This is a genomic window from Rudanella lutea DSM 19387, from assembly GCF_000383955.1.
Classification (GTDB): Bacteria; Bacteroidota; Bacteroidia; order Cytophagales; family Spirosomataceae; genus Rudanella; species Rudanella lutea.
In genome coordinates this window covers 1,888,419-1,944,342 of sequence record NZ_KB913013.1, presented here as the reverse complement: position 1 = coordinate 1,944,342, position 55,924 = coordinate 1,888,419, and the positions used below count along the sequence as shown (strand labels likewise).

The window sequence follows — 55,924 nt, the reverse complement described above, 5'->3', positions numbered from 1 at the left end:
GCAGATACCGCACGAATACGGTGCCTTGAGCGAGGTATGCAGGCGCACACCGGGGAGGTTAACCACCCGCTCGGCCCAGTAGTTTTTGAGGTAGCGGATGCGCTCTTCCTTGCGTTTGGTGCCAATGGCATTATGAAAATTGAGGGCTTCGCCAATGCCCTGCTCAATTGCAAAACTGCGGGTGCCCAGCGTTTCAAATTTGCGGATATCGGCACTGTTAGGGCTGGGGTTGCAGAGTAACGGCCAGACACCGGCAATCTTCTCCCGCCTGATCCAGAGCATACCCGTACCCACCGGGGCCGACAAAAACTTGTGCAGGCTCGTGCCGAAATAGTCGCAGCCGAGGTCGCCAATGGTAAAGTCGAGCAGACCAAACGAGTGCGCTCCGTCTACGAGTACTTCCACCCCGCGCTGTTTAGCCATCCGGCAGATTTTCTGTACCGGCAGAATCTGCCCCATCCAGTTGATCACGTGCGTCACGTGCAGAATTTTAGTGCGGGGCGTAATGGCTTTCTCGTAGGCGCGCACAATGGCGTCGTCGTCTTCGATGGGGAAGTTAAAATTGAGCTGTTTGTACACCACCCCCTCGCGGCTTGCCCGTTGCCGCCAGGCCTGCACCACGTTGGGGTAATCCTGCAAGGTGCCCACCACCTCGTCGCCCCGTTGGAGCGGAAGGCCGTAAATCACGGTCAGCAGGGCTTCGGTAGCGTTTCGGTTAATGGCGATTTCGTCGGCCGGGGTGCCTGCCAGCAGGGCCAGTTTGTCGCGCACGGCCTCGCGACCCTGATCCAGAATCCGCCACATGTAGTACGATGGCCCCTGATTGATGAGCGCGTTGTACCGTTCGAGGGCGTGCTGTACAATGAGCGGAGCCGGCGATACGCCCCCGTTGTTCAGAATCAGGATGTTTGACGACGAGGCCGGGTACGCCTGCTGAATCCGGTGCCAGTAATCTTCGTCGGTCGCGGCCTGTTGGGGGGTGAGCCGCTCAACGCGGGCGGTGGCATCGGCCCAGTCGGCTGCGTGGGCCTGCGCAAACAGGCTGTTGGCGGAGAAGGCGCCCCCGGCGAGGGCCAGTTTACCTAAGAAAGAACGGCGGTTGGTTGGGGTTGACATGGGGCTTAGGAATTTATCGAACCTGCTTCCGGAAAAAATTCAGGGCTTCAACGTGTACGTCCAGATCGTTGGGGTAGTCGTGTTTGCCGCCGTTAACTTTCAGCAGCACCACATCGGGCTTGCCGGGGGCGTGGTAGGCAAACCGCTCGACCGTTTTGCCATCGGCGGGGTCGGTATCGGGCAGGGTTTCGTGCGTGGGGGTGCCGGTATGGCCTGCCAGTTCGGCCCAGTACGCAACCGTGCGGTCGGTGGAGCGCACCTCGCCCATGTTCATGTTTTTGCCCAGTACTACCGGGCCGCCCTGATAGGGGTTAATGGGGTCGTCGGTCCCGTTGACGATCATCACCGCCACCGGCTTACCCGAGGGAACGCAATCCAGATTCGGGGTGTCGGGCAGGTTGGCAATGAGGGCCGTAACGGCCCGGAACTGCTGCGGCATGGTCAGGGCCAGTTTGTAGGCCATGTGCCCCCCGCCCGAGGTGCCTACCGCAAACACCTGCTCCGTATCGACGCCGTATTTCTGGACGAAATACCCGATCATGGCCGAGAAAAAAGCCTGCTCGTTTACATCGTCGAGGTTGGCCTGCGCGGGCGACGCCTTGCGGCACTCGTTCCAGTACCGTTTGTAGCCATCGGGGTAAACCACCAGCGTGTTGCTCGTAGCGGCTATTTGTTCCATTTTCTGGGCGGCTTTCATCATGCCCCGGCCATTACCGCCCGACCCGTGCATCACAAACACAAGGGCCGGTTGGCGGAGGGGCTGCGTGGGGGTGTTGAAATGAAACGAACGATAACGGCCTTCAATCTGAAGCGAGTCGCTGATGAGCTGGGCTTTGGCGAACGCGCAGCTGAGAAAAAGCAGCGCGATAGATAGCAGACACTGAAGCATGAGGTTGGGTTTCGGTTTTGACAAGGACGAATGTACGGCCATAAATTGGAATAGGCCAACCCCGATTCGTGTTTGCAAATCCCGCCCGGACTGCCGTATTTTGCGGGGCAAACATCGCGCGATCAATGAACTTTCCCCAGGAACTGAAGTACACCCAGGATCACGAGTGGATCAAATTTGAAGCCGACGGATCGGCTGTCGTTGGGATTACCGATTTCGCTCAGCACGAACTCGGCGATATTGTTTACGTAGACATCAACACCGTTGGTCAGTCGTTGAGCAAAGGTGACGTGTTTGGCTCGGTCGAAGCCGTAAAAACAGTTTCAGATCTGTTTTTGCCCATCGAAGGCGAAATTCTGGAAGTAAACACCGAGATCGAAAAATCGCCCGAACTGGTCAACACCGACCCGTACGGAGCCGGTTGGATTGTGAAGGTGAAACCCGCCGATGCGGCCCAACCCGACGACCTGCTGAGTGTCGACGCGTACAAGGAATTAATCGGTCAGTAAGTTTACCGTTTGAATAGAGGAAAGGCTCCATCAGGGGCCTTTTTTTTAGGGTGTTACCTCCAACATTATGTCCATTCTTCTTCGTTCCGCGCACATTATCCATGCTGAGTCGGCTTTTAACGGCCTGACGCGCGACGTGCTCATCGAAAACGGATTGATTCGTCAGATTGCCGACCGGATCGATGCGCCCGAACACACGCAGGTGATTGAGTTACCTAACCTGCACCTGTCGGCCGGTTGGGTCGATATGCGGGTGTCGACAGGAGACCCCGGTTTTGAGCAAAAAGAAGATCTTACCAGTGCCTGCCGGGCCGCCGTAGCCGGTGGGTTTACCGATATTGCCATACTGCCCAATACGCGCCCTGTGGTGGATTCAAAAGACACGCTCGGCTACGTCCGGCGCATGGCTGAGGGCCAACCCGTAGCGGTGCACCCTATTGCGGCTATCACGAAGGGGGCTAAGGGCGAAGATTTCACCGACATGATCGACCTGCACCATGCAGGAGCCGTTGCGTTTTCGGATGGGGATCACCCCCTGCAAAACGCCGATCTGTTGCTCAAAACGCTACAATATCTTCGGCCGTTGGGCGGTTTGCTCATGAACCGCCCCGAAGAAACCGGCCTGACCCGCTTCGGGCAGATGCACGAGGGCGTGCAGAGTACCCTGCTGGGTTTGAAAGGAATGCCCGCCATGGCTGAGGAGCTGATGGTAGCCCGCGACCTGCGCCTGCTGGCCTACGTGCTGGGCGACACCGAAGCGATCCAAAAAAAACCCAACACCGTGCCCATGTTGCATTTCTCCTGCCTCTCAACTGCCAAATCGGTGGAACTGATTCGGCAAGCCAAAGAGCAGGGCCTCCCCGTGAGTTGCGATGTAGCTGCCCATCAGCTGGTGTTCGATGATACGGCCCTCGCCGGTTTCGATACGTTTTTGAAAGTAAACCCGCCTTTCCGGTCGCGGGCCGATGTGGAGGCACTGTGGGCCGGCCTGGCGGATGGTACCATCGACGCCATTGTGTCGGATCACAGCCCGCAGGACGACGAAAGCAAGCAGGTTGAGTTTGATCACGCTGAGTTTGGCATGACCGGCCTGGAGACCGTTTTTGGGGCCCTTATGTCGCACAACCCCGGTCTGCCGTTGGGGCAGTTGATTGCGGCCCTGACCACCGGCCCCCGGCGCGTGTTGCGGCTACCCACGAGTACTCTTGCCGAGGGCGAGCCGGCTACGTTCACCTTGTTCGATCCGTCGGGAACCTGGACGTTCGATCGTTCGGTTTCCAAATCAAAAAATTCACCGTTTCTGGGCCAAACGCTCACCGGGCGGGTGCTCGGCACCATTCGGGGAGGGAAGCTTTGGGGGAGAAGTTACAGTTAAGAGTTAACAGTTGGGTGCTTCGGTCAACTCTTAACTCCCAACTCTTAACTCTTAATTCCCAGCCCTTTGGCCATTACTTGTTGAACTATGTCTGCTGAAACTTCTTTTTTTTCGCACCCACTACTCCGCGTTCCGCTCATTGCCGGGGCCATCACGGGCGCTTTGGCGATTACGTATTTGCTGGTGCTGTACGGGATGGATGTCCAGTCGGTGTTGTACGTGCGTTCCATGCGTCCGCTCGACTTTGGGTTTTACCTTATCGCCATGGGTACTACGCTCTGGTACTACCGCAAGTACATCAACCGGGGTATGTTGCACCTGTGGGAGGGGCTCACCATCTGCTACGTGATCAATGTGGTGGCGGCCCTGCTGACAGGCTGGTTTATTTACCTCTTCATCAGCTTTGTCGATGCCGACCTGTTTACCCGTTATATTGCCGATCTGCTGACGTTTCAGACGAGCGACAAGGCTGCTTTTGTGAAGCAGTTCAGCGAAGAAGCGTTTGCGGCTCAGATCGCCAAAACCAAAGCCACCCAACCCGCCGAGCTGATTTGGGACGAACTCCTCAAAAAGTCGCTCATGACGGTATTCCCGGCACTCATTTTGTCGCTTATCTTCCGCAAGCAGGACTACAGCATTATGAATCCAGGCTGAGCCTGAACCGTACACCCCTTAACCACCTTCAAACAAACGATGGAACCATCTCCCGCACGTGTTGCGCTTAAATGGGGCCTGATGACGGCCTTAGTCGAAATCTTGATGACGTCGATCCGGTACGCACTGGGTTATTACTTTAGTTTTGCGTTTCCGGCTCTCACCCTGGTTATCCTGCTGGTTGGCCTGATACTGACCATGCGGGAGCTTCGGGAGCAGAACGGCGGCTACATGACCTACACCGAAGGCCTGAGCCTTGGCGTACAGATGTTTGCTATTATTGGCCTGCTCGACACTACCTATACCATGGTGTACACGGCGTTTATTGACCCCGATGTGGTGGTAAAAACGCTGGCGCAAACCCGCGATTTTATGGAAGGCTTCAACGTGCCCGATGAGCAACTGGAGAAATACGATGAGCAGATGGACGCCCTCGCCGATCAGCAGAAAAAAGGGGTGAGCGGCATCAGTTTCATCACCGGAATTCTCGGCTGGATATTTTGGGGCTTCCTTTTGTCGTTATTGGTGAGCGCGTTCGTAAGCCGCAAAAAAACGAACCCCTTTGATTGATGCTGGCCATTTTTCGGAAAGAGATTAACCAATTTTTCAGTTCGCCCATCGCGTACATCATCATGGCGGTATTTCTGACCGCCACGGGCCTGATGTTGTGGGTGTTTCCGGATACCAGTCTGCTGGAATACGGCTATGCCGATATGGCCGCGTTTTTCAACCTGGTGCCGTATGTGATGCTGTTTCTGGTACCGGCTATTACCATGCGCTCCATTGCCGACGAGGTACGTACCGGCACGCTCGAATGGCTGCTGACCCAACCCGTGAGTCGCCGGGCCATTGTGGGCGGCAAGTTTCTGGCTTGCTGGCTGCTGGTAGCCCTCACGCTATTGCCTACAGCCTTGTACTACCTCACGCTGTATCAATTGGGCAACCCGCCCGGCAATATCGATTCGGCGGCAGTGCTGGGCTCGTATGTAGGGTTACTGCTGCTCGGAGCTGTGTTTGTGGCTATTGGGTTGTGGGCCTCGTCGCTCAACGACAATCAGGTGGTGGCGTTTGTGCTCGGTGTGTTTGTGTCTTTTCTGTTTTACGTGGGCCTGAGCTCGCTGGCGGGCCTGGGCGCTCTTGGTAATCTGGGCTATTATTTTGCTTACGTAGCTTTCGATGAACAGTACCGCGCCCTGGGCCGGGGACTTATCGACTCCCGCAATGTGGTGTATTTTGTGAGCCTTACGGCCTTTTTTCTCTTTCTGACTACGCGCCGACTCCGATGACAATTGCCGGTCGATCTTTACAATACTGGTTGGCAGTAGGCTGGACCATCGCCATTTTCGTGGCCTGCTCGCTACCGGGCAACGGCAAGGTGAACCTGACCAACTCCGACAAGTGGAACCATGCGGGCGTTTTCTTTATTTTCGGTATCCTGTGGGTAAATCTGGGCCGCCGACCGTGGATGGTGGTACTGGCTGGCATCGCCTACGGTATGCTGATCGAAGTCTGGCAGGGAATCATGCCCATCGGCCGCACCTTCGACTGGTACGATGGGCTGGCCGATGCCGTAGGCGTAGTGGTGGGCGTAGTGGTAGCCCTGCTTGCCGAACGGTTTCGTAACCGGCGTTCCTGATTTGTCCGTATCTGGCTTCTTACACAAACATGAGTCATCCCGAATTTTAGGGTAGTCTAGGCCTCGACCCAACCCAATGCCCCGTTAGGGGCTCAATGTTGGTAGAAAAGTCGTCTCCCACGAGAACCCGAGCCCCGAAGGGGCGTAACTCGAATCAAGTTACGCCCCTTCGGGGCTCGGTTATTTGGATCATTTTCCCGTTAGCTATAGACATTAGGCCCCTAACGGGGCATCCTGGGGAACTTGGGCCTGAACCATCAAGATGTTGAAAATTCGGGATGACTCATGTTTGTCCCTATTGAGTCCGTTCGAGGGCTTTGTGAAAATAGCTGAAGCACCTGGCTTTACCCAGGGAACTCCAACCCAAAACGACAAGCCAGCTAAGTTTACCGCTGAGCGGTTACGCGGTTGCACTTCTCACCAATGATCTTGTAAGCGGGCGTATAACCCAGTTCGCCCGCGCGGCTGAGGTCAATGCAGCCCGCCTGTTCGTCGCCGGTATCATAGCGAACCACCCCGCGTAGGTAATACGCTTCACCATGACGGGGGTTCAGTTTTACAGCGCTATTGCAGTCGATGACAGCTCCGCGCTGATCGCCGAGCGACGAGCGGATGATGCTTCGGATAAAATACGACTCGGCATTAGTCGGGTTAAGCTCGATGGCCCGGTTTAGGTCGACCAAAGCGGATTTACCTTCACCCGACGCGTTTTTGAGCAGCCCCCGGAGCAAAAACGCGTCCGACCGGTCGTCGGGGAGTTCGTTGATCTTGTACCGGTCCTGAACCACCGTGCCCAGCAGCGGCAACAGGTTTTGCGTGATAAATTCGCTGTAGTACGCCTTGGTCTGGAGGTTGGTGTTGCCCATCTCAATCGACTTGTCGATGTCGCTGATGGCCTGTTTCTGGCTACCCAGACGGCTGCGGCAGTACCCCCGGCTAAAATGCGCCCGGAAGTGGCTCGGCTCCAGTTGGAGGGTCTTATCAAAGTCGGCCGTTGCGCCTTCAAAATCACCAATGCGCGATTTCACGAGCCCACGCTTGTAAAACAGATCGGGGTCATTGGGGCTGATTTCGATAGCCCGCACAAAATCGGCGAGGGCCCCTTTGGCGTCTTCGAGCCGTAAGCGGGCGTAGCCCCGGCCGGCCAGAGCCTGCGATTTGTTCGGCGACTTTTCGAGGGCGAGACTGAAGTCGGCGAGGGCCCCTTTGAAGTCGTTCATCTGTGTCTTACAGTTGCCCCGCGCCGTAAGTATATTTACGTCGTTAGGAGCCAGCGTAGCCGCCTTGTTGAAGTCGGCCAATGCCGATGCCAGGTAGTTGACCTGCGCCCGGCTAAGCCCGCGATGATAGTACAGCAGGGCGTCGTTGGGGTTGATCTCGATGGCGCGGTTGAAGTCCTGCACAGCCCCCCGGAAATCGTCGATCTTTGTCCGGTTAATTCCCCGGTACAGAAATGCGTTGGCATCCTGTGGGTTTAATTCGATGGCCTGATCCAGGTCCAAAATAGCCCCCTGAATGTCGTTCAGGCTGATTTTGGCCAACGCCCGGTTGTAATAACTCGGCGCGTTTTCCGGATTCATAATGATGGCCGTAGTAAAGGCCTGCAACGCGCCGGGGTAATCTTTGGCGTTACTTTTCTGGATACCTTCGTTGAAATAGTCTGAAGCCGAAGGGGCTGATTGAGAGAAGCCTACAGCGGGTGCCAGTAGGGCTACGAGTAAACTGATCCTTAGTAAAGAGGTAATCATACGATTTTAATGGGTTGAATTGGGCTGAGACTGCCGGCGGTAAATATACAGGCAAATATGCTCAGTAAGCCATGAAAAATAAATTAAAGCATCGGTTACATTGAATATTTAATCAATTGATAGTTACCGCATTAACAATATATGTATGATAGGATTTGTGTACTAGATCTGGTGCGCGTTGCGTCAGTTGCCAAAAAGAGCCAGGCCTGAGTTAAGCAGCCTGGCTAAAGGGGGTCAATTGAATACTCCCGTTTTCGTCGGTCGAGACGGTGAGCCCAAGCGGGTTCAGATAGCTATTTAGCAGAGGCAGCAGCGATTCATTGCCGAAGATGCAGGTGTCGTAATACCAGTCCAGCGACTCGCCCGCGACTTCTTCGGTCACGGCTCGGTAATCGGCCAGGGTATAGCCCACAAAGGGCTTTCCGAACCGCTGCCACATAAGCCGCATCACATCGTCGAGGGACCGGGTGCCTCCACTTATCTGCCGGAGGTGCAAATCCAGAATAAGCGCCACAATGGCTCCTTTATGGTACACCGATACTTTCCGGTCGGGGACACCCTTGTCATACCCATCGAGCCACAAATCCCACGATGATTCGGTGAGCGACTGAAAAGCGCGCCCGTTGGCCTCAAAATGCCGTTTTAGGGTTACGTGCAGCTCTTTGAGATACGCATTATCGTTGAATACCCCCGACCGGCGCAGCATCAGGTCACCGTAGTATGTAGTTACGCCTTCAGCCACGAAGCAGGTAGGGAAATAGTTTTCGCCGGTGAAATTGTAAGGCAGGAGTTCGGCCGGGCGGATTCGGATTACATTCCAGGCATGAAACAACTCATGCGAAGCCACGCCCAGCAGATCGGTGTAGAGGCCTTCGCCCTCGTCGGCGGGCCCCAGTACCAGCACCGTACTGTTGCGGTGCTCCACGCCATGATAATGCGCTACGGGCAGCACAATCGTCAGGAAATGGTAGTTCTCCTCGGGAAACTCGCCAAACAGGTCAATTTGCGTTTCGGAAAACCGTTTGAAATCACGCACAACCCGCTCGGGGTCGAAGGCCATCCGACCGGCCACCCAAACCGTAAAATCAACGCCACGAGCCTCGTACTGAATCTGATGCAGGGCCGGAGCCGCAATGAGTGGGCAGTCGACCAGTTCGTAAAAATCACGGGCGTACAGGGTTTGGGGGGCAGTTTGCGCCATGCCGCAGGCAATGACCCAGTCGGCCGGAATGGCCAGTTCGAGGGTGCATGGTTCGTGGATACGTCCCTCCGCGTACAAACACAGGTTTACCGGATTCACGTACAGCATGGGACTTGCGTCGGCCTCGTCGCTCAGGTAGCTGCTACCGGCATTAATCAGGTTGGCGTAGTAGTTATAGTGCGCTACCACTTCCGGTGCCCCGCCGGTTTGCACCAGCCACCGGTCTTTCGTGATTTTCCGGAAAGGCAGTGGGTTGCCCGCGCCGTCGGTCACCGTAAACCGCTGAATGTTTTTGGCAAAGTGCTGGAGTTCGTACCGACCCGGCCGCCAGGCGGGTAATTGTAGTTCAACTTCAGCCTGAGTTACCTGGGTAAGTCGGGCTTCTACGGCAATATAATGGGGTAGCGAGGGGTCGGCAGCGAGACGGTAATGCATACGATTCAGTAAGGTTTAGGTTGTTCGTTTAGGGGGCACCGGAACGCAGGGCCTCCGTTTTCCCAAACCGATCAACTAAGCAACAGACAAAGGTAATACGCCGAAAGCACGGGATTGTTTGCGGGGCGAAAAGCCGCTGAGGGGTCGGTTTGTGTGTATGCCTATGGCAAACAGGTAGGCTGGGCTAAGGTATAGCCCGTTAGAGTCTATGCCAGCGTTCACAGTTTCTGGTCTCAGTACTGGATATAAGATATTATACTTCTCTAAAGAATAGTAGTGAGTTTAACGTCTATTGTCTGAAGTCCGAATGCCCAGTGCTGAAGTCTCTGGTTAGATATGTTGTATAAGTGGTTGATAATCATAAGTTATATGTGTTTTGCGGGGTTAAAAACAAAAAACAATAAACGGTAAACCACTTAAATTCAAGACACTCCTTGTAATATAGCCGGGTATCGCGTAATTTTGCGGACTCATTTTGGAAACAGGCATTACGCTATTGAATTTATACGGCAATGAAAAGAACATATCAACCCTCAAATCGCAAGCGGAGAAACAAGCACGGTTTCCGTGAGCGTATGTCGACGCCTAATGGCCGGAACGTTTTGGCTCGTCGTCGGGCGAAAGGTCGTCACAAACTGACTGTTTCTGACGAGAAGAAAGGCAATCGCTTCAAATTGTAGTGGCTGATTTGTAGCCGGTAGTGGCCCGTTGCTGGCAAATTGTCTGCCAACCCCTCAACCGCTATCATCAACCACCGTCTTATGCGCCACACGTTCCCCAAAGCAGAACGCCTGTCGGGCAAAACGAAAATTCAGAGTTTATTCCAAAAAGGTAGAGCGGACTTGTATTCGTTCTACCTTTTTCCGTTTCGGGTGATCTATCAATATAGCCCACCGCGGTCAGAAACCTCGCCAACACCACCCCCAGACACGCTGTCTGAAGGTACTGATAGTGAGAAACTTGCGGACGGTGTAGCTCCTGCCGAAACGTTCCCGGCGGTGCTCATCAACGTATCCAAGCGGCAGTTTAAACGGGCCGTCGACCGCAATCTGTTGCGCCGACGGGTGCGCGAAGCGTACCGGCTAAATAAGCAACGTCTGGGGCACGCCAATACACCACCAACAGAACTTGCGTTTTTGTATATTGCCAAAACAAAATTATCGTTTGAGGATATAGAACGCGGTATGCGACGAGCCCTGCAAAAAGTAGATGTGAAGCACGTTGATCCGCCCCGATGATGGCGTGTTGCACCCGGCCGCTTCGGCGAAGCCAACGGGCCGCAATGAATGGTAAATGACGAACAATGAAGCACATGACTATCCGCAAAAAACTACTGCTTGGCACCTCGGCCCTGATGATTGCAGGTGGGCTCACCGCCTTCAACCGCGACGACCGGTTCTTCGAAATTGCCCGTAGCCTCGACATCTACGCGACCATGTTCAAGGAACTGAACATGTACTACGTAGACGAGGTGAACCCCAACCGGATGGTGAAAACGAGTATCGACGCGATGCTCAAGAACCTGGACCCATACACCAACTTCTTTGCCGAAGACGAGATTGAAGACTACATGACCATGACCACCGGCCGCTACAACGGAATTGGGGCATTGGTGGGGCAGCGGCAGAACAAGAGCATCGTGATGATGATTTACGAGGGCACTCCCGCCGAAAAGTCGGGTTTGCGTATCGGTGATGAGATTCTGAAGGTGGATGGCGTAACCGTGAAAGACCGCAAAGATGCCGACCCCGGTAAGCTGCTGCGTGGTCAAACCAACACCCCCGTGAAGTTGACCGTGAAGCGCTACGGGCAGAAAGACCCGCTGGAGTTGACCGTGATGCGCGACGTGGTGAAAATGACCAACGTGCCCTACTACGGGATGATCAACGACGAAGTAGGCTACATTGACCTCAAAGACTTTACGGCAACGGCCGCCCGCGAGGTGCGTCAGGCGGTGATTGAGCTGAAAGGGAAAGGCATGAAAAAGCTCATTCTGGACGTTCGGGAGAACCCCGGTGGGTTGCTCAACATGGCTATTGATATTTCGAACCTGTTTATCCCGAAAGATTCGGAGGTGGTGACCACCAAGGGTAAGGTGCAGGAGTGGAACAAAACCTACACGGCGCTGGCGCCCCCGCTCGATCTGGAGATTCCAATTGCGGTGCTGGTCAACAGCCGGAGCGCATCGGCCGCTGAGATTGTGGCGGGTGTCATTCAGGATTATGACCGGGGGGTGCTCATTGGGCAGCGGAGCTACGGCAAAGGGCTGGTACAAACCACCCGGGAGCTGTCGTTCAATACCAAGCTGAAAATCACAACCGCGAAATACTACATTCCGAGTGGGCGCTGTATTCAGGCTATTGATTACAGCCACCGCAACCCCGATGGCAGCGTGGGCAAAATTCCCGACTCGCTCCGCACGGCTTTCAAAACCAAGGCCGGTCGGGTGGTGTACGATGGGGGAGGGGTGTTGCCCGATCTGGTGACGGAAGAGCCAAACCCAACGCCTATTGCGCTGAGCCTGACCAACAAGGGGCTGATTTTCGATTATGCCGTGAAGTATCGCAACGAGCACCCGACTATCAAACCCGCCCGCGAGTTCCGCCTGACCGATGCGGAGTACACCGAGTTTGCCAACTGGCTCAAAGACAAAGAGTACGACTACACAACGCAGGTCGAAAAAGACCTCGGTACGCTCGAAGCTTCGGCTAAAAAGGAAAAGTACTTCGATCAGATTCAGGATCAGCTCAAAGCCCTGAAAACCCGCGTGGGGCACAGCAAAGACGCTGATCTGGTTACGTTCAAGCCGGAGTTGAAGGCTCTTCTCGAAAACGAAATTGCGGGTCATTATTACCTGCAAAAAGGTATGAAAGAGGTGTCGTTCAATAACGATCCCGAAATGAAAGCCGCCCTCGACCTGTTCAAAGACATGAATAAGTACCGGGGGATATTAAAGAAGTGAGGAGATAGGAGTGAGGAGTGAGGAGTTGCTGGCGCATGAGTATTGCTTACGCGTCAGCAACTCCTCACTCCTCACTCCTATCTCCTCACCCCTCCTTTTTCACTATGCTCCTTCTCTCTATTGATACCTCGACAACGGTTTGTTCGGTAGCACTGCATCGGGCCGAAGCGGGGGCTATGTCCGCTACGTTGCTGGGCGCTTACGAACTCTTTACTGAGCGCACGTCGTCGGCTATGTTGACTACGCTTATGGGCGACGTGGTACGGCATGCTGGCTTCGACCTGAGCGACCTGAGTGCCATTGCCGTGGCCAAGGGGCCGGGTTCGTACACAGGCCTGCGCATTGGCGTTTCGACCGCCAAAGGCTTGTGTTTTGCGCTCGATAAGCCCTTGTTAGCCGTCAATACACTGCGGGCTATGGCCGAGCAGATTCGGCGGTTGATGCCCGTAGGTGAAAAGGCTCCTTTGCTCTGCCCCATGATTGATGCCCGCCGAATGGAGGTGTACTGTGCCCTGTACGATAACACGGGCCGTGAAGTGAAACCTACGGCTGCCGAAATTATTGATGAGCAATCGTTTGGGGCATGGCTGGCCGAGGGGCCGGTTGCGTTTTTTGGCGATGGAGCCGCCAAGTGCCGCCCGGTGCTGGGTACGCACGCCAACGCGCTGTTTCCCGATGAGCCAATCCGGCCGTCGGCCCGTACCATTGGGCAGTTGGCTTTTCACGAATTTGAAGCGGGCCATTTCGAAGACGTAGCGGCCTTTGAGCCGTTTTACCTCAAAGAATTTATGACCACCCAGCCCAAAAAGGCGATGGTGTAAGGGGAATGGCCGCCTTTGGCCCGACCCTAAAGAAACCAGCCCCCGAAATGCGCTTTGCGTAGCTTTTGGGGCCCGGTTTCTTTATGCAGGTATGAACCCCCTATTCCTGCTGCTTCTTGGCATTCTGGCCATTATTCTGCTCAGTTCCCGGTTTAAACTGCATACGTTTGTTGTTTTGTTCGGCCTGACCATCACGCTGGGACTACTGGCTGGGTTTGTACCGGCCGACGTGCTTAAGTATGCCCGTGAGGGGTTTGGGCACACCATCGAGAAAGTGGGGTTGCTTATTGTGTTGGGTACCCTGCTGGGCAGCTTACTCGACCGGAGCGGGGCTACGCTGAGCATCGCCAATTTTCTGCTCAGTCGGGTAGGGGCGGGCCAAACCGCGTTGGCTGTTACGCTGATGGCCTTTTTGGTGGGGCTCCCCATTTTTTGTGATTCGGGCTTTATTGTGCTGAGCGGTCTGGTGCTGGCCCTGGCCCAACGGGTGCAGCAAGGGCATCTGCGGCTGGTGCTGTGCCTGGCGGGAGGTTTGTATTCGGTGCATTGTCTGGTGCCTCCGCATCCGGGTATTACGGCCGCCGTGGGGGTGCTCAATGCCGATACGGGCCAAATGATGCTTCTCGGTACTGCCCTGGCTCTGCCACTAACCGTAGTGGCCTACCTTTGGGCGCGGTACGCCGACCGGCGGTTTGGCTCGTCTGTCGATCAGTTCGATGCAGAAGTCGATACGCTCCGGCCTGAGCCGAGCCCGCCCACCCTGCTGCCGTCGGTAGCCGGGGCGTTGGCGGCTATTTTTGTGCCTATCGGACTTATTGCGCTCAAGTCGGTGCTGGGCCTGAACCCAGCACTTTGGCCCGCAACGCTGCTAACCGGGGTCGGTTTTCTGGGCGACCCGATTGCGGCCCTGGGTGTGGGTATCGGCATTGCCCTGAGCCTGTTTCCGAAGCTCACCAAAGCTCTGTTCAACGAGCTGACGGAGGAGTCGATTGTTAAAGCGGGGCCTGTGCTGGTGATTGTGGCCGCTGGTGGGGCCTTTGGCGAAATTATCAAGCATATGGGCCTCGAAACCCAGCTCACAGGCTTTGCTCAACAGGTGAGCCTGGGCTTATTATTGCCGTTTGGACTGACGGTGCTGCTCAAAACTGCGCAGGGGTCTTCGACCGTGGCTGTGTTGGCTGTAGCGTCGCTGTTGCAGCCACTATTGCCCATGTTGGGGTTTGTGACCGACTGGGACAAAGTGCTGGTATTAGCCGCCATGGGGGCTGGGTCGATGACGCTCTCGCACGCCAACGACGCGTATTTTTGGGTGGTGGCCCGGTTTGGGCAGTTACCCACTCCGCTCATGCTCCGAACCTACAGCGTAATGACCGTTTGGATGGGATTATCGGCGTTTCTATCCTTGTTGCTGGTGGCCTGGCTGACCCGGTAAAAACAAAAAGTTGGGCCTCTCCAAACCCTGCTGACATAGGGCTGTCACTCACCCAACCGACCTTTGGGATAGTCATTCACCAAAACCGATACCGCGTATGACAACCCAACTGACTATCCCGGCCACCGCCCTCTCCGTTGCCGAAACACTCCCGTTTACGGCGCTTGCGTTTAAGACACGTGCCACCTTGCCGACCATCACGCAGTACGACCCCGTGCCGGAGCAGTTGTTTGAAGAGGCCGCTCGTTTGGGGCTACAGCCGGCCGGTCCGATTCAGTTCATCTACACAGGTGTCACGGGCGACGAAACGGTTCCGTTTGATCTGGAGATTGCTTTGCCGGTTTCGGGTGAGCCCACGGGCTCGTCGGCGTTTGTTCTCAAAACATTTGACGCCTTCCGGCACGTGAACTACACGTTTGTTGGTCCCTGGGCCGAGCTGATGCCTATGTACGATGTGCTTTTTGCGACCCTGTATCGGGAGGGGTACAAGCCCGACAACCGGTTACGCGAAGTCTATACTATACCCGATTTCGAAATACCCGAGAATTGCGTCACCAATATTCAAGTGGGTTTGGCCGAAGGCTGATCCACAACCCTGCTCATCCAGTAAACAACAAAAGAAAACCCCCGAAGCCGCTCCGGGGGTTTATAGTTTTTAGCGCATTGGTTTTGGCGATCGTAGTATTGGACATTTGTGCAGTATTGAGGAATTGGCACGCGGATGACACCGATTAAGTGAATTCTCGCGGATTGATAATCGGCGTACATCTGCCCGATCCGCGTCATCCGCATTCAATTGGTATCCATTGGCCAATTCAAACGAATCGACCCCCGCAACCAAAAACTATGAACCAAAAACCATAAACTACTTATCAGCCAGCAGCGTGCGGGCGGTTTGTTCGTCGGCTTGTAGCTGTGCCACAAGGGCCGGTAAACCGCTGAATTTTTGCTCGGGCCGGATAAACTCGCGGAACCGCAGAGTCAGATGTTCGCCGTAAATATCGCGGCTAAACGTAACGGCCGGGTCTCGGTCGAAAATGTACGTTTCGATGGTCTGATTTTCGCCAGCTACCGTAGGCCGGAAACCGATGTTGGTCATCCCACCCAGTACCTGATCTTTATACAGGACATCGACCGCATACACGCCATTGGCCGGCACCAGTTTGATCGGGTCGTCGACCTGTAAATTGGCCGTCGGGAAACCGAGCGTCCGGCCCAACTGCCGCCCTTTTACCACGGTGCCTGTGAGGTTATACGCCCGGCCCAGAAACAGGTTGGCAGCGTGAATGTGACCTTCGGCCAGGGCCGCCCGAATTTTAGACGAACTAACGCCGACATCCTCAATGTCCTGACGGGGAATTTCCTCTACCTCAAACCCGTACTGCACCTGATGCTGCTGAATGTAGTCGAATCCACCTTCGCGGTCGCGGCCGAACCGGTGGTCGTAGCCGATCACCAGCTTGCGGGTGCCGATACGTTGTATCAGAATTGACTGGATAAACTCTTCGGAAGTCAGTTGCGAAAACGAGCGTGTAAACGGAATGACTACCAGATGACCGACGCCGGCGGCCGCTAAAAGCTCAATTTTTTCTTCCAGCGTAGACAGCAGACGCAGGTTCTGACTGTCGTTGGAAACAACCGTGCGGGGGTGTGGCCAATACGTCAGCACAACCGATTCGCCACCAATACTCTCCGCTATTTCGGTCAGACGGGTCAGAATTTTCTGGTGCCCCCGGTGTACACCATCGAAGGTACCGCTCGTGACAACGGCATTGCGCAGGGGCGTTAGTTGATCTATACCGTGGTGTACGTTCATGGGCGTAGGTCGAGTCCGTTTTCGGTACGGTAGCGGGTAATAAACGCGTCGACCGTGTCGGCGTCTTCGATGCTGAAATCACCGATTCGGGTCCGGCGCAGGCTGCTCATGTAGGCGCCATTGTCCAGCAAAAGGCCCAAATCGCGGACCAGACTCCGAATATACGTGCCTTTGGAGCAGACAATACGAAACGGGATTTCCGGGAAAGGCTCCTGACCTACCTGCTTCGTGTCGACCTCGAACCGCGATACCGTAACGGTGCGGCTCTTGATGTCGGCGGTTTCGCCCCGGCGGGCCTTCTCGTACAGCCGCTCTCCGTTGACGCGCACGGCCGAGTATATAGGCGGAATCTGCTGAATTTCGCCGGTTAGCTCTCCAACGGCCTGCTGCACCTGAAGGGGGGTAATGGCTGAGGTGTCGAACTGCGCATCGAACTCGGTTTCCAGATCAACCGAGGGCGTTGTGCGACCCAGAACCAGCGTGCCGGTGTATTCTTTTTCCTGCGCCTGATACCCGTCGATCTCTTTGGTTTTCTTGCCCGAACACAGAATGAGCAGGCCCGTAGCGAGCGGGTCGAGGGTGCCCGCGTGTCCGATTTTTTTGAATTTACAGGCCCGGCGCAGCTTGTTAACCACGTCGAACGATGTCCACTCCAGCGGTTTATCAATCAGAATGACCAGCGCGGGGTCAATGGGTACGTTTGGTTTTTCCAAGTCTAAGCTGTCTTTACACCACGTCCAGTTTCACCCCTGCCGCCATGAGGCCAAGCAGCAGCAGCCCGAGCGCAATACGATAATACCCAAACACCTTGAAGCCGTAGCGGGTCAGGAAACCCACGAAGCCCCGGATGGCCAGCAACCCAACCACAAAGGCAATGCCGTTGCCGATAAGCAGCGTCTGGTAGTCGGCTGGTTGGAGCATTTTGTACGTTTTGAGCAGTTTATAGCCAGTAGCCGCGGCCATGGTCGGTACGGCCAGGAAAAACGAAAACTCGGCCGCCTGTGTGCGGGTCAGGCCCTGAAACATACCGCCAATGATGGTAGCTGCCGACCGCGACACCCCCGGAATCATGGCAATGCACTGGAAGAATCCGATTTTAACCGCTTCGGGAAAGGTGACGTCGTAATCGCGGGGGACTTCGCGCATGATACGGTCGATAAACACGAGTACAATGCCGCCCAGAACGAGCGAAATAGCCACCACCGTCACGTTTTCGAGTAGTGAGTCGATAAAGTCATTGAGCAGAAAGCCGATCACGGCAGCGGGTAGAAACGCCACAAACAGTTTGGCGTAGAAATCGGTGGTCTGCAAAAACCGTCGACTGTAGAGAACCAGTACCGACAGAATACAGCCGAACTGAATATTGACCGTGTAGAGCTTGGTAAATTCGTCGCCGGCGATACCCGCGAGTGAGGAGTAGATAATCATGTGGCCAGTCGACGACACCGGCAGAAATTCCGTCAGACCCTCAATTATTGCCAGAAGAACGGCATGCAGTAAATCCATGCAAGAGCAGTTTGGAGGCCCAAAAATAGGTTGAGGTTTGGAAAATCCCTATTGATTTCCCAAACCTCAACTTGCTCCGAGGGGGCCAATCAGGCCTTCGGATTCTTCAGAATCGCGAAGAATTCGACGATAAAGCCGCTCAGAACCACCAGCGGCCCGAGGGTCAGGCCCAGAAAGCCGAAGCCAAATTCTTCTTTGTCGAGCGTCATAATAAAGAAGCCCGCCAGAATAACCGCCAGGCCAATGGCCATCAGCCGGTAGTTGGCCGCGCCAAAGGGCATCGCGCTTACCGTCGATTTGGGCGTTGTCGATACGACGCGCTCTTCCGCGGGGGCCACTTCGACAACCGGTGAGGCTGCCGCCGAGGCAGGCCGGGCCGCGGTCTTGTCCGTACGGCTCGGCACAGGAGTCATTAACGATTTACCTTTTGCCATGTCTTTATGTCGGTTTACGCTTCCGGGGGCAACAGGTTGTCCGGCCCGAAGGCTGTTTTAAGTACTGAAGTTGAATTGAATGTATAATGAACAGTGTAAAATGTATAATGAAAGGGCTGATAGCCAGCACACAAACCAATTATTCAGTACACACTATTCATTGTACATTCTCTTAATACAGTTCGTCGAGCGAAACGCCTAAGTAACGGTGTACGGCCTGATAGGTGCTAACAAAACCAATCAGCATGCCCAGTACCACCAGCGCCCCCAGCACCATCGCTATTTTCACGGGCTCCTGCAACACCGCCAATTCGGGCAGGTTATACACGGCCGCCTGTTGTAAAGCCACCAGCAAACCCGAGGCAATCAGTCCGGCCAGCAGGCCCTGCCACAAGCCCCGCAAGAGAAAGGGGCGGGTAATAAACCCGTTGGTGGCACCTACCAGCTGCATACTCCGAATGAGCATCCGCTGTGAATACAACGCCAGCCGAATGGTGTTGTTCATGAGCAACACAATGATGAGCAGCAGCACCACCGCAAAGCCCGTCATCACAATGTAAATCTTATTGATGTTACGGTTGATCGTATCGACCAGGTTCTCCTGGTACACGGCCTCCGAAATACCGTCGATAGCCTCCAGGTCTTTCTTGACCGCCTGCAGTTTAGCCTCTTCGAAGTAGTCTTCGGCCAGCCGGATTCGGTAGCTGTCGTGCAGGGGGTTATCGTCCAGAAACGTCTTGAAATCTTCTTTGGTTTCGGCAATAAACTCGCGGGCTGCGGCATCGCGGCTCACAAAATTGACCTGCGGCTGTCCGTTGGCCGTCAGCACGTACGGGCGAGCCACAATCTTTTTGTACACCGGTTCGGCTTTTGCAGAGTCGATGTCGCGGTCCAGAAACACCCGTACCTCGTAGTTTTCGCGGATATACGTCACGAGCCGCTTCGACTGGAGAGCCAGCAAACCGCAAAACCCAATCAGAAACAGGGCCACCGTCATGCTGAACAAGATGAGACCTCCGGGGTACCGACCAACTTTTTTCTTTCTACGCGCCATGTAGACTGTTAAACGACCGGCGAGACCCAATCATTGAATCCCGTACCGTATGGGTACAAAAATAACGGTTTCTGTAGAAAGCCACTTTTTTATTAGCGGCTGGTCGGGCGATTTAGGAAAAATTAAGAGGAGCCGACGCCCGTTGCCGTCCCAAATGGGGCGCAGAGACACAGGCTGTAGTCGGCAGTACCGCTGAGGTCTTTGTCTGTTGTTGCGCTAAAGTTTGTAGTTTGCCAGACTGTTTCAAGTGCCGGGTCTGGGCAACTGAAATAGGCCGTTTAACCAATCTGCCTTGTATGAAGTCTCTCTATTTTCTGGTTACCCTCTGCTGGCTTAGTACGTTTTCTGCCGTCTGCTATAGTCAAACGACTCGCACGATGTCGTCGCCGGATAAGCGCATTCGGCTCACGGTCAGCGTCAATGCTACGGGTGAGCTTACCTATGCCCTTACGTTGCAGGGGCAGCCTGTAGTGCAGCCCTCGGCCCTTGGCTTTACCCTGAGTAAACCCACGTTGACACTTAACCGATTCCGGCTTGTATCGACGGATTCATCGCAGACCGATGAGACCTGGAAACCGGTATGGGGTGAGGTGGCTCAAATTCGGAACCAATACAACGAATTGGCCCTTCGGCTGGCAGGTCAGACAAGCCCGGCTGTACAGATGGTGGTTCGGTTCCGGGTGTTCAACGACGGGCTGGGTTTTCGGTACGAGTTTCCGCAGCAGTCCGATTTTCAGCATTTTGTAGTTGCCGACGAGAACACGGAGTTTCGGATGGCGGCCGATCATCAGACGTTCTGGATTCCGGGCGATTACGACACCAACGAGTACCTTTACAATACCACTAAGCTGAGCGAGATAGACGCGGTGGCGGCTGCGGCCAAAGAGAAAGACATTGCCCTGCAAGCCATTATCGGGCCGGATGCCGTGCAAACACCGTTGCTGATGAAAACCGCTTCGGGCTTGTATATCAGTCTGTTTGAGGCTGCAGTACTGAACTACCCGGTGATGCACGTGCGGCTCGATAAGGCCCGGCTTACGTTCAGGGCGCAGCTGGTACCCGATGCTGTGGGCAACAAAGCGTATCTGCAAACGCCCACAAAAACGCCCTGGCGGACGGTGATTGTAAGTGATAAAGCAACGGATTTGCTGTCGTCTAAACTGATTCTGAACCTCAATGAGCCGTCTCGCATTGCCGACCCCTCCTGGATCAAACCCCAGAAGTTTGTGGGTATGTGGTGGGAAATGCACGTTGGGAAAGCCAACTGGCCCCTGGCGGGTGGGAAACACGGGGCCAACACGGCCAATGTGAAAAAATACATTGACTTTGCGGCTCAGTACGGTTTCGATGGCGTGCTGGTTGAGGGTTGGAACGTGGGTTGGGAAGACTGGTTCGGCAACTGGAAAGAGGAGGTGTTTGATTTTGTGACGCCTTACCCCGACTACGACATCGACGCCCTTACGGCCTACGCCCGGCAAAAGGGCGTCCGGCTCATTATGCATCATGAAACATCGGGGTCGGTCACCAATTACGAACGACGGATGGATGCGGCTTTTGGGTACATGCGCTCTAAAGAGATCAATACGGTAAAAACAGGCTACGTAGGCCGGATTATCCCCCGTGGCGAACATCATGACGGGCAGTGGATGAACAACCACTACCAACGGGTGGCCGAAAAGGCGGCTCAGTACAAAGTCATGGTCGATTCGCACGAGTCGTCGCGCCCGACGGGCCTGCATCGTACGTACCCAAACTGGTTGGCGAGCGAAGCCGCCCGGGGTAGTGAGTTCAATAATGCGCCCACGCTCGGCATCACGCCCGAACATACCACCATACTGCCGTTTACGCGGATGCTGGGCGGCCCAATGGACTTCACACCGGGGCTGTTCCATATGAGGCTCAACCAGTTTGAGAGCACCCGTACCACGCGGGTTCGTACCACGCTGGCCAAGCAACTGGCTCTCTTCGTGACGCTGTACAGCCCGCTTCAGATGGCTGCTGATCTGCCCGAAAATTACCTGAAATATCTGGATGCCTTCCAGTTTGTACGTGATGTGCCCGTGGATTGGGACGATACCCGGATTCTGGCGGCCGAACCGGGCGAATACGTCATGACGGCCCGGAAAGGGAAGGGTTCCAATGACTGGTTTCTGGGGGCAATCACCGACGAAAACAGCCGCTCGCTGCCCTTGCCGCTCGATTTTCTGGATGCCGGAGCCACGTATGAAGCAACCCTTTACCGCGACGCCGATAACGCCGATTGGGACACCAACCCGGAAGCGTACACGATTGAGAAGCAACGCGTCACCCGCGTATCTAAACTGACCTTGCGCCTGGCTAAAGGGGGTGGGTGCGCCATTCGGTTTCGTAAGTTGTAGCGAATACTGCACTTGACGTTTTCAACCTCGTGAGCCGATGACATTGCCTTTCAAAACGCTGATACAGCTCGACAAAGCGGCTGCACAACCCGTGTACGAGCAGTTGAGCGGGCAGTTGGGCCAACTGATCCGGGCGGGTACTTTACCCGCTCGTCAACGATTGCCCGGTACCCGCCAACTGGCCCTGTGGCTCGGCGTGCACCGGCAAACCGTGGTGGCTGCTTACGACGATCTGCTGGCGCAGGGCTGGATCGAAAGCCGACCCGGAAGCGGCACGTTTGTCGCATCGCACCTGCCCAACATACAGCCGCAACCGTTGGATGCCGGGACGCCCACCCGCATGGGCACCCAAACGGGTTTTGCCTTTGCCCGTCGGGTTGAGTTGGAGCGCCCTGTACTCAGCAGCCCGGTAGGATTACGCTTCGACGATGGCTTCCCGGATGCCCGGCTGGCTCCGCTCGACTCTATGAGCCGGGCGTATCGGTCGTACCTGCATTGGGGCAACCCGCAGGCGCATGTAGGCTATGGCGATGTGAAAGGCCATCCGCTGCTGCGCGAGGAGCTGTCGAAGTATCTCAATGCAACGCGGGGCCTCCGCACCACGCCCGACAATATTCTGATCACACGGGGCAGTATCATGGGGTTGTACCTGAGTTGTCAGGTGTTGCTGCAACCGGGCGACGTGGTCGTGACGGGCGAAACCACCTGGGCTGGGGCTACCATGAACGCCCGCCGGGCTGGGGCTACGGTACACACGGTGCCGATGGATGAGCACGGGCTCGACGTAGACGCGCTGGCGCACCTGTGCGAGCGGCAGTCTGTTCGGATGGTGTACGTGACGCCCCACCACCACTACCCCACCACCGTAACCCTCCGGGCCGACCGCCGGGTACGGCTATTGCAACTGGCCGAGCAATATCGGTTTGCGGTGCTCGAAGACGACTACGATTTTGACTATCATTACCTGGGTCGCCCGATTTTGCCCCTGGCCAGCGCCGACCGGCATGGTTTGGTGATCTACGTGGGCTCACTCACCAAATCGGTGTCGCCGGGGTTTCGGGTTGGGTATGTGGTTGCGCCAACCGACCTGATCGACGAGTTGGCCCGGTTTCGGCGGATTATTGACCGACAGGGCGATATCGTGCTCGAATACGCAGTGGGTCAGTTGTTTCACACGGGCGAGATGAAGCGGCATTTCCGAAAGTCGTTGCGGGCGTATCAGAGCCGGCGCGACCATGTGTGTGCGATGCTTACCCACGAACTGCCCGATTGGGTGCAATTTCAGAAACCCGATGGGGGCATGGCTATCTGGGCCACGTTTGATCCGGCCGTCGATCTGGCGCGTTTGGCGGAGCGTGCCTTGCGGGCCGGGCTTTATTTGTCGCCGGGGCTGGTGCACAACCCGGCTGGCAAATGGCTCAACAGCACCCGGCTGGGGTTTGCTTCCAGTACTGAGGATGAGTTAACCCAGGCTGTGGCCGTGCTGAAACGGGTTTTAGAAATGGGGAAATAGCTACAGGGTACTTTGCTGTTATCTTGCCAATCAGGCGGTGATCGAAGTGCTATCCATTAATAATCAAGTTCGTAACGGCCTCGGCTTCTTCGTGTTGAACCCAGTGGGTGGCTGTTTCAAAATAAACAACCCGTCCCTGTTCGCAGAGGTCAATGCTGGGTTGGGCCATCTCACGCATCAGAAACCGATCCTGAGCCCCCCATATCAACAAAGTTGGTACAGTGATTCGGCGTTGCGCCCGTCGACGGGGCGGGTGCCGTGCCAGCGCCCGGTACCAGTTAATCATGGCCCGAATAGCCCCCGGTTGCGACCACGCAGCGCGGTAAAGCTTTAAGTCATCGGTCGAGAACGTACCGGGTCGGCTGCTCGACTGAAGAGTTCGCACCAGGGCCGACCAGTTTCCCAACCGCGATAAAACTTCGGGGAGCACCGGGAGCTGAAAGAAACCGATGTACCAGCTTCGGAGCATCTGCCGGGGCTGCCGTCGGGTAAACTGTTTCATAACGGCCGGGTGGGGTACATTGACCGTCACCAGCCGATCGACCCGTTCGGGATACGTAGCAGCCACCCACCAGGCCACGGCTGCGCCCCAGTCGTGCCCAACCACAATGGCTTTTTCTTTTCCAGCCGCATCAATAAGGCCAACCACATCGGCGGCCAGTTCGTCGAGGTTGTAGGCGGCTGTGTTCGCTGGTTTATCGCTCAGGTTGTAGCCACGCCCATCGGGCACCCACACCCGGAAACCCGCTTCGGCCAGGGGCAGAATCTGGTGCTGCCAGCCGTACCAGAACTCCGGGAAACCATGCAACAGAACAATGAGTGGGCCTGCCGCGGGGCCGGCCTGCACTACATGCAGTCGGATGCCGTTGGTTTGGACGTAGTGATGTTCGAGAGTGTAAGGCATGGCCAGACGTCGGGTTGTCGGGCCAAGTTAACCGGAATTACGGACAGAGATGAGCTGTACACTGGATTTGCCGCCCGGCCCGTCAGACCCGGAGGCCTACTTCACAACGGGCGGCCTCCCAGCCGAGCATGGCTTGCTTACGGTCGGGACCCCAGCGGTAGCCGCCAAACAGGCCTGTTTTTTTGATGACCCGATGGCAGGGAATGAGGTAACCGATGGGGTTGCTGCCGATAGCGGTACCCACGGCCCGCGAGGCAGTGGGTTGCCCAATGGCCTCGGCAATTTGATCGTAACTGGCCAGTTGGCCCTCCGGTATTCGCAGCAGGGCTTCCCACACTTTCAACTGAAAGACCGACCCACGCAGCAACACGGGCAGGGGGCGGCTAGGCCCTGAATAACCGGCGTTGAGGGCAGGGAAAATAAGCGAGGCCAGTGCCTGTACGGCTGCCGGATGGTGCTGCCAGGTGGCCTCAGGCCAGGTAGTTTGGAGCCGGAGAAGCGGATCGTCGGCCGGATCGAGGAACTGTAAAACGGTAATTTTCTCTTCGAACGCGCCGAGCACATACGTACCAAATGGGCTTTCAAAAAGGCCATACTGCATGGTAAGTCCGGCTCCACCCTGCTTGAACTGACCCGGCGTGACGCCTTCAATCGAAACAAACAGATCGTGCAGGCGCCCCGTGCCCGACAGGCCCGCGTCCTGAGCTGCGGCCGTGAGCGGGGCACCCTGCCGGAGCCGCTCTTTGGCGTATTCGAGGGTGAGGTACTGGCTGAATTTTTTGGGGCTCACACCCGCCCATTCGCTGAAAAGCCGCTGAAAGTGAAACGCGCTGACGTTGGCCTGCTCGGCCAGTTCGCCCAGGGTTGGCTGATCCCGAAACGTTCGGTTCAGGTGTTCGATGGCGCGGGCAATCTGCTCGTACGTATATGCGTTGTTCGGGTTCATCAGGAGGTGTTGTTTAATCACTTCAAAGGTCGTCAGCCTGGCTACGACGATCAACCCGATTCTTGCGGAAAAAAGTGAGGAAGGGAGGAAAGGGAAAAAGGAGGAAGGGGAGGAATACTTTGTCCCTTGTCCCTTCCTCCTCATTTCTTATTCCCCAATCGCCTGATACACCAGTACCTTAAACTTGTCGGTGAGGTCGCCGAAGGAGTTGGGTACTTTTTGGGTGTATATCAGGGCAACTACCCCTTCTTTGGGGTCGCCCCAGTAGGTAGTGCCGAAGTAGCCACCCCAGTCGAACGACCCTTCCGAAATGGGCATCCGGGCGGCTCCTTTCTCGGTGGTCAGGGCGAACCCAAGGCCAAACTTGCCCGTGCCCACGTTCAGGTCACCGATTTGGTTGCTCAGGGCCATGCGGATGGTGGTGGGACTCAGAATCCGTTTGCCGTTGTACGTGCCGCCGTTCATGACCATTTGCAGGAAAATAGCATAGTCGAGGAGGGTTGATGACAGGCCCGCTCCGCCCGAGTAAAAACCGCCCGCTTGTTTGGGGTAGTCGGCGCTTTGACCATTACGAGCCGGGTACGGAATCGTTTTCTTATCGGCATCTTCGGTGTAGAGGGTGGTCAGGCGGTTGTGTTTGGATGCAGGCAGGTAAAAAAACGTGTCGTTCATGCCAAGGGGCTCAAACAGCCGGGCACGCAGAAAGGCATCGAGCGATTGCCCCGACACGACCTCAATAAGCCGCCCCAGTACGTCGATGCTCAGGCTGTAAATCCAACGCTCGCCGGGCTGACTCAGCAGGGGCAACTTCGCCAACCGATCGACCGCTTCGGCCAGGTTAGCGTTGGGGGTGCCGATACCGCTCGGAATCGAATATTTAGCGTAGATAGCGTTGGCCTCTTTGCTGCCAATTTGCGGGTAGCCAATGCCCGAAGTGTGCGTGAGCAGGTGCCGGATGGTAATCTCGCGCCGGGCCGGAACGGTGGTGAACGAGGTGTCTTTCTCGTTGAATTTATCCAGCACCGGCGTCGATTTAAAAGCCGGAATGTATTTCGAAACAGGGTCGTCGAGCAGGAGCTTACCTTCTTCCAGCAGAATAAGTACCCCCATGCTCGTAATGGCTTTGGTTTGAGAGGCAATTCGGAAGATGGCGTCGCGCCGAAGCGGGGTTTTCTGGGCCAGATTGTCGTAGCCGTAGGCCTTGTGGTGCACGATTTTTCCGTGGCGGGCAATCAGCACCGCCACCCCGGCCTGTTTGCCTTCGTCGATGTATTGTTGTACCACTCGGTCGAGCCGCTGGAGCCGTTCGGCACTCATGCCGACGGTTTCAGGACGGGCCTCCTGCAACACCGGAGCAAGTGGTTTCTGGGCCGAAACGGTTAATTGCAGGTAAAGAAAAAGAAGGGTAAAAACAGAGCGCATAAGCGGGTTGTGTTAAGGAGAAACAGGGGAGTGAAACTACGGACGTTACCTAAAAACAGGGACCCTGACATCGAATTTTTTGGGCGTACTTCTCGTTACATGCATGTACCAAACTAAACGCATGGCTTCTTCCCTAATTTATTTAGTCGACGACGATGAGGACGACCGGTTTTTTGCAAAGTTGACGTTTCAACAGCATTTTTCCGAGACCGAACTGGTTTGTTTCGAAGACGGAGAAGAACTTCTGCTGCATATTGAGCAGCACCCCGATACCGCCCTGCCCGAATTGGTATTAGTGGACCTTAATATGCCGCGCATGAATGGCTTCGATACGCTGAAGGCGCTCAAAGAGCACGCGGCCTGGAAGCAGGTGCCCGTGGCTATCTTGACTACCTCAAGCGATGTGCACGATCAGGAACGGAGCAAAGCGCTCGGGGCCTGTGCCTTTCTGACCAAGCCCGCTACCTACGAAATGTTGGCGCAGACCATCAAGTCGGGGCAGATTATTTGTGGCGATTAATCCGTACTAATTGACCTCATGTCAATGCGGTTAGCTCGGTTTTTAACCGGGCTTTTTTTGTGATCGTCGACTCGATCCGACCACAAAAAAAGCCTCCGGGAGGCCGGAAGCTTTCTGAACGAGAGACGAATAACGTCTTATTTTTTAAAACCGGTGATGCCCAGCACTTTTTTAACAATCGTGCCCGACTGATCTTTCTCCGAGCTGGTGGTCAGGGCAAATTTGGTTCCGTCGGCAAACTCACCGTTGCCCTGATAGGGGGCATCGATGGTGGTTACGCCCACGGTGATTTGCTCCGATTTTTTGTCGATAATCTTAAACTTGCTGCCGTCGAGTTCGGCGGTCAGTTTTTCGGTGTATTCAAACTGCTTGCCCTTGTTGTACAGGAACGTCATGGTCAGCTCTTTGGGAGCTGCGGCTTTACCCACGGTGATTGTAACCGTACCCGAAGGCCGCTCCGATACAATAGAACCAATAAATACCTGCCCGGTGTAGCCACCGTTGTCGTAAACACCTACGTACTGATCGCGGGGATCAACCTCGGCTTCGTTTTTGCCACCTAACTGCTTGCAGGAAGTCAAAAAGCCCAGAAACAAGGCGAAAAACAGGAACGAACGTTTCATGGTTTGCGAAAGAATAATGCTGGTGAATTTGGGATGTCAAGCCGGTTAAACAACGTTAGTATTCAACCAAACGTATGTGGCGCAAGAAGTATGCCAAAAAAAGAAGCCCCGCCATTCGGCGGGGCTTCTTGCTGGTCAGGTAGTTAATGCCTAATAAAAATTAGTTCCGTTTGCTGATTTCATCGCGGATTTTGGCGGCCCGTTCGTACTCTTCGCTGCCGAGGGCTTCGTCGAGCATCTTCTGGAGTTCGTCCACGGTCATGTCTTTCAGTTGCTCGCCAAAAGCGCGGGGTTGCCGGCTCGACGAACGCACCACTTCCTGTTGTTCTTCGTCTTCTTCATCGGCCGCGCTGGTAGTGATACCGGCTTCCGAAAGCACCGCTTCGTAGGTGAAAATAGGCACCCCGAACCGGATACCGATGGCAATGGCATCGGACGGGCGCGCGTCGACAACCGTTTCCCGGACGCCGTCGGAGCAAACAATCCGGGCGAAGAATATACCTTCGCGCAAATCGGAGATCACGATTTCCCGAACCGTAAACTTAAACTTCTCCGCAAACTGCTTGAAGAGGTCATGGGTCATGGGCCGGTTGGGCACAATCTTCTCAATTTCTATAGCTATTGCCTGGGCTTCGAACATGCCAATGATAATCGGCAGCCGGCGATTTCCGTACTCTTCGCCAAGTACCAGGGCAAACGAACCCGCCTGCGACTGGCTGGGCGATAAACCTAATATTTCTAACTTAATTTTTTCCACGGCGCGAATTTACCTGTTTGTCTGTTTGCTTGTTTGTCTGGGGGTTTCTTTCTGTAGTGAAAGCGCACCTGACAAACCAAAACGGCTCTCAAGACCGGACGGGCAGGGGCTTATCAGATAACTACAATACCCATAGGGGAGTTCACGCCCATTCGTTCATTTTTGGCCCGTATTGTAAGGTTATGGCCTGTGGGTTACCCCTTTACTCAGCCCCAGCCCAACCACCGATTAATGTCGTGAGCAGGCAAGCCCCAGGTTGGCAAATAGACAAAAAAATAGCCAGTGGCCTTGCGGGCACTGGCTATTTCAGTAAAACGGTTCGTTCGTCGGGCCTTTACAGGGCCTGAACAGCCTTTGTCAGGCGAGGGAGTACCTCAAACACATCGCCTACAATACCGTAATCGGCCGATTTGAAGAACGGGGCTTCGGGGTCTTTGTTAATCACCACAATCACCTTCGACGAGTTGACCCCCGCCAGGTGCTGAATGGCGCCCGAAATACCGGCGGCAATGTACAGGTTCGGGCTTACTTTGATACCCGTTTGGCCCACGTGCTCGTGGTGGGGCCGCCAGTCGAGATCCGATACCGGTTTCGAGCAGGCTGTCGCTGCACCCAGGGCTTTGGCCAGGTCTTCTACAATAGCCCAGTTTTCAGGGCCTTTCAAGCCACGACCTGCCGACACCACCAGGTCGGCTTCGGGCAGGAGAACATCGCCCGTCGCTTTTTCGGTATGCGTCACTTTCAGACCAAAATCGCCATCGTTCAGGGCGGGGCTGAATGCGTCGACCGAAGCCGTTGCGTCGGTCTCTTCGGGCGTGATGGTATTTTTCTTGATGGCCAGAATCTTGGTCTCGGCCGTCAGCTCGGTTTCGGCAAAAGCCTTACCCGTGTAGATGCTGCGCTTCACACGGAAGCTACCGCCGAGCTGAGGCAGGTCGATGACGTTAGCCGCCAGACCTGCTTTGAGTTTACCCGCCAACCGGGCCGCCATGGCATCGGCCAGCGACGATTTGGCCAGCACGATTACCTTGGCGCCTTCCTGCTGAGCGGCCGCAGCCACCACCGACGCATAAGCCATACCGTTGGGTTCGTTCAGTTTGCCATCGGCAGCGTGCAGCACTTTGGTAGCCCCAAACCGACCCGCCGTAGCGAGTTCGGTACTGTCGGCCTGCCCAAGTACAACAGCCGTAGCCGCTGTTCCCATCATACCGGCCACCTTAGCGCCGTAGAATATAGCCTCCTGTGAGGACTTCTTGATTTTACCTTCGTCTAACTCGACAAAAATGAGGACTGACATGGTTCAGTTAACAGTTAGCAACGAACAACTCCTTTAACTGTTCGTTGATAGTTGTTCGTTGTTCATTGAATTAAATGACTTTCGCTTCGGTACGGAGCAGTTGAATGAGTGTTTCGGCCTGATCGGCGGGGATCATTTTGACAGCCCCACGCGGAGCGGGCAATTCGTAGCTAACCACCTGGGTCAGGGTTTCGCGGCTGCTCGGTTCTACCACCTTCAGGGGCTTGGTACGGGCGGTCATGATGCCGCGCATGTTCGGGATTTTCCACTCGGCAATTGGCTCCTGGCAACCCAAAACAAGCGGCAGGCTCGCTTCGAGGTCTTCTTTGCCGCCCTCGATCTCGCGGGTCATTTTGGCGGTAGTTCCCGAGATGTCGAGCTTCATCACCGGCGAAATCGACGGAATGCCGAGCATTTCGGCCACGATACCGTGTACCTGCCCGCCGTTGTAATCAATCGATTCGCGACCCATCAGAATCAGGTCGTAGTTGTTTTCTTTGGCGATGGCCGCAATCTGCTCGGCTACGAAATACGCGTCGACGGGGTCGGCATTGACCCGGATGGCGTCGTCGGCACCGATAGCCAGACACTTCCGAATAACGGGCTCCGCGTCGGCTTCGCCCACGTTGAGCACCGTAACCGATGCGCCGGTTTGTTCCTTCAGTTCAACGGCCCGCGCCAGGGCGTAGTCGTCATAGGGGCCGGTGATAAACTGCACACCTGCTTTGTTGAGCTTGGTGTTGTTGTCAGTGAAGGTAATCTTGGTCGTCGTGTCGGGCACGCTCGTCACGCACACTAAGATTTTCATAAAAATTCAGTTTACAGTTGACAGTTTAGTGTTTTCAGTTTTCAGTGAGCCCGCAGTCGTAAAAACGAACCGTAAACAGCAAACTGTAAACCGAAAACGTCAATTTCGCGGGGCTAATTTACAAACCTCTTTCAAAAACAGTATGCATGCATACTAATTTTTTGTGCAAATGAATACCGAACGAATCCAACAATTGCTCCAGTTCGTACAGGATGAACCCCACGAACCCTTTAATGTTTACGCGCTGGCTATGGAGTACCTGAGCACCAACCCCGGTCAGGCCCAGCATTATTTCGAAAAACTCCTCAACGAACATCCGCAGTATTTGCCCACGTATTACCATGCCGCACAGCTCTACGCCGACCTCGGCGACCGAACCAAGGCGGCCATGTATTATGATTTTGGGTTGCAACTGGCGCGTCAGCAGGGAAACCAGAAAACTTTCGACGAGCTCCAGCGGGCGTACCGTGCCTTTCAGGACGACGAAGAGTAGTGACCGTTTTTGTCTTTTTTATTCGTTCGTACGGGGTTGATTCTCAGCGGTTGGTCGGGCGTTGAGCCTGAATTATGGTAACCGGAAAAATCCAGACGTAAACCGGGCGCGTACTTATGACAGGTACCGCCCGAACCGTTCAGGCCCGCCGGTGCCGCTTAAAATCGCAAGAACAGTATGGAAAAGACAAAAACAGATCGGCCCGAACAGGCGGTAGATCGGCGGTTGTTTCTGCGGTATGCAGGGGTGACCATAGCGACAGGGGCAGTGCTGCTCGAATCGTGTGTTGACAAGGATTACATGACCACGCCCATTTCGGCGGCTACGGTTGATCTGGGTTCGGGCGACGTCGGGATTCTGAATTATGCGTATGCGCTGGAGCAGCTCGAAGCCGCTTTTTACACGCAGGTAATTGCTACGCCGTACTCGGGTATTACCGATGCCGAGCGTAGCCTGCTCACCGAAATCCGGGACCACGAAATTATTCACCGCGACTTTTTCAAGGCGGCTCTGGGCAACAATGCCATCGCCAGCCTCGAAGTTAACTTCTCGGCTATCAACTTTGCTGATCGGGCCAGTGTACTCAATGCGGCCAAGACCTTCGAAGATCTGGGCGTGGCGGCTTACAACGGCGCGGGTAAGCTGATCAAAGACGTGAACTACCTCTTGCTGGCGGGCAAGATTGTGTCGGTCGAAGCACGGCACGCAGCCGCTATTCGGTCGTTGTTGAGCCCCAAAACAACCAGTTTCGCGGGCGACGACGTGGTAACGCCCGCTACGGGCCTCGATCCGGCGAGTGCACCCTCGGTGGTGTTGCCGCTGGCGCAACCCTTTGTTCGTACAACTATCACGGCTAACAATCTGCCCAAGTAAACCAGGCTGACCCCATGAACTTATTCAAATTATTTCAGGATATCGAAGCCGTAGATGGCGATGCCACCGAGCGGTTGGGTTATTATTCACGGCGGAGCCTGCTGAGACTGGGCTCAAAAGCCCTCACTGTGTCGGCACCGGCCGTTATGGCCAGTGTACTCAACGAGGCCTACGCACAGTCGTCGTCGGTGCAGGATGTGCTCAACTACGCCCTCACGCTGGAGTACCTCGAAGACGATTACTACCAGAAAGGCAATGCCGCTGCTAACCTGATTCCGGCGGCCGACAAAGCCATCTTTACCCAGATCGGTAAGCACGAAACAGCCCACGTAGCGCTGCTTCGCGGGGCCCTGGGCTCGGCGGCCGTTGCCAAACCGGCGTTTAAATACCCGGCGGCCACGTTTACCGATTACCAAACGTTTTTGTTGCTGGCGCAGGCTTTTGAAGATACCGGGGTGCGGGCTTACAAAGGTCAGGCGGGTAATCTGCTGGGTATGGACGTGCTCACGACTGCGCTGCAAATTCACTCGGTCGAAGCGCGGCACGCATCGGAAGTTCGCCGGTTGCGGGGCCTGCGGGGCTGGGTATCGGCTACCGACGAGGCACCGGCTCCGGTGTATGCGGGCGAGGCCGTAACAAGCCAGGCCGGTGTTGATCTGGTAGCCCTGACGGGCAAGAGTGCCGACCGGGTTCGCGAAGCGTTCGACGAGCCTCTCGACCGCGCGGCCGTGCTGGCTATTGCGCAGCCGTACCTGTAATAAACAATCGTATCAATCGGCGTATGCAAACGGGCGAGCGGATTTCTCCGCTCGCCCGTTTGCATACAGGCCTACCTTGAAATGTGGTTAAAATATGGGCTTTGTTAGCTGGCGGATCTTTGAGTTTGAGCTTAATTTACAGGATGTTACCTGAGGTTGATCGGCTTGCCAGGCCGTCTCTATATTAGCCGGTTATCATGCGAGTGGGGCTTTCGTTGTACCTTTGGCCCTTCATTTTTAGTATCCCATTTACTCGTACTTGTGCCCCATGACTTCATCACAATTGCCACCGGCCTTTCGGCATCCGTATTCGTTTGCTCCGGCTTACCGTAAATCGGTCGCTTACTTTTCCATGGAATTTGCCGTTGATCAGGCCCTGAAAGTGTACTCAGGCGGGCTTGGTTTTCTGGCGGGTTCGCACATGAAAAGTGCTTTCGACGAGCGTCAGAATCTGATCGGGATCGGGATGCTGTGGAAATATGGGTATTACGATCAGATTCGCCGGACGGACAATGCCATGGATGTTCAGTTTCGGGAGAAAATCTACGGGTTTCTGCAAAATACCGGTGTTCGGTTTACGATCGACATTGCCGGTCGGCCGGTTTGGGTAGAGGCTTATTACTTAGACCCGAAGCATTTCAACACGGTGCCGATGTTTTTTCTGACGACCGACGTCGCCGGAAACGATACCGACGCCCGGAGTATTTCGTACCGATTGTACGATGCCGATTCGGCCCTGAAAGTGTCGCAGTGCATGGTGCTGGGCTTAGGCGGAGCCAAATTCCTGGATCAGATCAATTATGCCCCTGAGGTGTATCACCTCAACGAAGCCCACGCGTTGTCGGCGGCTTTTCATCTGTATCAGACGTTGGGCAGCGTAGAGGCCGTACGCGGGCGGATGGTGTTTACAACCCACACGCCCGAAGAGGCTGGCAACGAAAAACATGATATTGGGTTTCTGCAACGGCTGGGCTTTTTTGGTGGCTTACCACTGGAACGGGTACGGCAAATAGCGGGAGTCGACGATAGTATTTTCAACCACTCGCTGGTGGCCCTTCGCCTGAGCCGCAAAGCCAACGGGGTTTCGAAACTGCACGGTGAGGTATCGCGCCGGATGTGGGGTTCGTACGCGGGCATCTGCGAGATTACACACGTGACCAACGCGCAGAATCATGGCTACTGGGCCGATACCCAGCTGGATGCCGCTCGGTCTGCCGCCGACAGCCGGACGCTGGCGGCCCGCAAAAAGGCCATGAAGCAGCCCCTGTTCAACATCATTGCCGATCAGGTCGGTAAGCTGTTCGATCCCGCTATACTGACCATTGTGTGGGCCCGTCGGTTTGCGGGGTATAAGCGCCCAGACTTGCTCACGCAGGATGGTGAGCGTTTCCGGCGGCTTATGAACAACCGCGATTATCCGGTGCAGATGGTTTGGGCCGGTAAGCCGTACCCGTTCGATGAGGGGGCCGTGCGGACATTCAATCACCTGTATTATCTGAGCCACCTGTACCCGCGTATGGCTGTGCTGACGGGCTACGAACTGGCGCTCTCTAAAGCGTTGAAAGACGGAGCCGATGTGTGGATGAATACGCCCATTGTTCCGCGCGAAGCCTCGGGTACGAGCGGAATGACGGCCGCCATGAACGGTGCTATTAACCTGTCGACAAACGACGGCTGGATCTGTGAGTTTGCCAAACCGGATGGCCCCGATCAGAACGCATTTATTGTACCCACGCCAGGCGATGCGGATTTTCGGAACCCCGATACGCACGACCGCGAGCACCTGTACCGGCTGCTGGAAGAAGATATTCTGCCGATGTATTACGACCGACCCGAAGCCTGGCGCGCACTTCAGCTTCGGAGTATGGCCGATGTCAACGCGTATTTCACCTCGGCCCGCATGGCACGGGAGTACTACGAGCGGGTGTATTAGGTCAGTTAGCTGGTTTTTAGTTTATCGTTTTTGGTTCATCGTTTTTGGCGGCTGGCTTCCCGTTTTTCACGTAACTTGATTCCGGGCAAACACGCTATCAATCAGCACAACCACAAACCACAAACCACAAACGACAAACTAAAAACCAGAAACCCTTACCGCCCCAAATGCTTCCCGGCAATGTAGCCTGTGGTCCAGGCATTCTGGAAATTGAAACCGCCCGTAATACCGTCTACGTCGATTACTTCGCCCGCGAAAAACAGACCGGGGTGGGTGGTGCTTTCCAGTGTTTGCGGATTCAGGCTACCCGTGGCAATGCCCCCGCAGGTTACAAATTCATCCTTAAACGTGCTTTTGCCGCTGACGGCAAACTGACTGTTGGTTAGTTTTTCGACGAGCCGGTTCTGGGCTTTACCCGGCAGTTCGCTCCAGCGGGTAACCTCCGTGACGCCCGCTTCGGCACAAAAAGCATCCCACAGCCGACCGGGTAACCCAAACGGGTTTTGGGAGGTAACCAGCTTTTTGGGATGCTGCTGCCGGAACAGGGTAAAGCCGTCGCGGATTTGGGCCTCGGTGCGGTCGCCAAGCCATTGAATGCGGAGCGTAAACCGGTAGTCGACACCGGCGAGGTCGCGGGCAGCCCAGGCCGAGAGCCGCAGAATAGCCGGGCCACTAAATCCCCAGTGCGTAATGAGCAGGGGACCGCTTTGGCGTTGGTTCGTACCCTGCACACTCACCAGCGCGTTGGGCACCGACACGCCCGCCAGAGCCAGCAGGGGATTGTCGGGTGTGTTGAAGGTAAACAGTGAGGGTACCGGCGACACCAGCGCGTCGGGCTCGGTTACGGGCGGTAGCCAGCCGTACGACGGGCTTTGCGGATACCCGCCCACGGCCACCAGCACGCGGTCGGCAGTGAGGGTTTCGCCGGTTTGGAGTTGCAGCGTCCAGTGCCCCTCGGCCGGTGTGAGGGCCGCAATGCCGCAGCTTGTACGTACCCGAACGCCCAGCCGGTCGGCGGTGCGGGTCAGGCAGTGGATGATCGTTTCGGACGAGTCGGTGGTGGGAAACATGCGCCCGTCGGCCTCAGTTTTGAGGGTTACCCCCCGCGACTCGAACCAACGCACGGTGGCCTGCGCATCGAACTGATTGAGCAAGGGCCGCAACCAGCGTTCGCCCCGTGGGTAATGCTTTATAAACTGCCGGTTGTCGAAACAGGCGTGGGTGACATTGCAGCGCCCCCCGCCCGAAACCCGTACCTTGCCCAATACCTGCCGGCTTTTCTCGTAGATCGTGACCGTCGCATCGGGGTAGGTTTCGGCTGCGGTAATGGCCCCGAAGAACCCGGCCGCGCCCCCGCCGATCACGGCAATGCGTAATGAAGACATACCCGCCTAACAGTCATACCCGGTTCCGGGTTTCATTCGTACACGAAGCCCCAAAACCACAACCCTGCTTACCTTTGTACTATGTTTTTTCGTTCTAACAAATCGCACTATCGGCGGTCCGGTGTTTATCAGCGTGGGTTCCGACTGCGTGGTAACTCGCTTGTTTTACTGTTTTTCTTTTTCATGGTGGGGTTGTTTCTGCACTACGGTGGCCGCACCAGACCACTCGTGGCCTTCTGGAACGATCTCAAAAGTATAGTCGGTATCGGGCCGTCGTCGGACCGGGCGGAGAAAGAACACAACCCCTACAAAGCGCCCGAGCCGGTTGAGGATGTCGCTTCCGATGAGGCTTCAGACGAAAATAGTGCCTCGGATGAGGGTAGCGCGAGCGACGAGCGGACGGCCGACGAGAGTACCCCCGACGAACAGGCGAGCCAATCGGGTAACCGGCGGTTCGATTTTGAGAAGAAACCCGATTTTATTCTGCCTGCCTTTACGTCGTCCGACGAGATTGTGCGGCACGATGGCTACATTCTTCGGTACCGCGATCAGTACGAACAGGCCGATTGGGTGGCCTATCCGCTGCTGGCGTTTGAAACCACGGGCGATGCGGAGCGCGATTACGAGCGATTCCAACCCGATCCGCTCGTGGAAAGCGGCACGGCATACCCCACCGACTATACGCGCTCGGGCTACGACCGGGGGCACCTGGCACCGGCTGGCGATTTTAAGTTTTCGCAACGGCTCACCCGCGAGTCGTTTTACATGAGCAACGTGAGTCCGCAGGCTCCACAGTTCAACCGGGGTATCTGGAAAGAGCTGGAAGATCAGGTGCGTACCTGGGCCCGGCGCGACCGGGGGGTGTACGTGGTGACCGGGCCCGTGCTGAAGCCGGGTCTGGAAACAATCGGGAAAAAGGTGGAAGTTGCTGTGCCTGAGCAGTTTTATAAAGTGATTTTGTACTGCAACAACCCCGACATCCGGATGATTGGGTTTCTGATGAACAATGAGCCTTCCAACGAGCCCCTCCGGTCGTTTGTGGTGCCTGTGGACCAGATTGAGCGGCTCACCGGCATCGATTTCTTTCCGTTTATCCCCGATGATCTGGAACGCCGACTGGAAAGCAGCCGCAAACCGGACGAATGGTTTAGGTATTAGGTGTAATCAAGCAGAACTGAATGTATAATGAATAGTGTAAAATGCATAATGAAATCGCTGATTGCCAGTAGCTAATCAAGCTATTTGTTATGCATTCTTCAGTACTGGACATTAGATGTTGGACATTAGACCTACCTACAGAATGGTAGTAAGTCTAACGTCCAGTGTCTGAAGTCCGAATGTCCAGTACTGAAATGCATTCTACATTCTACATTGTTCACTTAATTCGTTGTCTGGCGGATTTTGGCGGCTCGCTGGGCCGGAAACCACGAGGTAAGGGCCGTAATACCGAGTACAATCAGGGCTGTGATCCAAAGGTCGGTTGTATCGACCCGGACCGGGTAAGCGTCGATGATAGACGAGGTGGTGCCAACGCCCACAAGCCCGTACCGTTCCTGTAACCAGCACAGCCCAACGCCCAGCACTAAGCCCGTAACAGCCCCAGAAAGCGAGATGATGGCCCCCTCGGTGAGGAATACCCGCCGAATAAGACCTGGTGTAGCACCGAGTGCCAGGAGGGTACGGATGTCGTTTTTCTTTTCGATGACGAGCATCGAGAGCGAGAAGAAAATATTGACCGACGCAATCAGGATAATAAACGAAAGCGTAAGGCCCACGGTCAGCTTTTCGATGTTGATGGCCCGGTACAGGTCTACATTCAGGTCGTCGCGGTCGCGTACCAGGAGTTTATCGCCGGCCAGCGTTTGTACGGCAGCCTTGGCCGCTGCCAGATCGGTGCCGGGTTTCAATTGCAGCTCAATACTCGTCAGCTCGTTGGGGCCGTAGCCCACCAGTTCGCGCACAACGGGCAGGGGGGCAATCACAAAATCACCGTACTGCTGGGCGTCTACAAAAAACACCCCCGACACCGTCAGGGCCTGCGTCGAAAAGGCGTTTTCGCTCAGTAAGTTGAGCGTTCGGCTACCACTCTGATTTTGCGGGTACAGCAGTTCGAGCGGGGTCAGAATGTCCTGCGTCACAATGCTCAGGTCGTTGCGGATGCCTTCGGCCACAATGGCGTAGTTGATGCCGTTGGTCTGGAGCCGAAACCGCCCGTCGACGAGGGCCGAGTCGAGCTGCGAACGTTGCAAATAGTTGTTGGCCACGCCTTTTACGGTCACTACGGTTTGCGCGCCGTTGTACCGGGCGAGGGCATTGTCCTGAATGACGGGCGTAACCAGGTCGGCGCCGGGTGTGCGACCGAGGGCCGTGAGTAGGGTGGGGGGAGCCTCAAAGCGTTTGCCTTGCCGGGGCGAAATGGTCAGGTCGGCCTCTACCGAGCGAAACAAGGTTCGGTTAAGCTCTTCCATGCCGTTGAATACCGACAGCACCACCACAAGCGCCATCGTACCAACGCCTACCCCGATAATAGACAGGATGGAGAGCCAGCCGATGAAGCCGCGTTTTTTACGTGTGAAAAAGTACCGGCGGGCAATAAAGAAGGGCAGATTCATTGTGGAATGAGTGAATGAGTGAAAGAGTGAAAGAGCGAAACAGGTACTTAGCACCACTCTTTCGCTCATTCACTCTCTCACTCATTAATTTTCTTCGTCCTCGTCTTCGGGTGCGGGCGGAATGTCGAGACCGGCAAAAAGCTTGTCCATTTTTTCGGCATACTCGGCCGTATCGTCCACGAAGAAATTCAATTCGGGCACAATGCGGAGCTGATGCCGCACGCGCTCGCCCAGCGACTGCCGGATTGCGCGGCTTTTCTCCCGAATATCGTCGAGGAGCATCTCCTTATTTTTAGTGCCCAAGAAGCTCAGGTACACGCGGGCCACGCTCAGGTCGGGCGAGACCCGTACGTTGGTCACCGTAATAAAGGCCCCGTTGAAGAAGTGAGGCAGTTCGCGCTGAAAAATCTCGCCGAGGTCTTTCTGCAACTGCCGGGCCACCTTTTGTTGTCGTTTCGATTCCATGTGTATGCAAATATCCGTACCTTTTTTCAGATAGCCGAAATGCGCCGTAACTTCGCATCAGTGAACAGTGAACAGCGAGCCGCCAACAGTGTTTAACGTGGGGCCGTTTTCTGGGTTAGCTGATCGCCCATTATTGCTCGCCAATATGCTGAGTTTTTTCCGAACGTACGCACCGTATCAGTACATCAGCCTGATGGTGCTGCTGCTTATTATCCGAATTCCTTTTCTGATTTCGCCCCTGCCCTTGCTCATTCCAGAGCTGAACTGGATGCTCGTGGGCGAACAAATGAGTCAGGGGTATTTGCTGTACCGCGACATCTGGGACAGTGTGAGCCCGCTGTCGGCCCTGGTGTACCGGGTGCTGCACGCGTTGTTTGGGCGGTCGCAGGGGGCTTTGCACGCTATGGCAACGGTGGTGTCGGTGTTTCAGATCGTGTACTTCAACTACGTCATGAACAACCGCGATGTGTACCCCGACCGTAATTTCTGGCCGGGCCTGCTCTACGCCCTGTTTCTGCACCTTTCGTTCGACTGCCTGACGCTCTCGCCCGTGTTACTCTCAACTTCGTTTTTGTTGCTGGCTTTCGGTACGCTCATCAAGCAACTCGAACGTCAGGGCGTAACCGACGAAGTCTTTGAAGTAGGTATTTACGTGGGTTTGGCGGCCTTGTGTTATCTACCCTCGGCGGTGTTTATTATCTGGGCGTCGGCCTCGCTGCTGCTCTTTACGGGGGCTACCTTCCGGCAGCATTCGCTTACCTTGTTTGGGTTTGCGTTTCCGGTGGCCGTCACGGTCCTTTTTTATTACCTCAACGACAGTCTCGACGATTTTAACCGTAACCTGCTGGCGTCGGTATTTCGGGTTCGGCAATACGCCCTGTCCGACTACCGGGCCTTGATCGTGTCGCTGATTGTGCCGCTCGGAATTGGGGTTTTGGGCTTTTTTAGCCTGTTCAACTCGCCCAACCGGTACGTCAACTTTCAGCAACGGTGCCAGCAAATCATGCTTTTCTGGGCGTTTGCGGCCGTGCTGACCATTGCGCTCATGCCGTTTATTGCGCCTATGGGCTTCCTGATTTTTGTGCCGCCCATGGCGTTCTTCGCCGTGCTGTACTTCATGAACGTCCGCAAGGCGTGGCTGGCCGAACTGACGTTTACCGGCCTGGTTGCCCTGATGCTGGGCATCTTTTATCAGGGGGCCCTGGGTATTCTTCCGGGCATTAATGTGGGGCGGCTCGACAAGCTACAGGTGAAGCCTTCGCCTTTGCCCGGCGACATTCGTAACCAGAAACTGCTGGTGATTGGCGAAGATCTGAGTGCGTACTGGCAAAACCGCCCCGCTACCCCGTACCTCAACTGGGACCTGGCCAAGTACGACCTCCGCAACCTCGACAACTACGAGGCTGTGGTGAATGTGTACGCTCATTTCCGCGAAGACCCGCCTACGTACATCATCGACCGCGAAAATGTGGTCGAAAAACTCTTTCAACGGGCTCCGGCTTTAGGGGCTATGTACCGCCCGACGGGTACGCCGGGCGTGTATCAGCGTCGGTAACCAAACTTACGCGCAGGCCATTTTCTGTACCCGGCGCTCGTGGCGGCCGCCTTCAAACTCGGTTTCGAGAAACAACCGAACGCATTCGAGAGCATCGTCGAGCGAGATAAACCGTTCGGGCAGGCAAAGTACGTTGGCGTTGTTGTGCTGCCGGGTGAGGGCCGCAATTTCGGGTTTCCAGACCAAAGCCGCCCGGACACCCTGATGCTTGTTGGCCGTCATGGAAACGCCCTGCCCACTGCCACAAATCAGAATGCCCCAGTCGGCACGGTGCTCTTCCACGGCCGAGGCTACGGGGTGCGCAAAATCGGCGTAATCGGCCGAATCGGTCGAATACGTGCCGAAATCTTCCACGGTGTAGCCACCATCGGTCAGGTGTTGACGAATCGCTTCTTTGTAGGTGAAACCAGCATGGTCGGCTCCGATGGCAATGCGCAGGCTCATTGACTAAACAGTTTGGTAGGAATTGAACAAATTTTAGGCAAAAATACGTTATTGCATTCCTGCCTTTAGCAAAATGTCTTCCGAAAAAAGGCATTTCGTCGTTGGAAGAGGATAGCTGATGGACACCGGCTGCGCTTAAGCCCTGATAAAGAAGCCGGTACGTTCAGGGCAGGGAAACACAACCTTAAAATACATGTTAACGACATGGTGGGCTACTGCTCACCCGCTGCATCAACCAAGCGTATGAACACAGAAACGAAAGAAACGGTACAGCGCTCCGAAGTACAGAGCACGACCCAGATTCAGAAAGATTTACCCAAACGTGACGAACTCCTCCTTACACCCGACGAACAACGGATCAAAGAAGCGTTTCAGGATCGGAACTGGAATGAAATCAAAACGGCCGATTCGTGGGTAATTTTTAAAGTAATGGCCGAGTTTGTCGAAGGGTTCGATAAACTGTCGAAGATTGGCCCCTGCGTTTCGATTTTCGGATCGGCCCGCACCAAGCCCGACAACCCGTACTACAAAATGGCCGAAGAAATTGCCGCCAAACTGGTACGGCATGGCTACGGCGTCATTACGGGCGGTGGCCCCGGTATCATGGAAGCCGGTAACAAAGGGGCTTTCGAGCAGGGCGGAAAATCGGTGGGTTTGAACATCCAGCTGCCTTTTGAGCAACACAGCAATATTTATATCGACGCCGACAAGAGTATCGATTTCGATTTCTTCTTTGTTCGGAAAGTGATGTTTGTCAAGTACGCGCAGGGCTTTATTGTCATGCCGGGTGGTATGGGTACGCTCGACGAACTGTTTGAGGCTATCACCCTGATTCAGACCAAGAAGATTGCCCGCTTCCCGATTGTGCTGGTGGGCCGGACGTACTGGCAGGGCCTTATCGACTGGATTGAGGGCGTAATGCTGGGCGAGGAAAACAACATCAACCCCGAAGACATGAAGCTGATCCGGTTGGTAGATACCCCAACCGAAGCCGTGAAGGTGATTGATGAGTTTTACTCGAAATACCTGCTCAAGCCTAATTTTTAATAGGGCAGAAGGCAGAAAGGAACAGGGAGAAGGGAGCGCTCGTGCAATCCCTTCTCCCTGTTTTTGTAATGCCTAGGGGCAGGCGTATTCGTAATCAATAACCCCCACACCGTAAGGGTCATTTTCAACCAGCCACTGCGGGTTCAACGCCTTACCGTTGGCGATACGCCGTTTGACCAACCCCCGCTTGTCATAGCTATACTGGTAGGTGCGCTGGTAGACCGGTCCGTCGTCAAAGGCACTCGATAGCCGCATTTCCCACACTTCCTTTGTAGGTAGGTTACGGCTATCTGCTCCTGCGTATTGATAAAGGAGGGGTATATTGTGCCGCGTGAGATTATACTCGTAGCGATGATACTGATAGTCGACAGGTATCCATTGTCCTCCCTGGTGACTCCAGGAAGCAAACAGCACTTGTTCAGTGCGGTTACCGTTGAGATAGCTAGCGTAGTTAGAAGGCCGTTCAAGACTGCTGCTAACTAGCTGCCCGGCTTCATTGTAGACATACTGCGATTGACCATCTGGGGTGTAATAAGTTAATAATCCCGCCTTATTAAGCCGAAGGGTGTCTGTCTTAATGAAAACTTGATTAGTGACCTTGTTATAATTTTTCATAACCTGAATAAGCTGGCGATCACCATAGGCAAAGTTGATGATGCGATAGGAGCCGTTGGGATTCTGATTGTTCTCCTCAGTGATTCGGCCCTGTTGGTCATAGCTGTAGGTAGTCGTAGTCGCCAAAGAAACTCTCACCTGTCGGCCATCATCGAGCGTGAGCTGCTCGGAATCAACTTCCTTACTATTGGATATTGGAGCGACACGATTCTTGTAAATGGTACGCACAATCTTACAACCTTCGGGCGGCAAGGGAAGGGTCGTTGGCTGCTCAATCTGGGGGGGGCGGCAGTAGCTGAGTAACCCACTCAGATAGAGCAGATAGAGGGTTATGCGGACAAAAGCCCGACGGGGTGTGGTTCGTTTCATGGCAGGTTCTTTCAGGGTGAATGCGCGCCACAAAGGTGTTCGACGGGCGTGTTCAAAACAATAACCCCTTGGGGTTAATCTGGGGTTAGTCGAGCAGCCGCAACAGCCTGCGGAGGTCTGATTTACCCCGTAACCCTAACTTTCTGAGTACATTTTTGCGGTGACACTTGGCTGTTTCCTCTTTGATGCCAAGAGCCTGGGCAATCTCTTTGTTGGTCATTTCCTGGGCGGCTAACCGTAGCACCCGGTGTTCGCGAAGTGTGATTTTTGACCTGATTTGGTCAGCGGTACTCGTATCGAGGGGGGGGGGGCGTGGTTTTGTTGGGCATGGGGTGTGTATTGTGTCTGGAATGGTTGCGCTATATACTAATCATCCATCAAATAAACAAGTATGGGTTGCCCGAAATAGGGCAGTAGGGAGAAAGGGGAGAAGGGAAGGCACCTGCCTTCCCTTCTCCCCTTTCTCCCTACTGCCTAAAATTCCAGATACGGCCCTCGCAACGGCAGTTAGCGTTGGAGGACTACTTTGCCGCTGTTGACCCGGTTGCCCGCCTGTAATCGGACCACATACACCCCGGCAGGCTGACGGCTCAGGTCTACGGACTCTTCCTGCATCCGGCCTGTTCCTGATACGGGTTGGGCCTGTAGCGTCTGACCCGACAGGTTTACTACCGACAGGGTGCCCGCCTGTTTGTCGGTCAGCGTAAAGCGTACCACCACCCGGCCCGTTGTTGGATTAGGGCTAATGAGCAGACCCTGCGTAGTTTCGGGTTCGTCGTGGGCCAACGCCAACCGGCCATTACTGCAGGCACTGGTAAAGTTTGTACTTACTTCGGGGTTGCCCGCCTGCCGTGCCCACAAGGTGAAGGTGGTTCCGTTGCGTTGCCAGCTCGGAATGGTCAGGGGGTTGGTGCTCCAGTCCTGCAACCCGATGGCCCTGTACTCAACGGGGTTGGCATTAGCCCCGCTCAGGCTCATAGTAACCACGCCGTTGCTGCAATTGAGCTGAACACCCGTGATGGCAAACGAGGTAGGCGGAGGGGGTGGGGGTGTAGTTGTGCCGGTGCCGGCTCCGCCAGCGTTGATACACAGGCGGTCGAAGGTAAAGTTCCCCTGCCCACTACCCTCAATACGGATGGTATTGGTGCCCGCATTTAGAGCCAGGGTTTGGCTCGCTTCGGGGCCGGGCGTCCAGGAGGCCGTTCCGGCGGGGCGCATGGGCTGTACGGCCCCGCCGTTTACGCGCAGGTTGATGCCAGCCTGGGCATCGCCGGAGGCATAGCGTATGGTGAAGGTATAATTGCCTGCCGAAGGAATGTTGGTAAAGGTGTACTCCATAAACTCGCTGCTGTTGCCGAATCCGCCCACAATGGCTCCGTTGGGGGTGCGGTTGCCCCCGCTGTTTTCGTTACCTGCTTTGCATTGGTTGGTGGTGGTAGTAGGGGGCGGAGTGTAGCCTGTATCGTCAACGATGACATAAGGAAAATCTACTGCCTGAGTGAGTATAGGCAGGCCATTGCTATTCTGGAGGACGACTTGATAAGTTCCAGAAGTCTGTACAGCACTTTTGGCAAAAACTTCCGTCTTGCTGGTTCCTGAACCATACCTGGCTACCTCACTTGGAGTGGCAATCGATTGTGTTTGGGCAATAGGCGTATTCAGATCGAAGGAGTATCGGCCTGATACCCACCTATAATCAGCAAAGCCTGAAGGTGCTGTTAATTCGGCGCCATTCTCGCTGATTTCAAGTTCGCGAGGTTCGGTGCCCAAATCTTGTAGGGTGACAGGGAGTAATCGGTTGTTTCGGCAGATGTCTTTTAAGGCAGATGACCAGCGGTCTGCTATAATTTGTGTACCGGCTGAATTAAAATGTACTGGCCAATCCGCACCGAACAGAATCCGATAAGTTGAAAGCAGATCATCTGTATTTGTCATTTGATACAATCCGGGTAGGCCAATAGCAGAAATCAGTTGCCCATCACGCACTATCTGGGATGATACTCCACCGTTGTCTAAGTCACGGCGTGAAGGGTTAGCACCTATGTAAGAAGTCTGGGAGATAACCCAGGGGACTTCTTTACCCGGAACCTCCGTACGGGATTTTTGAATGACAGCTCTCAGTTTAGCTGCATATTCGGCACTATTTCTGACCCACAACTTTTCGTTCGGTTCATTGGCTGCGTTGGTCGGAGGAAGTACTTGATTCCGAAGTCTGTTAAATAGAGGTCTGTCAGCCCATCCATCTTTATACAAGGGGTCTTCTTTTTGGACAAGAGCTTTTGTGTCCGATTCGCCCTGCATCCATAGGACTGCCCGAACACCGTAGGTACTGGTGTACAGGCGTAGCATATTACCGAAAAAACCATAAGGAGACCCTGCAATGAAACGGTCGGCAGTTGGTGATTGAATATTAGTAGGAGTATATTGACCCGATGCAAGAGCATCAGGATTGGTAGAAGTAGCCCATTGGGTAATGGTTGTGTCCCCAAAGGCCGCATTGAAGAAAGCGACCGGAACCCCGCAATCCTGTGCCAGTTGACCACCCACTGAGGCCCAATACCATAAGCTTCGCCCACGTGGCCCAATCTGGGTTGCCTGTTTGGTAGAGGTAAGTTGTTTAACTCGTTTGTAATCGTTCGGATAATCCCGCCAGTCTTGTGGTGGGTCTGCTTCATTGATCACACGCACAGCATCCATACGCCATTGGTCGGTGTTTGGGGGTAGCACAAAAGACCCTGTGTCTCCAAACTCACGGTGCCCGCCTTCGGCGTTTGATTGCCCGGCTATAATAAATACTTCGCCTATCCCTACTTTTAAGGAACTGGTAAAGGTTCCCGGGCCAAACGGAAGCCCCGACACTCTTTGGGCTGTAATTGTGAGCCGATATCAGCCTTTAGGAACGTTTACTTCCTGAGCAAAGGTTGTTCGACGTTGTCGCAAAGGGAACCGAATAGGGGTATCTGCAGTGGGTTGTCCGTTTACCAAATCCAGTTTTTGAAGCTCTCCGATCAGAATATAAACGGTACCTAACAAAAACGACCTGGAATTGAAATCTCCGCGTATGATGATGCGCCCTGAGCCCTGCGCATTTTGCTGATAGACCGCTCCATCAAGAGGTTGGCTAATGGTTAATCGCTGGGCTTTGCCTGGCCTTACTACAAAAGCCAATAAAAAAACTGTAAAGTACAGGAGATGCTTTTTCATGGAAAGATGGTTGTGTTAACGGTAATGACAATACATTCCCAACCCTGGCCTTCAGGGGAAGAGAAATAAAAAATGCGCATGTTTTTGTAATGCCTAGGGGCAGGCGTATTCGTAATCAATAACCCCCACACCGTAAGAGTCCTCTTCCATTAACCACTGCGGGTTCAACGCCTTACCGTTGGCGATACGCCGTTTGACCAACCCCCGCTTGTCATAGCTATACTGGAAGGTACGCTGGTAAACCGGTCCATCAGCGAAGCTGCTCGATAGCCGCATCTCCCTCACTTCTTTTGTGGGCAGGTTGTGGGAGGTTGCCCCTAAGAACTGGCGAGGTTCGGGCAGGTTGGGCCGGGCAAGGTCATGTTCATACCGAATTAATTGGTAGTCGGTAGGTATCCATTGCCCGTTTTGCTGCACCCAGGTGGCAAAGCGTGTTTGCTCGGTGAGGTTCCCGTTGAGGTATCGATTTAGAATGGCAGGCCGATCCGGGCTGCTGCTCACCATCTGACCTTCTGCATTGTAGACGTACTGCGATTGACCGACGGGGGTATAGTAAGTTAGTAAACCATCTGAGTTGAGCGGTAAAAAGGTTGTATCCTGACGAACTAGTGTCTTCTGGCTATCGTAGCTCTTTATGAGCATGGTAAGCTGACGATCTCCGTAAATGAAGCTGATGACTCGAGAGGAGCCGCTAGGTCCCTTATCGGTCTCCTCTGTGATTCGGCCCTGTTGATCATAGTGATAAGTGGTTATGTATTCCAAGGAAACGCGTACCTGTCGTCCATCATCGAGCGTGACTTGTTCGGGGTCAGCTATTTTTAAATTTAACTTGTAGGCTCCTTGTGTTTTATAAATGGTACGCACAATCTTACAACCTTCGGGGGGCAAGGGGATGGTGGTTGGCTGCTCAATCTGGGGGGGGCGGCAGTAGCTGAGTAACCCGCTCAGAGCAAGCAGATAGAGGGTTATGCCGACAAAAGCCCGACGGGGTGTGGTACGTTTCATGGCAGGTTTTTTCAGGGTGAATGCGCGCTACAAAGGTGCTCGACGGGCGTGTTCAAAACAATAACCCCTTGGGGTTAATCTGGGGTTAATTTGGGGTTGGTCGAGCAGTCGCAACAGCCTGCGGAGGTCTGATTTACCCCGTAACCCTAACGTTCTGAGTACACCCTGGTTTCGGCAGCAGTACCGGTATTGCGCTTGCGGAGAAACGGAAGGCACGTGCCCCCCTTTCTCCCAGCTCCTTCTGCCTTCTGCCTAAAATTCCAGATACGGCCCCAGCTTTTCGAGGAGCCGGGCGTCGAGAATCCGAATGGGCCGCAGCGATTCGAGCGAGGTGAAGGCTCCGTGCTGCTGCCGGTACGCAATGATAATTTCGGATTGCCGACGCGACAGGTAGGGGAGTCGGTCCAGGTCTTCGGCCGACGCGCTGTTGATCCGAATCCGCCGAACTGCCGACTGTACCCGGGCGTACTTCTGCAACTCGCTCAGGGCCAGTGAGTCGATGTTGAAAATCTCGGCAAACTGCTCCGGGGAAGCAAAGCCACCGAGCGCATCCCGAAACTTCAGAATCTGACGGGCCCGCCCTGACCCGATTCCTTTCAGTTTCTTGAGGTCGTTGGTATCGGCCGTATTGATGTCGAACACCTGCGGGGGGGCGGGCTTCTCAAAACGCGGCCGGGTCGGCTCGTTGGCGGCTATGGCCTCGGTGGGCCGGTTGAGGTTGCCGGGTAGGGTGTTTGGCCCGGCCGGGGCACTGCGTTCGGGCAACTGCACGTAGGGTTCAAGCTGCTCGTAGAGGTCGGGCGGGAAATCGTAAATTTTAAGGAGGTCTTCTTTTCGGCGAAACTGCCCGCCTTTGCGCCGGTACTTGTCGATGCGCTCGGCCATGTATTTGGGTAGCCCCAGTTGTTGCCAGCCCGCAATACTCACCGTGTTGGGGTCGAAGCGGAAGAGTTTGGGCTCATGAAACTGCTCGGCCGTGGTTCGTTCGTTATCGGGTTTACCGTAGCGGTTTCCGTACCGGCTACGGCGTTCGGCTTCGTCGGCCAATTCCTGGGTGCGCATTATCGAAACCAGACTGTCGAGCTTGCGGGCGTCAGCGGCTGAGGTGTCGCGCTGAGGTTCGGGTATGAGCCATCGGTACAGAAACGGCGTCAGCAAGGCCAGCAAACCAATGAGCAGCACAACCATAAAGCCGTTGGCTTCACGCTGTGAGAAACCAAAATGATCGCGCACGCGGGCAATAAGGCGTTTGAACATAGCTTAGTTACGGTTCGGTTACTTACGCGCAACTTAGGCTATAATCGGGGTATAGTCAATGGGTAGTGTGTGTTCGGTGACACGTAAGGTTGGACTCGTTTCGATAAACCACTGACAGCAACCTCCGTTGTGGGGTCTTTGACCACTGTCAGGGTTTTACCAAACGGCCGCGACCGTTTAAGCGGAAGGAGGCTGTTTTGGGGCGTCGAATAGGGGTAAACTGAAATTAACCGGCTTGTAAAATAGCTGCTTATCGACAATCACTTATTTTTGCGGCCACTATGAATGCAACGACTGCTTCGGCGACCGGCGCTCCGGCGACCTCCCTTCAGGATATTATCGCACATGCGAAAGAATACGGATTCGTTTTCCCCTCTTCCGAAATCTACGACGGCCTTCAGGCGGTATACGACTACGGGCAGAACGGGGTCGAACTGAAAAACAACCTTAAAACGGTGTGGTGGAAGGCCATGACCCAACTTCATGATGAAGTAGTAGGTATCGACGCGGCCATTTTCATGCACCCGCTCACGTGGAAGGCTTCTGGCCACGTTGACTCGTTCAACGACCCGATGATCGACAACCGCGATTCCAAGAAACGCTACCGCGCCGATCAGCTGCTCGAAGGCAAGGCCGAAGCGTATGCCAACGCGGGCGATGAAGCCCGGGCGCAGGCACTGCTCAACGAAATGGGTCGGTTGCTGGGCGAAAACGACCTCGATGGGGTGCGCAACCTGATTATTGCCGAGGGGATCAAGTGCCCTATTTCGGGTACCGACAACTGGACCGAAGTGCGTCAGTTTAACCTGATGTTTTCGACGCAGGTGGGCTCGGTGGCCGAAGATGCCAGCACCATCTACCTCCGCCCCGAAACCGCGCAGGGTATTTTCGTGAACTTCCTGAATGTGCAGAAAACCGGCCGGATGAAGGTTCCGTTTGGTATTGCGCAGATAGGTAAGGCATTCCGCAATGAGATTGTAGCCCGTCAGTTCACGTTCCGGATGCGGGAGTTTGAGCAGATGGAGATGCAGTACTTTGTGCGCCCTGGCACCGAAATGGAGTGGTACAATAGCTGGAAACAAACCCGGTTGGCGTTCCACAAGGCGGTGGGCTTACCGGCCGAAAAACTCAAATACCACGATCACGAGAAGCTGGCACACTACGCCAACGCGGCTGTGGATATTGAGTACCAATTCCCGTTTGGCTTCCGCGAAATCGAGGGTATCCACTCCCGCACCGACTTCGATCTGAAAGCCCATCAGGAGCTGAGCAAGAAGAAACAACAGTATTTCGACAACGACATTGACCCGGCTACGGGCAAGCCATACGGCAACTACATTCCGTACGTGGTGGAAACCTCCGTTGGGGCCGACCGGCTGTTCCTGGCCGTGTTCTGCAACGCCTTCACCAAAGAAGTGGTTGGCGAGGGCGAGCAACAGAAAGAGCGGACGTACCTGAAACTGCATCCGGCGCTCGCGCCCGTGAAAGCGGCCGTGTTCCCACTTGTGCGGAAAGATGGCCTGCCCGAAAAAGCGGAGCAGATTGTGAAGGCCCTGCGGTCGGAGTTCCGGGTGATCATGGAAGAGCGCGACGCCATCGGCAAGCGTTATACCCGTCAGGACCTGATTGGCACGCCGTTCTGTATTGCCGTCGACTACCAGACGCTCGAAGACGACACCGTTACGATTCGTCACCGCGACACTATGGAGCAGGAGCGTGTCCCCATCAGCGAACTGAAAGCCAAAATCGGCTACGAGGTTTCGATGGAGCGGATTCTGGAGCAGTTATAGATTTTTTAGCGATGTCATTTCGTTTGGAGAGATGACATCGCTTCTCGAGCATTAGGAGCTGACATCTCGTTCAAAGAGATGTCAGTTCTGGTTTTTGGGGTATTAAGACATGATATCTCGTTTGGAGAGACGTCATGTCTTATCTTTAGGTTCAGCAATCGACTCAGCGATGCCATCTCTCCGAACGAGGTGGCATCGCTTTTTTTGGCTAATTGCCCGGGGAAAACAATCCAATTTTTAGCCAGTTAAACGAGGGTAACTTGTCGACGTATGCACCTACTTCTTTCTACCCCCGTTCGTCAATCAGTCACTCAGGTCTGGGCTGGTTTCGACCGACAACTGTTCAACCGACTGGCGCCACCTTTCCCGCCCGTTGAGGTGGTCCGTTTCGATGGTTGTCTGAAAGGCGATGTGGTACACCTGCGGCTCAATTTTATTCTGTTCAAACAAGACTGGATCAGCGACATTGTGGATCAGCAGACCGTGCATAACCACGGAATGTCGGAGGGGCCCGATGAGATTTTCTTTGTCGATCAGGGTACACGGTTGCCCTTTTTTCTGCGTTACTGGCGACACCGGCACCGGCTCGTGCACGACTCCCAAACGGGCGGCACCGTAATTATCGATGACATAACCTTCCGGACGCCCTCGCGCCTGACCGACCTGCTTTTTTATCCCCTCATGTGGCTTCAGTTTGCCTACCGCAAGCCCATTTACCGGCGGGTGTTTGGGGAGAGGAACACGGATAAAAAGGAGTGAACAGATTTACACGGATTTTTTATTGCGAAGGGAAAAGATCTGTGCCGATCCGTTCTATCCATTCAATCCGCGTTCCCGTCAAATCCGTGTTCCTGTCAAAATTCTGCTATTTTTGCAGATACCCCTTTCGACAGACAAACCGAATGAAACTAAACATTACGACCAAAATCGTCATTGGCTTTGTGCTGGGTGTCGTGATTGGTCAGATACTGCACAGTACCACCGATCCCGAAACGGCCAAAGCTGTTTCCGACAAATTCCAGTTGCTTAGCCGCATTTTTCTGAAGCTTATCAAGATGATTGTGGGGCCGCTGGTGTTCTCGACGCTGGTGGTAGGCATTGCCAAATTGGGCGATTTCAAGGCTGTAGGGCGCATTGGTATCAAGACCCTCGGCTATTTTTATTTCGCCACTATTCTGTCGCTGATCATCGGTTTGGTGGTTGTTAACGTGACGCGCCCCGGCGAAATTCAGAGCTGGCCCCGTCCATCGGCCGGAACTGCCACCGGCATTGAAGGCAAAAAGCTAAACAGCCTCGAAGACTTTATCCTGCATATTTTCCCCGACAGTGCGTTCCGGGCTCTGGCCGAGAACGAAATTCTCCAGATTGTGGTCTTTGCCTTGTTTTTTGGGGTCGCGCTGGGCGCTATTGGCGAGAAAGGCAAAGGGCTGCTGAAAGCACTCGACGCCCTGAGCGAAGTGGTGTTCAAAATGGTGGGTTATGTGATGCAAATGGCCCCGTTTGCGGTGCTGGGCGCCATGACCGCCGTTGTGGCGGCCAAAGGGCTCGGTATTCTGGTTTCGTACGCGTACCTGCTTATCTGCTTCTTCGGCGGGTTGCTGTTCTTCATTTTTGTGGTGCTGTTTGCCGTTTGTACGGTAGTAGGTATTCCGTTCTTCAAATTGATGGCACAGGTCAAAGACGCCTTGCTGCTGTCGTTTAGTACGGCGAGTTCGGAGGCTTCGCTGCCGCAGCAGATCAAAGCTCTTGAGAGCTTCGGTATCTCGTCGCGGATTATTGGATTTGTGTTGCCGCTGGGATACTCGTTCAACCTCGACGGTTCCATGATGTACATGACCTTTGCCACGGGTTTTCTGGCACAGGCTTACGGCGTGCCCCTCACGCTTGAGCAACAGGTGCTGATGTTGCTGACCCTGATGGTGACGTCAAAAGGCATTGCGGGCGTTCCCCGGGCCTCGCTCGTAGTGATTGCCGGCACCATGGCCATGTTCGACCTGCCCCCCGAAGGGCTGGCCCTTATTCTCGGCATCGACCCCTTCCTCGACATGGGCCGCTCGGCTACGAGTGTAGCGGGTAATGCGGTGGCTACAGCCGTGGTTGCGAAGTGGGAAGGGGAGTATCACCCCGGCCGCGAAGTGCCAGTGGATGAAGAGCTGTAAGGAAACGATTCAACATAAAACGTTATGCCAAGAAGGCCGGGTCATACGATCCGGCCTTCTTTAGGTTGTGTAGTTTGCCTCGATTTAGTCGGAACAGGTACCGTTTTTACCGGTAACCAAACCAATGCAATACTACAGATTTCACGTTTTTATGGGTTAGATAATTCGATTAACAGAATAAACCTGTTTTGCCTGTCGACGGATTAACTATCCAAACCTATCAATTTTGTGTAGGCTTTTGCTTGTCCTAACGGGTAGTTTGACGGCCATTTTACACAGACTACCCCATCGGGTAGTCTGCAAATTGTTATCTATGGTTATTTGGTTACTTCTTAATATTCACCAGAAACTCTTTTCGGTCTTTAATGTCGAGTAACTGATAGATGTTTTTGATGTGGTATTTGACTGTATTTTCCGAGATAAAGAGTTTATCGGCGATCTCGCGGTTCGATAATCCTTCGGCCATGTAGTTGAGCACCTCGCGTTGCCGTTCCGACAGAGTGTTGAGGTACGATTGCTCGGTCAGGATCGCTTCGTGTTGGGCAGTTTTGCTTAGTGTGAGGTAATGCTCCAGTTCTGCCTTCATCTGCCTTAGCTCAGTCTCAATGCGAGCCTGTTTACGTCGGTAGGTAACCAGCCAGGTAAGTAGCCCAATACTGGCCAGCAAAAGCCCGATTGCCAATGCCGTCACCAGTTGGCGGTTGGTCCGTTCGGTATTCAACTGGTCTTCTTTATCGCGCAGCAGAATGGTCTCTTTCTGATTGTGCAGGGCTGAGAGCTTTTCCTGCTGAGCGTACAGTTTTCGAAGCGAGTCGAGGGTTTGGGTGGTCGTGGTAATGCCCCGGGTATCGTTTCGTTTGCGGTATATATTCAGGAGTTCTTCGTAGGCATAGAGGTGGTATTTGATGATACCGCACGAGTCGGCCTGTGCCGATGACTGGCGCAGCGCACCCCGAAGCCTATCCATCTGGTTAGTGGCCGCGTAAAGCTGCATTTTTTTGACCAGAATCATCGGGAGGTCACAGGGCGACGACGTTCGGAGCCAGCCAAGGGCGCGGTCGTAAGCGGCTTCGGCCTCGGCATACTGCTTGTTCAAAAACAACAGGTAACCCTGTTGCATCACCAGCTTGGCTTTATTCTCCTGATCGATATGCCGGAAATACGTGGTCTCCAGCCGTTTCATGAGGCTGTCGGCTTTAGCGTACTCCTGAATATCGAAGTAGACAAAGGCTTCCTGGCTTGCGATGGTGGCCAGATACTTATCCCGGTTGGGGGTTTGATCGGCAAAGCGACGGGCCGTTGCCAGAAACCGCAACGTTGACTGGTAGTCGTACACCCGCTTGTACGTGTACGAAAGCAAGAGCGCGGCCTGATATTTCTCAGGGGCACTGTACAGGTCGCTCTCCAAAACGGGCAACAACAAGGCCTGCGACTCTGTGTACTTTAATTGATTGTTAAGACGGTAGATTTTCTGCTCAAGTTCTCGAAAAGGCACTTTTTGTGCCCATATAGGGGTCAATGTTAGTGAAAGGGCTACAACTAGAAGAAAATGAGCACGAATACTGTACATAATATAGAGACTAAACCGCAAACATAGGGATTCGTACATAATATCAAAACGGCCTACATGAACCTCGGTGGCTAATCACGTACGAAAAAAAAGAGCCTCCCGATTTGTTCAGGAGGCTCAACGTAGACAGGTGTTAACCTCATCAGGCTTTGTAGAAAATCCACTTTGAGAGTTCGGCAAACGTAGGCTTTTTCCCATACATCAGAATACCCACCCGGTAAATACGGGCGGCTACCCACGCAACCCCGATAAAGCCCCCAATCAGCAGCGCTACCGACAAGGCAATTTCCCAGAGTGGAACGCCAAACGGTACCCGAACCATCATAATTACGGGCGAGGTAAACGGAATCATCGAAAACCAGAAGGCAATGGGGCCGTCGGGCTCCCGAATCACAAATTGGGCCATGATAAAGGCCAGAATAAGCGGAATCGTGATGGGAAACATAAACTGCTGTACGTCGGTCTCGTTGTCGACGGCGGCCCCAACGGCGGCAAACAGGGCGCTGTAGAGCAGGTATCCCCCCACGAAGTAAATGCCGAAACAAACGAGCAGCATGGTCCAGTCGAGGGTGCTAACGGCGGCTTTGGCCTTGCTAAATACGTTGGCCGTAGCGGGGCTGGCTGTAGGTACGGCCGGTGCATTGGCGTCGGTTACGGCTGTGCCGTTGGCTGTTTGGCCCGGTTGGCTGTAGGCGCTGCTGCCCCCCATTTTGGCCACGGTGTCGGGGCCAAAAGCAGCCGACAAGGCCGACGATAGCCCGAACGTGAGCAAAATCCAGAGCAGAAACTGGGTAAGCCCTACCAGAGCAACCCCGATAATCTTACCCGCCATGAGCTGAAACGGCTTCACCGACGAGATGATAACCTCGACAATCCGGTTGGTTTTTTCTTCCAGCACGCCCCGCATCACCTGCGCGCCGTACAGGAAAATGGTGAAGTAAATGGCAAAGGCAAACAGATACCCAAGGGCCGTAGCCGCGCCCGAACTACTGTCTTTTTCGCCTTCATCGCTCAGGTTGTACGTATCGGCCGAAACCTTCACCTTGGTACTCTCGAGTACTTTACGGTCAATACCCGCCTGCAACAGTTTCTGGTTTTCGATTTCCTGCTCAACGGCGTCTTCAATGCCGTTTTGCACCCCCAGACTCACGTTTTTCTCCGCGTACAGCTTCAACGATTTGGGGTTCTCCATAATATCGGCCGGAATGTACACCAGTACATCGTAGCCGCTTTTGGTAAATTCTTTCTTGGCTATTTCAAGTGGCTTGGTGCCGGCTTCAAACTTCAGCTCGTTGGTCGATTTAAAGACCGAGGCAAACCGCTTGCTGTCGTCAATGACCTGTACTTTTTTGAGGTCGGTGTTGCGCATGGCCAGGTACACCGGCAGCAACCAGATAGCCGACATCAGTATGGGCGTCAGGAGGGTCATCACAATAAATGACTTTTTCTTGACGCGGACCAGATACTCGCGTTGAAGGATTAGGAAGATGGTTTTCATAAGAGTGAAAGAGCGAAAGAGTGAGAGAACGAAAGAGTGATCAGAGGCTTGAGCTTTTGCTCTTTCACTCGTTCGATCTTTCACCATTCACTGACCGAATAAAGATGTCGTTCATGCTGGGGATGTTCTCGCCAAA

The 55,924-nt window shown here is 54.7% G+C and carries 54 protein-coding genes and 1 pseudogene (2 of these 55 only partly in view); 25 read left to right on the top strand and 30 right to left on the bottom strand.

The genetic code is table 11. The features are described from left to right. Both RUDLU_RS0108020 and RUDLU_RS0108015 read right to left on the bottom strand, forming a co-directional pair. Nucleotides 1–1,116, bottom strand: partial view of an aminotransferase class V-fold PLP-dependent enzyme gene (locus RUDLU_RS0108020; protein ID WP_019987849.1) — the 5' portion only. Its footprint begins 192 nt before the window's first position; 1,116 of the gene's 1,308 nt are visible here — the first part of the coding sequence; the start codon lies at nt 1,114–1,116; its stop codon lies off the left edge, out of view. A 13-nt stretch (nt 1,117–1,129) separates the two neighbouring features. Beyond that, nucleotides 1,130–2,005 carry a CE1 family esterase gene (locus RUDLU_RS0108015; protein WP_044130081.1) on the bottom strand — a complete coding sequence of 292 codons (876 nt, stop codon included), beginning with the start codon at nt 2,003–2,005 and terminating at the stop codon, nt 1,130–1,132. Between the two features lie 125 nt (nt 2,006–2,130). Here RUDLU_RS0108015 and gcvH point away from each other — a divergent pair, with 125 nt between their 5' ends. The 6 genes from gcvH to RUDLU_RS0107985 all read left to right on the top strand — a co-directional run bounded on the left by gcvH (nt 2,131) and on the right by RUDLU_RS0107985 (nt 6,179). Further along, the gene (gene gcvH / locus RUDLU_RS0108010; protein ID WP_019987847.1) at nt 2,131–2,514 is read left to right on the top strand and encodes a glycine cleavage system protein GcvH; all 384 of its coding nucleotides are present in this window, start codon (nt 2,131–2,133) and stop codon (nt 2,512–2,514) included. A 67-nt stretch (nt 2,515–2,581) separates the two neighbouring features. After that, the gene (locus tag RUDLU_RS0108005) at nt 2,582–3,889 is read left to right on the top strand and encodes a dihydroorotase (RefSeq protein ID WP_019987846.1); all 1,308 of its coding nucleotides are present in this window, start codon (nt 2,582–2,584) and stop codon (nt 3,887–3,889) included. A gap of 87 nt (nt 3,890–3,976) precedes the next feature. Beyond that, the gene (locus RUDLU_RS0108000) at nt 3,977–4,543 is read left to right on the top strand and encodes a DUF4199 domain-containing protein (protein ID WP_019987845.1); all 567 of its coding nucleotides are present in this window, start codon (nt 3,977–3,979) and stop codon (nt 4,541–4,543) included. Nucleotides 4,544–4,582: 39 nt separating this feature from the next. Further along, on the top strand, nt 4,583–5,113 hold the full coding sequence (locus RUDLU_RS0107995) for a DUF4199 domain-containing protein (protein WP_044129379.1): 531 nt from the start codon (nt 4,583–4,585) through the stop codon (nt 5,111–5,113). Then, the gene (gene gldF / locus RUDLU_RS0107990; protein ID WP_019987843.1) at nt 5,113–5,829 is read left to right on the top strand and encodes a gliding motility-associated ABC transporter permease subunit GldF; all 717 of its coding nucleotides are present in this window, start codon (nt 5,113–5,115) and stop codon (nt 5,827–5,829) included. Before RUDLU_RS0107995 ends, gldF begins: the two co-directional genes overlap by 1 nt. Beyond that, nucleotides 5,826–6,179 carry a VanZ family protein gene (locus RUDLU_RS0107985; RefSeq protein ID WP_019987842.1) on the top strand — a complete coding sequence of 118 codons (354 nt, stop codon included), beginning with the start codon at nt 5,826–5,828 and terminating at the stop codon, nt 6,177–6,179. The genes gldF and RUDLU_RS0107985 overlap by 4 nt, the downstream gene beginning before the upstream one ends. Nucleotides 6,180–6,565: 386 nt before the next feature. On the opposite strand, the gene RUDLU_RS0107980 is transcribed toward RUDLU_RS0107985, so the two are convergent. Then, nucleotides 6,566–7,927 carry a tetratricopeptide repeat protein gene (locus tag RUDLU_RS0107980; RefSeq protein WP_019987841.1) on the bottom strand — a complete coding sequence of 454 codons (1,362 nt, stop codon included), beginning with the start codon at nt 7,925–7,927 and terminating at the stop codon, nt 6,566–6,568. A gap of 211 nt (nt 7,928–8,138) precedes the next feature. After that, nucleotides 8,139–9,563, bottom strand: a complete 1,425-nt coding sequence (locus RUDLU_RS0107975; RefSeq protein WP_019987840.1) for a M61 family metallopeptidase — start codon at nt 9,561–9,563, stop codon at nt 8,139–8,141. Between the two features lie 512 nt (nt 9,564–10,075). Between RUDLU_RS0107975 and rpmH the strand changes: the two genes are divergently transcribed. The 6 genes from rpmH to RUDLU_RS0107950 all read left to right on the top strand — a co-directional run bounded on the left by rpmH (nt 10,076) and on the right by RUDLU_RS0107950 (nt 15,364). Further along, nucleotides 10,076–10,243 (top strand): 50S ribosomal protein L34, encoded by a 168-nt coding sequence (gene rpmH, locus RUDLU_RS29215; protein ID WP_083940536.1) that lies wholly within the window; start codon nt 10,076–10,078, stop codon nt 10,241–10,243. A gap of 81 nt (nt 10,244–10,324) precedes the next feature. Further along, nucleotides 10,325–10,801 (top strand): ribonuclease P protein component, encoded by a 477-nt coding sequence (rnpA, locus tag RUDLU_RS0107970; RefSeq protein WP_019987839.1) that lies wholly within the window; start codon nt 10,325–10,327, stop codon nt 10,799–10,801. Nucleotides 10,802–10,875: 74 nt separating this feature from the next. Then, nucleotides 10,876–12,525 carry a S41 family peptidase gene (locus RUDLU_RS0107965; RefSeq protein ID WP_027302869.1) on the top strand — a complete coding sequence of 550 codons (1,650 nt, stop codon included), beginning with the start codon at nt 10,876–10,878 and terminating at the stop codon, nt 12,523–12,525. 104 nt (nt 12,526–12,629) lie between these two features. After that, nucleotides 12,630–13,346 (top strand): tRNA (adenosine(37)-N6)-threonylcarbamoyltransferase complex dimerization subunit type 1 TsaB, encoded by a 717-nt coding sequence (gene tsaB, locus RUDLU_RS0107960; RefSeq protein WP_019987837.1) that lies wholly within the window; start codon nt 12,630–12,632, stop codon nt 13,344–13,346. Nucleotides 13,347–13,437: 91 nt separating this feature from the next. Next, entirely contained in the window at nt 13,438–14,778 is a 1,341-nt protein-coding gene (locus RUDLU_RS0107955; protein ID WP_019987836.1) for a GntP family permease, read from the top strand. 97 nt (nt 14,779–14,875) lie between these two features. Further along, nucleotides 14,876–15,364 carry a GyrI-like domain-containing protein gene (locus RUDLU_RS0107950; RefSeq protein ID WP_019987835.1) on the top strand — a complete coding sequence of 163 codons (489 nt, stop codon included), beginning with the start codon at nt 14,876–14,878 and terminating at the stop codon, nt 15,362–15,364. Between the two features lie 279 nt (nt 15,365–15,643). Here RUDLU_RS0107950 and RUDLU_RS0107945 read toward each other — a convergent pair whose 3' ends face one another. From RUDLU_RS0107945 to RUDLU_RS0107925, 5 genes are all read right to left on the bottom strand, one after another. Continuing rightward, a complete protein-coding gene (locus RUDLU_RS0107945; RefSeq protein WP_019987834.1) occupies nt 15,644–16,594 on the bottom strand; it encodes a bifunctional riboflavin kinase/FAD synthetase in 951 nt (316 codons plus the stop codon). Continuing rightward, nucleotides 16,591–17,307 (bottom strand): tRNA pseudouridine(55) synthase TruB, encoded by a 717-nt coding sequence (truB, locus tag RUDLU_RS0107940; protein WP_019987833.1) that lies wholly within the window; start codon nt 17,305–17,307, stop codon nt 16,591–16,593. Before truB ends, RUDLU_RS0107945 begins: the two co-directional genes overlap by 4 nt. A 13-nt stretch (nt 17,308–17,320) precedes the next feature. Continuing rightward, on the bottom strand, nt 17,321–18,100 hold the full coding sequence (locus RUDLU_RS0107935; protein WP_019987832.1) for an undecaprenyl-diphosphate phosphatase: 780 nt from the start codon (nt 18,098–18,100) through the stop codon (nt 17,321–17,323). A gap of 89 nt (nt 18,101–18,189) precedes the next feature. Then, nucleotides 18,190–18,534, bottom strand: coding sequence for a DUF3098 domain-containing protein (locus RUDLU_RS0107930; protein WP_019987831.1), 345 nt, complete (start codon nt 18,532–18,534; stop codon nt 18,190–18,192). A 172-nt stretch (nt 18,535–18,706) separates the two neighbouring features. Beyond that, a complete protein-coding gene (locus RUDLU_RS0107925) occupies nt 18,707–19,588 on the bottom strand; it encodes a cell division protein FtsX (RefSeq protein WP_027302868.1) in 882 nt (293 codons plus the stop codon). A gap of 296 nt (nt 19,589–19,884) precedes the next feature. On the opposite strand from RUDLU_RS0107925, the gene RUDLU_RS0107920 reads away from it, so the two are divergent. Together RUDLU_RS0107920 and pdxR are read left to right on the top strand one after the other, a co-directional pair. Next, nucleotides 19,885–21,966, top strand: a complete 2,082-nt coding sequence (locus RUDLU_RS0107920; RefSeq protein WP_027302867.1) for a glycoside hydrolase family 97 protein — start codon at nt 19,885–19,887, stop codon at nt 21,964–21,966. 37 nt (nt 21,967–22,003) lie between these two features. Then, nucleotides 22,004–23,479 carry a MocR-like pyridoxine biosynthesis transcription factor PdxR gene (gene pdxR, locus RUDLU_RS0107915; protein WP_019987828.1) on the top strand — a complete coding sequence of 492 codons (1,476 nt, stop codon included), beginning with the start codon at nt 22,004–22,006 and terminating at the stop codon, nt 23,477–23,479. Between the two features lie 49 nt (nt 23,480–23,528). Here the strand turns inward: pdxR and RUDLU_RS0107910 are convergent, their stop codons facing one another. The 3 genes from RUDLU_RS0107910 to RUDLU_RS0107900 form a co-directional block, all read right to left on the bottom strand. Continuing rightward, nucleotides 23,529–24,383, bottom strand: a complete 855-nt coding sequence (locus RUDLU_RS0107910) for an alpha/beta fold hydrolase (RefSeq protein ID WP_019987827.1) — start codon at nt 24,381–24,383, stop codon at nt 23,529–23,531. A gap of 82 nt (nt 24,384–24,465) precedes the next feature. Beyond that, the gene (locus tag RUDLU_RS0107905; protein WP_019987826.1) at nt 24,466–25,329 is read right to left on the bottom strand and encodes a methylated-DNA--[protein]-cysteine S-methyltransferase; all 864 of its coding nucleotides are present in this window, start codon (nt 25,327–25,329) and stop codon (nt 24,466–24,468) included. A 147-nt stretch (nt 25,330–25,476) separates the two neighbouring features. Continuing rightward, nucleotides 25,477–26,751, bottom strand: a complete 1,275-nt coding sequence (locus tag RUDLU_RS0107900; RefSeq protein WP_019987825.1) for a serine hydrolase domain-containing protein — start codon at nt 26,749–26,751, stop codon at nt 25,477–25,479. A 121-nt stretch (nt 26,752–26,872) separates the two neighbouring features. Between RUDLU_RS0107900 and RUDLU_RS0107895 the strand changes: the two genes are divergently transcribed. Continuing rightward, entirely contained in the window at nt 26,873–27,271 is a 399-nt protein-coding gene (locus tag RUDLU_RS0107895; protein WP_019987824.1) for a response regulator, read from the top strand. 137 nt (nt 27,272–27,408) lie between these two features. Here RUDLU_RS0107895 and RUDLU_RS0107890 read toward each other — a convergent pair whose 3' ends face one another. The 4 genes from RUDLU_RS0107890 to RUDLU_RS0107875 all read right to left on the bottom strand — a co-directional run bounded on the left by RUDLU_RS0107890 (nt 27,409) and on the right by RUDLU_RS0107875 (nt 30,756). After that, nucleotides 27,409–27,894 carry a hypothetical protein gene (locus tag RUDLU_RS0107890; RefSeq protein WP_019987823.1) on the bottom strand — a complete coding sequence of 162 codons (486 nt, stop codon included), beginning with the start codon at nt 27,892–27,894 and terminating at the stop codon, nt 27,409–27,411. Between the two features lie 160 nt (nt 27,895–28,054). Continuing rightward, the gene (locus RUDLU_RS0107885; RefSeq protein ID WP_019987822.1) at nt 28,055–28,651 is read right to left on the bottom strand and encodes a bifunctional nuclease family protein; all 597 of its coding nucleotides are present in this window, start codon (nt 28,649–28,651) and stop codon (nt 28,055–28,057) included. A 334-nt stretch (nt 28,652–28,985) separates the two neighbouring features. Next, the gene (locus RUDLU_RS0107880) at nt 28,986–29,948 is read right to left on the bottom strand and encodes an electron transfer flavoprotein subunit alpha/FixB family protein (RefSeq protein WP_019987821.1); all 963 of its coding nucleotides are present in this window, start codon (nt 29,946–29,948) and stop codon (nt 28,986–28,988) included. A gap of 70 nt (nt 29,949–30,018) precedes the next feature. After that, entirely contained in the window at nt 30,019–30,756 is a 738-nt protein-coding gene (locus RUDLU_RS0107875) for an electron transfer flavoprotein subunit beta/FixA family protein (RefSeq protein WP_019987820.1), read from the bottom strand. A 169-nt stretch (nt 30,757–30,925) separates the two neighbouring features. Here RUDLU_RS0107875 and RUDLU_RS0107870 point away from each other — a divergent pair, with 169 nt between their 5' ends. The 4 genes from RUDLU_RS0107870 to glgP all read left to right on the top strand — a co-directional run bounded on the left by RUDLU_RS0107870 (nt 30,926) and on the right by glgP (nt 34,813). Further along, complete coding sequence (locus tag RUDLU_RS0107870; protein ID WP_019987819.1) at nt 30,926–31,249, top strand: hypothetical protein; 324 nt, start codon at nt 30,926–30,928, stop codon at nt 31,247–31,249. Between the two features lie 177 nt (nt 31,250–31,426). Further along, nucleotides 31,427–32,122 (top strand): ferritin-like domain-containing protein, encoded by a 696-nt coding sequence (locus RUDLU_RS0107865; RefSeq protein ID WP_019987818.1) that lies wholly within the window; start codon nt 31,427–31,429, stop codon nt 32,120–32,122. 14 nt (nt 32,123–32,136) lie between these two features. Continuing rightward, nucleotides 32,137–32,880, top strand: a complete 744-nt coding sequence (locus RUDLU_RS0107860; RefSeq protein ID WP_019987817.1) for a ferritin-like domain-containing protein — start codon at nt 32,137–32,139, stop codon at nt 32,878–32,880. Nucleotides 32,881–33,148: 268 nt separating this feature from the next. Beyond that, complete coding sequence (gene glgP, locus RUDLU_RS0107855) at nt 33,149–34,813, top strand: alpha-glucan family phosphorylase (protein WP_027302865.1); 1,665 nt, start codon at nt 33,149–33,151, stop codon at nt 34,811–34,813. Between the two features lie 155 nt (nt 34,814–34,968). On the opposite strand, the gene RUDLU_RS0107850 is transcribed toward glgP, so the two are convergent. Further along, a complete protein-coding gene (locus tag RUDLU_RS0107850) occupies nt 34,969–36,198 on the bottom strand; it encodes a BaiN/RdsA family NAD(P)/FAD-dependent oxidoreductase (RefSeq protein ID WP_019987815.1) in 1,230 nt (409 codons plus the stop codon). Nucleotides 36,199–36,279: 81 nt separating this feature from the next. Here RUDLU_RS0107850 and RUDLU_RS0107845 point away from each other — a divergent pair, with 81 nt between their 5' ends. After that, nucleotides 36,280–37,356, top strand: coding sequence for a DNA/RNA non-specific endonuclease (locus RUDLU_RS0107845; RefSeq protein ID WP_019987814.1), 1,077 nt, complete (start codon nt 36,280–36,282; stop codon nt 37,354–37,356). Nucleotides 37,357–37,577: 221 nt separating this feature from the next. On the opposite strand, the gene RUDLU_RS0107840 is transcribed toward RUDLU_RS0107845, so the two are convergent. Both RUDLU_RS0107840 and rbfA read right to left on the bottom strand, forming a co-directional pair. Further along, nucleotides 37,578–38,810, bottom strand: coding sequence for an ABC transporter permease (locus tag RUDLU_RS0107840; protein ID WP_019987813.1), 1,233 nt, complete (start codon nt 38,808–38,810; stop codon nt 37,578–37,580). A gap of 84 nt (nt 38,811–38,894) precedes the next feature. Beyond that, complete coding sequence (gene rbfA, locus RUDLU_RS0107835) at nt 38,895–39,275, bottom strand: 30S ribosome-binding factor RbfA (RefSeq protein ID WP_019987812.1); 381 nt, start codon at nt 39,273–39,275, stop codon at nt 38,895–38,897. A gap of 145 nt (nt 39,276–39,420) precedes the next feature. Between rbfA and RUDLU_RS0107830 the strand changes: the two genes are divergently transcribed. Continuing rightward, nucleotides 39,421–40,830: a hypothetical protein gene (locus tag RUDLU_RS0107830; RefSeq protein WP_027302864.1), complete on the top strand. Its 1,410-nt coding sequence runs from the start codon at nt 39,421–39,423 to the stop codon at nt 40,828–40,830. A 6-nt stretch (nt 40,831–40,836) separates the two neighbouring features. On the opposite strand, the gene rpiB is transcribed toward RUDLU_RS0107830, so the two are convergent. Further along, nucleotides 40,837–41,274, bottom strand: coding sequence for a ribose 5-phosphate isomerase B (gene rpiB, locus RUDLU_RS0107825; protein WP_019987810.1), 438 nt, complete (start codon nt 41,272–41,274; stop codon nt 40,837–40,839). 243 nt (nt 41,275–41,517) lie between these two features. On the opposite strand from rpiB, the gene RUDLU_RS0107820 reads away from it, so the two are divergent. Then, entirely contained in the window at nt 41,518–42,321 is an 804-nt protein-coding gene (locus tag RUDLU_RS0107820) for an LOG family protein (RefSeq protein ID WP_019987809.1), read from the top strand. Nucleotides 42,322–42,393: 72 nt separating this feature from the next. Here RUDLU_RS0107820 and RUDLU_RS29210 read toward each other — a convergent pair whose 3' ends face one another. The 7 genes and pseudogenes from RUDLU_RS29210 to RUDLU_RS0107785 all read right to left on the bottom strand — a co-directional run bounded on the left by RUDLU_RS29210 (nt 42,394) and on the right by RUDLU_RS0107785 (nt 48,771). Beyond that, on the bottom strand, nt 42,394–43,305 hold the full coding sequence (locus RUDLU_RS29210) for a hypothetical protein (RefSeq protein ID WP_019987808.1): 912 nt from the start codon (nt 43,303–43,305) through the stop codon (nt 42,394–42,396). 85 nt (nt 43,306–43,390) lie between these two features. Then, nucleotides 43,391–43,570, bottom strand: coding sequence for a helix-turn-helix domain-containing protein (locus RUDLU_RS30595; RefSeq protein WP_262884505.1), 180 nt, complete (start codon nt 43,568–43,570; stop codon nt 43,391–43,393). 242 nt (nt 43,571–43,812) lie between these two features. Next, nucleotides 43,813–45,075: a T9SS type A sorting domain-containing protein gene (locus RUDLU_RS30275; RefSeq protein ID WP_019987806.1), complete on the bottom strand. Its 1,263-nt coding sequence runs from the start codon at nt 45,073–45,075 to the stop codon at nt 43,813–43,815. 477 nt (nt 45,076–45,552) lie between these two features. After that, nucleotides 45,553–46,164: pseudogene (locus RUDLU_RS30590) on the bottom strand (sialate O-acetylesterase); the annotation flags it as partial. A 27-nt stretch (nt 46,165–46,191) separates the two neighbouring features. Then, on the bottom strand, nt 46,192–46,509 hold the full coding sequence (locus RUDLU_RS0107795) for a hypothetical protein (protein ID WP_019987804.1): 318 nt from the start codon (nt 46,507–46,509) through the stop codon (nt 46,192–46,194). A 93-nt stretch (nt 46,510–46,602) separates the two neighbouring features. Further along, the gene (locus RUDLU_RS0107790; protein ID WP_019987803.1) at nt 46,603–47,514 is read right to left on the bottom strand and encodes a hypothetical protein; all 912 of its coding nucleotides are present in this window, start codon (nt 47,512–47,514) and stop codon (nt 46,603–46,605) included. Between the two features lie 252 nt (nt 47,515–47,766). Next, complete coding sequence (locus RUDLU_RS0107785) at nt 47,767–48,771, bottom strand: ComEA family DNA-binding protein (RefSeq protein WP_019987802.1); 1,005 nt, start codon at nt 48,769–48,771, stop codon at nt 47,767–47,769. 281 nt (nt 48,772–49,052) lie between these two features. Here RUDLU_RS0107785 and RUDLU_RS0107780 point away from each other — a divergent pair, with 281 nt between their 5' ends. The 3 genes from RUDLU_RS0107780 to RUDLU_RS0107770 all read left to right on the top strand — a co-directional run bounded on the left by RUDLU_RS0107780 (nt 49,053) and on the right by RUDLU_RS0107770 (nt 52,720). Beyond that, nucleotides 49,053–50,561: a glycine--tRNA ligase gene (locus tag RUDLU_RS0107780; protein ID WP_019987801.1), complete on the top strand. Its 1,509-nt coding sequence runs from the start codon at nt 49,053–49,055 to the stop codon at nt 50,559–50,561. Nucleotides 50,562–50,831: 270 nt separating this feature from the next. After that, nucleotides 50,832–51,320, top strand: coding sequence for an SRPBCC family protein (locus RUDLU_RS0107775; RefSeq protein ID WP_019987800.1), 489 nt, complete (start codon nt 50,832–50,834; stop codon nt 51,318–51,320). Between the two features lie 143 nt (nt 51,321–51,463). Next, entirely contained in the window at nt 51,464–52,720 is a 1,257-nt protein-coding gene (locus RUDLU_RS0107770; RefSeq protein WP_019987799.1) for a dicarboxylate/amino acid:cation symporter, read from the top strand. Nucleotides 52,721–53,045: 325 nt separating this feature from the next. Here the strand turns inward: RUDLU_RS0107770 and RUDLU_RS30135 are convergent, their stop codons facing one another. From RUDLU_RS30135 to RUDLU_RS0107755, 3 genes are all read right to left on the bottom strand, one after another. After that, on the bottom strand, nt 53,046–54,215 hold the full coding sequence (locus RUDLU_RS30135; protein WP_211220201.1) for a LuxR family transcriptional regulator: 1,170 nt from the start codon (nt 54,213–54,215) through the stop codon (nt 53,046–53,048). A gap of 217 nt (nt 54,216–54,432) precedes the next feature. Further along, the gene (locus RUDLU_RS0107760) at nt 54,433–55,788 is read right to left on the bottom strand and encodes an ABC transporter permease (protein ID WP_019987797.1); all 1,356 of its coding nucleotides are present in this window, start codon (nt 55,786–55,788) and stop codon (nt 54,433–54,435) included. A gap of 64 nt (nt 55,789–55,852) precedes the next feature. Next, nucleotides 55,853–55,924 carry the end of an ABC transporter ATP-binding protein gene (locus RUDLU_RS0107755; protein ID WP_157580577.1) on the bottom strand. Its footprint extends 852 nt past the window's final position, so the window shows 72 of its 924 coding nt (coding positions 853–924); its start codon lies beyond the right edge, outside the window — the gene reads right to left on this strand; its stop codon occupies nt 55,853–55,855.

Bases quoted from the DNA above. Each gene is read 5' to 3' on its own strand.
- RUDLU_RS0108005 (WP_019987846.1), top strand. From the start codon at position 2,582: ATGTCCATTCTTCTTCGTTCCGCGCACATTATCCATGCTGAGTCGGCT.
- RUDLU_RS0107910 (WP_019987827.1), bottom strand. From the start codon at position 24,383: ATGCCTTACACTCTCGAACATCACTACGTCCAAACCAACGGCATCCGA.
- rpmH (WP_083940536.1), top strand. From the start codon at position 10,076: ATGAAAAGAACATATCAACCCTCAAATCGCAAGCGGAGAAACAAGCAC.
- RUDLU_RS0107905 (WP_019987826.1), bottom strand. From the start codon at position 25,329: ATGAACCCGAACAACGCATATACGTACGAGCAGATTGCCCGCGCCATC.
- RUDLU_RS0107980 (WP_019987841.1), bottom strand. From the start codon at position 7,927: ATGATTACCTCTTTACTAAGGATCAGTTTACTCGTAGCCCTACTGGCA.
- RUDLU_RS0107770 (WP_019987799.1), top strand. From the start codon at position 51,464: ATGAAACTAAACATTACGACCAAAATCGTCATTGGCTTTGTGCTGGGT.
- RUDLU_RS0107950 (WP_019987835.1), top strand. From the start codon at position 14,876: ATGACAACCCAACTGACTATCCCGGCCACCGCCCTCTCCGTTGCCGAA.
- RUDLU_RS0108015 (WP_044130081.1), bottom strand. From the start codon at position 2,005: ATGCTTCAGTGTCTGCTATCTATCGCGCTGCTTTTTCTCAGCTGCGCG.
- RUDLU_RS0107820 (WP_019987809.1), top strand. From the start codon at position 41,518: ATGAACACAGAAACGAAAGAAACGGTACAGCGCTCCGAAGTACAGAGC.
- rpiB (WP_019987810.1), bottom strand. From the start codon at position 41,274: ATGAGCCTGCGCATTGCCATCGGAGCCGACCATGCTGGTTTCACCTAC.
- RUDLU_RS0107845 (WP_019987814.1), top strand. From the start codon at position 36,280: ATGTTTTTTCGTTCTAACAAATCGCACTATCGGCGGTCCGGTGTTTAT.
- tsaB (WP_019987837.1), top strand. From the start codon at position 12,630: ATGCTCCTTCTCTCTATTGATACCTCGACAACGGTTTGTTCGGTAGCA.
- RUDLU_RS0107985 (WP_019987842.1), top strand. From the start codon at position 5,826: ATGACAATTGCCGGTCGATCTTTACAATACTGGTTGGCAGTAGGCTGG.
- RUDLU_RS0107870 (WP_019987819.1), top strand. From the start codon at position 30,926: ATGAATACCGAACGAATCCAACAATTGCTCCAGTTCGTACAGGATGAA.
- RUDLU_RS0107890 (WP_019987823.1), bottom strand. From the start codon at position 27,894: ATGAAACGTTCGTTCCTGTTTTTCGCCTTGTTTCTGGGCTTTTTGACT.
- RUDLU_RS0107875 (WP_019987820.1), bottom strand. From the start codon at position 30,756: ATGAAAATCTTAGTGTGCGTGACGAGCGTGCCCGACACGACGACCAAG.
- RUDLU_RS0107840 (WP_019987813.1), bottom strand. From the start codon at position 38,810: ATGAATCTGCCCTTCTTTATTGCCCGCCGGTACTTTTTCACACGTAAA.
- rnpA (WP_019987839.1), top strand. From the start codon at position 10,325: ATGCGCCACACGTTCCCCAAAGCAGAACGCCTGTCGGGCAAAACGAAA.
- RUDLU_RS0107920 (WP_027302867.1), top strand. From the start codon at position 19,885: ATGAAGTCTCTCTATTTTCTGGTTACCCTCTGCTGGCTTAGTACGTTT.
- RUDLU_RS0107830 (WP_027302864.1), top strand. From the start codon at position 39,421: ATGCTGAGTTTTTTCCGAACGTACGCACCGTATCAGTACATCAGCCTG.
- RUDLU_RS0107790 (WP_019987803.1), bottom strand. From the start codon at position 47,514: ATGAAACGTACCACACCCCGTCGGGCTTTTGTCGGCATAACCCTCTAT.
- RUDLU_RS0107955 (WP_019987836.1), top strand. From the start codon at position 13,438: ATGAACCCCCTATTCCTGCTGCTTCTTGGCATTCTGGCCATTATTCTG.
- RUDLU_RS0107895 (WP_019987824.1), top strand. From the start codon at position 26,873: ATGGCTTCTTCCCTAATTTATTTAGTCGACGACGATGAGGACGACCGG.
- RUDLU_RS0107850 (WP_019987815.1), bottom strand. From the start codon at position 36,198: ATGTCTTCATTACGCATTGCCGTGATCGGCGGGGGCGCGGCCGGGTTC.
- RUDLU_RS0107785 (WP_019987802.1), bottom strand. From the start codon at position 48,771: ATGTTCAAACGCCTTATTGCCCGCGTGCGCGATCATTTTGGTTTCTCA.
- RUDLU_RS0107925 (WP_027302868.1), bottom strand. From the start codon at position 19,588: ATGGCGCGTAGAAAGAAAAAAGTTGGTCGGTACCCCGGAGGTCTCATC.
- RUDLU_RS0107795 (WP_019987804.1), bottom strand. From the start codon at position 46,509: ATGAAAAAGCATCTCCTGTACTTTACAGTTTTTTTATTGGCTTTTGTA.
- RUDLU_RS0107945 (WP_019987834.1), bottom strand. From the start codon at position 16,594: ATGAACGTACACCACGGTATAGATCAACTAACGCCCCTGCGCAATGCC.
- RUDLU_RS0107935 (WP_019987832.1), bottom strand. From the start codon at position 18,100: ATGGATTTACTGCATGCCGTTCTTCTGGCAATAATTGAGGGTCTGACG.
- RUDLU_RS0107930 (WP_019987831.1), bottom strand. From the start codon at position 18,534: ATGGCAAAAGGTAAATCGTTAATGACTCCTGTGCCGAGCCGTACGGAC.
- glgP (WP_027302865.1), top strand. From the start codon at position 33,149: ATGACTTCATCACAATTGCCACCGGCCTTTCGGCATCCGTATTCGTTT.
- RUDLU_RS0107975 (WP_019987840.1), bottom strand. From the start codon at position 9,563: ATGCATTACCGTCTCGCTGCCGACCCCTCGCTACCCCATTATATTGCC.
- RUDLU_RS0108000 (WP_019987845.1), top strand. From the start codon at position 3,977: ATGTCTGCTGAAACTTCTTTTTTTTCGCACCCACTACTCCGCGTTCCG.
- pdxR (WP_019987828.1), top strand. From the start codon at position 22,004: ATGACATTGCCTTTCAAAACGCTGATACAGCTCGACAAAGCGGCTGCA.
- RUDLU_RS0107965 (WP_027302869.1), top strand. From the start codon at position 10,876: ATGACTATCCGCAAAAAACTACTGCTTGGCACCTCGGCCCTGATGATT.
- gldF (WP_019987843.1), top strand. From the start codon at position 5,113: ATGCTGGCCATTTTTCGGAAAGAGATTAACCAATTTTTCAGTTCGCCC.
- RUDLU_RS0107860 (WP_019987817.1), top strand. From the start codon at position 32,137: ATGAACTTATTCAAATTATTTCAGGATATCGAAGCCGTAGATGGCGAT.
- RUDLU_RS0107900 (WP_019987825.1), bottom strand. From the start codon at position 26,751: ATGCGCTCTGTTTTTACCCTTCTTTTTCTTTACCTGCAATTAACCGTT.
- RUDLU_RS29210 (WP_019987808.1), bottom strand. From the start codon at position 43,305: ATGAAACGAACCACACCCCGTCGGGCTTTTGTCCGCATAACCCTCTAT.
- rbfA (WP_019987812.1), bottom strand. From the start codon at position 39,275: ATGGAATCGAAACGACAACAAAAGGTGGCCCGGCAGTTGCAGAAAGAC.
- RUDLU_RS0107880 (WP_019987821.1), bottom strand. From the start codon at position 29,948: ATGTCAGTCCTCATTTTTGTCGAGTTAGACGAAGGTAAAATCAAGAAG.
- RUDLU_RS0107775 (WP_019987800.1), top strand. From the start codon at position 50,832: ATGCACCTACTTCTTTCTACCCCCGTTCGTCAATCAGTCACTCAGGTC.
- RUDLU_RS0107780 (WP_019987801.1), top strand. From the start codon at position 49,053: ATGAATGCAACGACTGCTTCGGCGACCGGCGCTCCGGCGACCTCCCTT.
- RUDLU_RS0107760 (WP_019987797.1), bottom strand. From the start codon at position 55,788: ATGAAAACCATCTTCCTAATCCTTCAACGCGAGTATCTGGTCCGCGTC.
- RUDLU_RS0107995 (WP_044129379.1), top strand. From the start codon at position 4,583: ATGGAACCATCTCCCGCACGTGTTGCGCTTAAATGGGGCCTGATGACG.
- RUDLU_RS0107865 (WP_019987818.1), top strand. From the start codon at position 31,427: ATGGAAAAGACAAAAACAGATCGGCCCGAACAGGCGGTAGATCGGCGG.
- gcvH (WP_019987847.1), top strand. From the start codon at position 2,131: ATGAACTTTCCCCAGGAACTGAAGTACACCCAGGATCACGAGTGGATC.